The organism is Haloterrigena salifodinae (assembly GCF_003977755.1).
Lineage (GTDB): Archaea > Halobacteriota > Halobacteria > Halobacteriales > Natrialbaceae > Haloterrigena > Haloterrigena salifodinae.
Genome location: NZ_RQWN01000004.1, coordinates 1 through 55,206 on the forward strand (window position 1 = coordinate 1; position 55,206 = coordinate 55,206).

A 55,206-nucleotide genomic window follows, 5' to 3' on the forward strand; every position below is an offset into this window, starting at 1 on the left:
CCGGCGGCCCGACGACTACTTCGGCGCGCTCGAGGCCGCGGCTGAGCGGAACTCGTTTCCTGTCCCGGACCGGGCGGACGTGAATATCGCCATCATCCCGAGGGGGCCGAGCCTCGATCCCGCCCGCACCTACGACTCCGAGCACGACGTGTTTCTCGTCGGCGACGCGACTGGGATCGCCAACCGGTATCAGGGTGAGGGGATCTGTCAGGGGATCAGATCGGCGTACCTTGCCGCGACGCTAATCGCGAACGAGAACGAGTTGGCCTACCCGCGAAAACTGTACGACCTGATGCGGTCCGAATATCGCCTCGCTCGGTTGATGCGCGGCGCGTAGATCGAACACGAGGATCCCGACCTCCTGGCCTCGGTCGCAGCGGCGCTCGAGGGGTTAACGATCGAGGAAATCACCCGCAATCCCGCGACTGTAATACGACGCATCGCGGGTCGGCCGAGGACCGCGCTCGATCTGGTCGCCGACGCCGGAATGCTCCGTCGGTTCTCCGATGCATATACCGATACGTGGGAGTACACTGCCTGAATCGGCTCGAGGGCACGAACGGAAGGGATGATGCCGGTGGTTCCATACTTGGCGTAGGCGAGCGTGAACTCGGTTCAGTCGAGCGAGGGTCGCCGCTCGACGTCGGACGACCGACCTCGCCGGTGACTCGCGACCGCGATCGCTGACCCGGAAAATCGTCCGAATACATATCCGTCTCGCTTTCGGAACGTCAGTCATGAGTTCGGACGACCTCTCTCGCCGATCGCTGCTCGGGCTAGCGGGACTCGCAAGCCTCTGTTGCATCGGGCCCGGGACTGCCGCCGTGACCGGCGGAACGACCGTCGGACTGACGGCCGGAATCGCGCAAGGCGTGGTGATTTTCGCAGTGCTCGTCGCCGTCGGACTTCTGTTCCGGCTTCGGTCGGACTGTTCGTGTTCGTCTTCCGATGCGGATCGGGACGCCCCACGGTCCCCGAACGCGGACCTCGAGTGAGCCGTCGACGTGACCGGCTCGACGACAGACGGCGTGCCGAAGCATTTGCCCAGTAATTGTATAGTATTGTGGAATACCAAAAATACTTTAGTCGTCGCCGTTCCAATCATCTCGTATGACCGAGATGGGCGCGATCGTCGGCGGGGGCTACGTCGGCGACGAGCGGGTCGAGGGCGTCGAACTCGAGGACGAGACGTCCCCGCCGATATCGTGATCGTCGGCGTCGGGGTGACACCGAACACTAACCTCGCCGAGCGTGCGGGTATCGAACTCGGACCGACTGACCCCGACCTGCTGGGACTGGACGAGGACGAGTTCGTGGACCGATTGGTCGACAACGCGCCCGACAAGCCACCGAACTACGAGCGCGTGATCGAGATCAACACGGGTTCGGAGCCACCCGAGGACGAGTCCGAGGCGACGGAACTCGAGTTAGGGCCGAACAACTGCGCAGCCTAACCCCGGATATTCATAGTCTTCGGTCCTGCTCGAGATGTGCTACGGAGCAATGTTGCCTCGGATTCGCCAACCGCTGTTGACTCTGAGTACTACTTCAGAACAGCGGAAACACAGAATATTGTGTGATTATGGAACTATTAGAAACAACTCTAAGTGGCTTATTCGAGTAGTCGAACTCGTATGGCCGACACCAGTGAATACGCGACCGACGCACTCGTTTCGCCGGACTGGCTCGAAGAACACCTCGACGAGTTCGGAAACGACGACCCGGAATATCGGTTGGTCGAGGCTGATATCGAGTATGAGGAGTCGTACGCCGAAGGACACATTCCGAACGCAATCGGATTCGGTTGGGGGACGCACCTCCAGGATTCGACACAGCGCGACATCCTGAAAAAGGACCAATTCGCGGAAATTATGGGAGACGCTGGAATTATGGAGGATTCGACGGTCGTCCTCTATGGTGACGAGTGGAATCAGTGGGCCGCGTATACCTACTGGCAGTTCAAGTACTACGGTCACGAAGACGTCCATCTGCTGGACGGCGGACGGGTCTACTGGGAAGAGAACGACTACCCGATGACAACCGACGAACCCGGTTTTCCCGAACGTGAGTACGACGTAAGCGGCCCGTTCGACAATATCCGTATTTATCGGGAGGGCGTTGAGGACGCACTCGAGGTGGACGTTCCGCTTGTAGACGTTCGTAGCGCTGCGGAGTACCGCGGTGAAAAAATCGCTCCCGAAGGAAGTCGGGAGACCGCTCAGCGAGCAGGTCACATTCCGGATGCTCAGAACATTACCTGGAGTGAGAACCTCGAAGATACTGGTCGATTCAAGAGCCGAGCGGAACTGGAGGACCTCTACGCAGACTACGGTATCACCGGTGATAGCGAAATCATCACTTACTGTCGAATCGGCGAGCGCTCGTCGATTACCTGGTTCACACTCCACGAACTCCTCGGATATGAGGACGTCCGTAATTACGACGGTTCGTGGACCGAGTGGGGGAACCTCATTCGCTCCCCTGTCGAGGTAGAGACTGACGATCCCGCAACGTTGGCAACTGAAGGATAGCCCAATTAGAGTTGTGACATTCTCCGCGCCGTGAATGGCGCGGAGGATGTTACTCACACCCGCCCTGCTCAGTTCTTGGTTCTGACAAAGGATGGAACACTCGTCCTTCGCGAGAAGGGCGGGATTCTCGCTGAATCAAGATAGTGACTCGAGAACCCGTTCGAAGCGCTCGGACGCGTCGTCGCCGATCGGGTCAAGGTCGTCGTTCTCGGCGACAGCGATCAGACGCTGCGGATCGACCGCGCTGACGACGACACCGTCGTCATCGTTGTAGACGACGACGTTGCACGGGAGCAGCGTCCCGAGTTCGAGGTCGTCCTCGAGTCCCTGATGGGCCAACTGTGGATTACACGCACCTAGGATTCTGTACTGTCGGAAGTCCTCGTCGAGTTTCTTTTTCAGCGTTTCCTGGACGTCGATATCGCAGAGCACGCCGAACCCCTCGTCCTCGAGGGCGTCGATTGTTTTCTCGGCGACGTCGTCAAACTTGCCGTCGACTTGCGTACGAAGCGTATCGGACATACTGTACGACCGATTTCGAGAACAGTTGTAGTTGGGGTAGCAACGGCAAGCCCGCGGCATGTGCGTCAGTTCGGGAAGACTGTAGTTCGTCCACGATGAAGAAATTACTATGGTTTCTCGTCGTACCGTACGAGCGATCGCCGCTCTACTCGGTCTCACGCTGCTCGCCGGACTTGGATACGCCCTCCAGTGGCGATCAAACCCGTCGCCGTGTCCGTACGCTTAGCGCCACGCAATCGACATCCCGCGTCCGGTCATCACTCGCTCCCGACTGCGCGACGTACTCGAGCCCCAGCCCGGTGAGCGTATTCTCGAGGTCGGACCGGGAACCGGCTACTACACCGGGATGGTCGCACGGGCGATCGAACCGTCGGGGACACTCCACGCTGTAGACGTCCAATCGGAGATGGTCGAATACCTCCGAAGGCGAATGCGACAGGAGGGTACCCAGAACGTCGAACCGATCCGCGGTGACGCACGGTCGCTTCCGTACCCGAACGATACGTTCGACGCCGCGTATCTGGTCTTAGTCCTTGGCGAGATTCCCGATCAGGAGTGAGCCCTCGACGAACTCGAGCGGGTTCTGAAACCCGACGGCCGACTCGTCATCGGCGAGTCGTTCCCCGATCCGCATTTCGTCGGATTCGATAGGTTGCGACACCGTATCGAACAGTAGGGACTGGCGTTCGACGCGCGTACCGGAATGCGAGCCGGGTATTTCGCGCGCTTTGACGCGAGTCCCTCGGAGGAGTCGACCGACTCCGTCGAATAATCGGTTGTTAGTTGAGTGTGCAAAACCGACCGAGACGTTTCGATCGTCGAAAACGTCGCTACGTTTCTCTAACACCTTCTTAGAGGTCATATAACTAGCTATCTTCGCTTATTATCCCGCTCACCACCATGTGCGATACACGAGGGATCTCAAACACTCCTGCCTCTATATTGTGCAAGTCTCACAAAACCTTTAAACGCTATCAGTCCATACGTAGTGGTGATGGCAACTAATGCACGTGGCGCCTCCGGAGAATCGCTTGACGAACCGATCTACATCGACGGGAGAAGGCACCTTGAGGACGTCACGACGGCACACGACGTCGTCCTCGTGGACTGCTACGCCGACTGGTGTGGCCCCTGTCAGATGCTCAACCCCGTCCTCGAGCGGCTCGCGGAGACGACCGAGGCCGTAATCGCGAAGGTCGACGTCGACGAACACCAGCAGCTCGCGAGTTCGTTCGGCGTTCGCGGCGTGCCGACGCTCGTCCTCTTCGCGGACGGCGAACAGGTCGAACAGCTGTCCGGCGCGCTGCCGGAAGACCGACTCCGTACCCTGATCGAGGGATACACCGAATGAACGAGGAAACTGATACGACCGCAGACGTTCGCGACGTGGTGATCGTCGGTTCCGGCGTCGCCGGTCTTTCCGCGGCTGTCTACGCCGCGCGGGCCGACCTCGAGCCGCTGGTACTCGAGGGTCCCGAACCGGGTGGCCAGCTGACGCTGACGACCGACGTTGAGAACTACCTCGGCTTCCCCGAGGGCGTCGGCGGAATGGAGCTGATCCAAAACGGCAAGGAACAGGCCGAACGCTTCGGCGCCGAATTCAGGCACGGCACTGTCGAGAACGCGACGCTCGAGGAGCGGCCGTTCGAGCTCGAATTCTCGAACGGCGATACCCTGCGAACGCGTTCGCTGATCGTCGCGAGCGGCGCGAGCGCTCGCTGGGTCGGCGCCGGGAACGAAGACGAACTGATGGGCTACGGGCTCTCGACGTGTGCGACCTGCGACGGCGCGTTCCACCGCGGCGATGACGTCCTCGTGATCGGCGGCGGCGATTCGGCGATGGAAGAAGCGCTCTTCCTCGCGAAGTTCGCCGACAGCGTGACGGTTGTCCACCGCCGCGAGGAACTACGCGCCTCCGAGATCATGGCCGACCGCGCCCGCAACAACGAGACCATCGAGTTCCGATGGAATACGGAACTCGAGGCGCTCCACGGCTCACAGGAGGAGGGCGTCACCGGCGCGACGCTAGTCTCCCATCCCGACGGCTACCCCAGCGAGAAAGCCACAAAGGGCATGGACGTGGACCGGGAGACCGTCGACGTCGGCGGCGTGTTCTACGCCATCGGCCACACGCCGAACACCGAGTTCCTTGAGGGGACCGCCGTCGACCGCGACGAGAGCGGCTATCTCCGCACCCGTACGGACGACGCCGGCCGCGCGACGACCGAGACGGCGGTTGAGGGCGTCTTCGCCGCTGGCGACGTCGCCGATCCGCACTATCAACAGGCGGTCACCGCCGCCGGAACCGGCAGCATGGCGGCGCTCGACGCCGAAGCGTACCTCGAGACGCTCGAGCGGACGGAAGAACCTGCGCTCGAGGTTTCTCCGTAGTCGCCCCCTCGCTAGCACCGAATCAACTTGTCTCTAGCCGTCCAGTAGACGGTGGAAGTTCTCGCAAAGTAGCGTTTACCGTAACGCGTCTCAAGCAACGTTTGATATCTGCGTGTCGGTAGAATGGGAACCCATCGATAAGCTCACTGCTTCAGCCGTGAGGAGCTGACTCGTTTGCTTCGCCAGCCGCAGGGAGTCGAAACGAAAACGCAGATCCATTGGCGAGTTCGGAGTCGACCCAGATTTCACCGCCATGCCGTTCGAGAATCCGTCGCAAAGTGCGAGACCGGTTCCGGTACCGGAACTCTCGTGACGACTGTGTACTCGCTCGAACTCCTCGAGATCCGCGATCAATCGTTCGAGTTCCGTCTAGTACTGCCGGCGCTCGATCGCTTCTGCGAAGTTGCGTCTAAGATTCGTGTATTCCACATTATTCGCAAATCCATACGAATATAACGGCGACTACGAACCACTATTTTGTGTGTCGATATCGAACAGGGAGACGATGGCTACCGATTCGACTATTCACGACTACGAAGTTCTCGTCGTCGGAGGCGGCCCGGCTGGAATGACTGCGGCGCTGTACACGACGCGACTCGGTCATCGGACGGCCGTCGTTGACCGAGGCGGTGGTCGTACAGCGATGATGCAAGACGTCCACAATCTACTAGGTATTACAGAAGAGACATCCGGTAACGAGTTCCTCTCGATCGGTAGAGACCAGCTTCGGGAGTACGGATGCGATATTCACAATGATCTACTCGTCTCCTGTGACAGCACCGAGGACGAGTCCATACGTCTCTGCGGGAATAACGCTGACTACCGTGCAGAGTACGTCGTCCTCGCGACGGGATTTAACGATGTCCGTCCAGAGCCGCCACTACCGCGGACTGGTCGTGGACTCCACTACTGTTTGCACTGTGATGCCTACATGTTCGTCGACGAACCCGTCTACGTCATGGGTTACGGGGAGAGCGCTGCATACGTAGCCGCGATTATGCTTAACTTCACCGACGATGTCGATTTGCTCACGCGCGGTGATGACCCTGAATGGAGCGATGAGACGGCGACGATGCTCTCGAACCATCCGATCGATATTATTTACACGGACATCACTGGCGTTCAAAACGACAAAGACGGCTGGTTAGCGGCCCTCGAGTTCGAAGACGGCACGGTTCGCGAGTACAAGGGTGGCTTCGCGATGTACGGTGCTGAGTACAATAATGGTCTGGCCCGCAACCTCGGCTGTGATATCAACGACGATGGAACGGTCGTCGTCGATGATCACGGTCAAACGTCGGTCGAGCGCGTCTATGCAGTTGGTGACCTAACGCCAGGTCACAATCAACTCCCGATTGCACTGGGTGAAGGAGCGAAGGCTGGCATCTCGTTGCATTTCGCGTTACGTGATTTCCCTCGGGATATCGACATTATCGAGGAGCAAGGTCCAGTCCGATCCGACGAGGTCCCCGGAATCCCCGACGAACTTCTCGAGCAAGAAGTCGATTTCCACACATATGACTGAATGATAGCAGAATAATCCTCTAAGCTGGTCAAAGTTGCTGTAAGAACTAGGGATCGATGCGTCGTCAGTCTCCAACCGCAGGGTATAGTGGTGTATGAAAATGACAATAGCCGTGGGTCGTAGAAGCAAAGCCCAAACTCTTCTTACGACAGTTCGATAGTACCATTCGAAGCGATTGTCATGTCATACTTTCGGCACCTGAACGAAACATGTCTACCTTGGATCCAGTCGCCAGTAGAGGTCGGCTCAAACGATCGGTCCAGCGCAGCAGGATCCACAACATCGTTGAGCGGTGGCTCGAGGGAAGTCAGGGAGACACCTTCCGCGTCGACAATCGCTTCGAGAACGCGCAGGCTCGGCTTCGAGCGCGTGGACTCGGTGTCGGTCATGGCTCAGACGAGGAGTTGGATGTCGGATTCAGCCATGTGCTGCAACGCGGTGGCCGCGCCGACGCCGGTGGTGACGCCGTCGTAGAAGTCGTCCTCGTCGTAGTCCATCAGCTCGATCGTCATCTGACAGGCCTGCAGATCGACGCCGCTCTCGAGCGAGAGGTCGATCAGCTCCTCGATGGTGGCAGTGCCGTTGTCGTCGATCTTCTTCTGCATCATCTTCGTGGCCATCGTGTCCATGCCAGGGAGCGCGGCGACGGCGTTCGGGACGGGCATGTTAGGATTGCCGACGGCACTCAATTTGAGATCCTTCGACTTCTCCTCGTGGAGAATGTCGAGCCCCCAGAACGTGTGGAAGACGACGACCTCCCAGCCGAACGCGGCCGCGGTGCTCGCGAGGATCAGCGGCGGATACGCCATGTCGAAGCTGCCCTGCGTTGCCACGATCGTCATCTTCTTCTGGTCGTCGCCCAGGTCCGCCTCTGCGAGCGACTCCTCTAACTCCTCGACGCGCTCGCGTAGGGCCTGCAACTCGGCGGCGTCGATCTCGGCGTTGGATTCGGCGTCCGCCTCGCCGTCTTCGATCGGTGTCGTTTGATTATCCGTGCTCATTATTCCGTCTTCTTCACGTAGTGGGTGTAGATGTCGTCCCCTTCGACTTGCTCGAGGAGTTCGACACCGTCGGTGCCGTCGGCCCACCCCTGAATGTCGCTCATGCTGCCCGAGTCAGTCGCGACGACCTCGAGGACGTCGCCGGCCTCGAGGTCGTCGATCGCTTGCTTGGTCTTCACGATGGGCATCGGGCAGGACTGTCCTTTCACGTCCAGCGTCTCCGTGGTCTGATATTCCGAACTCATGATTTCGTTTTGTGCTCCGTATTGGAGCTATTACACAATATTAGATGCACCCATATAAGGGCTCCGGTTATTGTACAATACACGAACACCCCCTGGTCCGGAGGAAGGTAGAAACTAGTTAGTACCGCCCATATACGGGAACGTGGGATCGATAAGGGTAGATCTATCTATCCTGTATTGTGGGTAATGGGGGATACTACGCAAACCCTTAAGTGCCAGTAGCCGATACTGGAAACTGTACAACATGGACGATATGGATCTTCCAATGCCGGACGTCGAGATCGAATCGGTCAGTCCAGACGAATTGAAGGATCGAATCGACGCGGGCGAGGATGTCACGCTCCTCGATACTCGCATGGAATCGGAGTACAACGAGTGGAAGATCGACGGAGAGACCGTCGAATCAATCAACATTCCGTACTTCGAATTCTTAGACGACGAAATTGACGACGATGTCCTTGCACAGATCCCCGATGACCGCGAAATTACGGTTCTCTGTGCGAAGGGGGGCTCAAGCGAGTACGTCGCTGCACAGTTAAGAGAGCGCGGCTACGACGTCGACCACCTTGAGGACGGGATGAAGGGCTGGGCGCGCATCTACGAGCGCGTGGAAGTCGAACGCTACGACGGTGCGGGGACGCTCTACCAGTACCAGCGTCCCTCGAGCGGCTGTCTCGGCTACCTCGTCGTCGATGGCGACGAGGCGGCCGTGATCGATCCGCTGCGTGCGTTCACAGATCGGTACCTTGAGGACGTCGACGACCTCGGCGCCGACCTGCAGTACGCAATCAACACGCACATCCACGCAGACCACATATCGGGCGTCCGTAATCTCGACGCGGAAGGCGTCGAGGGCGTCATCCCCGAGGCGGCGGTCGACCGCGGTGTCACCTACGCCGACGAGATGACTCTCGCGGCGGACGGCGACGAGTTCGAAGTCGGTGAAGCCACCATCGAGACTGTCTACACGCCCGGACACACCTCCGGAATGACCTCGTACCTGATCGACGACTCGCTGCTGGCGACCGGCGACGGTCTGTTCGTCGAGAGCGTCGCCCGCCCCGACTTAGAGGAGGGCGACGAGGGCGCGGAAGACGCCGCACGACAACTCTACGAGTCGCTGCAGGAGCGCGTCCTGACGTTGCCCGACGACACGCTGATCGGCGGCGCGCACTTCAGCGACTCCGCCGAACCCGCCGACGACGGCACCTACACGGCACCGATCGGCCAGCTCGCGGAGGAGATGGACGCCCTGACGATGGAGGAAGACGAGTTCGTCGAGCTGATCCTCTCGGACATGCCGCCCCGTCCGGCCAACTACGAGGACATCATTCCGACGAACCTCGGCCAGCAGGAGGCCGACGACGAGGAGGCGTTCGAACTCGAGCTCGGCCCGAACAACTGCGCCGCGAGCCAGGAGTCGCTCGCCGGTGACTAACGCCCAATGGTAGCTGACCCAGTCCCACTCCAGTTGGCTGCCGAGCTGTTCCCCAACGGGATCAGCCGCTACGCCGTCGGCGGGTTACTTGTCGGTCTCGGCGCGGTCGTGATCTACGTCGGGACCGGCATCCCGGCCGGAGCGAGCACGTTCCTCGAGTCGACGCTGTCGTACGTCTCCGGGCAGTCGCGGTTCCAGCAGTACGTTTCGTCCCGGGACTGGCGCGTCGTGTTCACGCTTGGCATAATCCTAGGCGGGCTGGCGTTCGCAGCGACGGTCCAGTCCGGGGTGATTACGACCTCGCTCTACCAGCCCGGAACGACGGGCGAACTGTACGAGGTCGGCGGCGTGACGCTCTGGTCGACCGACGTGCAGGCCTGGCGGCTGCTGGTCGGCGGCGTGTTCGTCGGAATCGGCACCCGAATCGGTAAAGGATGTACGTCCGGCCACGGGGTCTGCGGCGTCGGTTCGGCGTCGAAGACCTCGCTCGTCGGCGTGGCGTCGTTCCTGACGGTCGCGATCGTGACCGCACAGATCGTCGCGGCACTGGGGGTGTCGCCATGAGCGAGACGGTCATGTCTCGAGGTGGCAAGCGGGGAGGTGATGACCCGTGAGCAGCGATCGTCATCCCCTGTTCATGCCGCTGATCCTCGTCGGCGGCCTGATCTTCGGGTTCGGGCTCGGGTTCAGCCAGATGGCGCGTCCGGAGGTCGTGCTGAACTTCCTCCAGTTCGAGGACTTCGGACTGCTGTTCGTCATGTTCGGCGCGGCGATCGTCTCCGGGATCGCCTTCGCTGTGATGCCTCGGATTCGAGACAGCGCGCCGCTGACGGGTAACCGGTACGAACGCCGGCTAAAGCCGTTCGACCGGAACGTCCTGGTAGGCGGCGCGATCTTCGGCGTCGGCTGGGGGCTCTCGGGTATCTGTCCCGGCGCCGCCTACGCCAGCCTCGGCATCGGTAACGTCTCCATCCTGTGGGCGCTCGCCGGCATGTTCGCCGGCGCCTACCTCCAGGGAGTCTGGCGCAGTAAGCGTGCCGCAGCCGACACGGCCCCGGCGGGTGCCGACTAACGCCGTTTACAGTTCGTGTTTCGCAAACTGAAACAGCAGCATTTCGTACACTAATGGATCCGGGGACGATACTACTGTTCGCAGCCGCCGCTCTCGCGAGCCTGTTTATGGCCTAGGTGATCGGCGCCGGCTCGAGCGGCGCGACCCCCTTCGCCCCGGCCGGTGGCGCGAACGCGATTCCGACGATGCGCGCGGCGTTTCTTGTCGGCATCCTCGGCTTCGCCGGTTCGATGACCCAGGGCGCGAGCGTCTCCGAAGCCGTCGGGAGCGGCCTCGTTGACGGGGTGAGACTCCCGATCGGCGGCGTCATCGTCGTCTTGCTGATCGGTGCCGGACTGATGGCGATCGGTATCCATACCGGGTATCCGATTGCGACCGCGTTTACCGTGACCGGGGCGGTCATCGGCGTCGGCTTCGCGCTCGGTGGCGATCCGGCCTGGGGAAAGTACGCTGAAATCGGCGCAGTGTGGGTTCTCACGCCGTTTATCGGCAGGGGAATCGCCTACGGAATCGCGAGCGTCCTCCCCCGATCGGACGTTCCCGAGGCCGTTAGCGCCCCGATACTCGCCGGAATCGTCGGTGTCGTCGTCGCGAACCTCGAGTTCGCGTTTCTCTCATCAACCGGGGGAACGCTCACCGCAGCTGTGACCACGCTGGTTTCTGTCGACGGTGCCATCGCAACGATCGCAATCTCGCTCGGATTCGGAGCGCTCGCCGCAGCCCTCGTTCGCTGGGACGTCGATCGTGATCAGGCCGGTGGACTGCGCCGGTTCCTGCTATCGCTCGGCGCGCTCGTAGCATTCTCGGCGGGCGCGAGTCAGGTCGGGTTAGCCGTCGGCCCGCTGTTCCCGCTGCTCGAGGAGCTGCCGACGGTGTCGCCGATCGCGGTCCTGCTCGGCGGCGGCGTTGGGATCCTCGTCGGCTCCTGGACGAGCGCACCGCGGATGATCAAGTCGATTTCGCAGGAGTACGCGTCGCTGGGGTCGCGACGATCTATTTCGACGCTCGTCCCCTCGTTTCTCATCGCACAGACCGCGGTCCTGCTCGGGGTACCGGTCTCGTTCAACGAGATCATTGTAAGCGCGATCGTCGGCAGCGGACTCGCGGTCACCGGTGGAGCCGGCGTCAGTCCGCAAAAGCTGGGACTCACCGTCGCCGTATGGATCGGGTCGTTCGCCCTCGCATTCGGACTCGGCTACGGATCGATGCTTCTTCTGTAACTCTGAGGCAGCAGGCGACGCGTTCGGCTCTTTCGAGCCGTCGTCCGTTTCGATCGGAGATCTGTCGGAGTAGTAGTTGCCCATGCGTTCTCGACGAGCTACGGAAGCAGCTGGCTGATCAACGGCCGGTTCGACGCGACGACGCGGTAGACGAACTCGCGGACGGGTACATATCCCGGAACGCGACGAAACAGCGGGAAAAACTGCGATGGCAAGAGGCCGGTCCGTTCGTAGGCGCGTTCCATCGCTGCCCCACAGGAGTAGGTCGTCTCGTCGGTAACGAAGTGCGCACAGTCCTCGTAGTCAGGCGGCAAGCGCGCTCGCAGAGCGTCCGTGAGTTCCGAAAAGCCGACGATGTCGATCGCCGCGCGGCGGTCCACGAACCGCGCCGCATGAGAACAGACTCCGCAATCGTCGTCGTAGACGAGCGTCGGTGGTGACATTCTCGAGCCGAAGACGTAGATACTGATGAAGCCCTCGAACCACTAAACTCTCAACCCCAACGACTACCCCTACACTTCCCGTTTGGGTTCCCATGCCATCGGAGTCGGACGACGTTCGCGTATGGCTCGTCGAGCGCGATTACGATAATCGCGACCTCATCATCCTCACCTACGCGACTCCCGACGGAACTCGAACCTTCCGAAAGGAACTCGCAGCGCAGGCGGTCGACCTGGACACGGTCACTGCCACAAAGGACGTCTCTCCCGATGATCTCGCGACCGTCGAGGACCCAGACGTCCGCGAACGGTACGCCGACGAAGCAGCGCGAATGGCGGACGAACACGATCCAGCGGAGACGATCTAACTCGAGGGACGAACCGGTCGTCCTGTGCTGGTTGAACGGAGTTCAGTGATACGTCTTTTCGCCGGCCTCGATCGGGACATCGAGCCAGTTTGCCGTCGGCGGGAGCGGGCATTCGTACTGATCCGAGTACGCGCATGTCGGATTGTACGCCTCGTTGAAGTCGAGGATCCAGTTTCCGTCGTCCGTCCGGTGTGCATCGTCCTCGAGGTCGAGGTATCGACCTGCGCCGTAGGTCTCGTCGCCGCTGGTCGCGTCCCGGAATGGGACCCAGAGCCGTTCGTCGTCCGGGTTCGCTTTGTAGGCCTGCAGCGCGACGTCCTCCCCGCCGACGGTGAAGCGGAACTCGCCCCAGCGCAGGTACTCCCGTTCGCCGTCGGTGCTCGTCCCCACGGTAACCGGTTCGGGGTCGTCGTACTCGTGCAGCGGTAGTTCGAACCGGTACTCCTTGTCGATCGGGTAGTACTCGAGGCCGTCGAACGACTCGCGCTCGTCCGGCGGAATCGGCGAGTGCGGATCGCCGCCGAAGTACCGGTCTTTCCCCTCGCGTTGCGTTTCGATCGCGCGTCTCCAGTCAGTGGTCATAATTGAATTGAAAGCGGTCGCGGTGTGGTCACGGCACGGTCGTGCCGTCGATCCGTCGCGGGGCGACCGGTCGCGGCCGAATCTCGCCGCTCGGCGTGAGTACGGCACTCGTGGTGTTACGCGTGTTGCTCGATTAGGCCCTGCAGCGTCCCGCGGTCCTGGGCACCGACCGTGCGCTCGACCGGCTGGCCGTCGGCATAGAGGACGAGCGTCGGGACACCGCGGGCGCCCAGTTGCTGGGCGATCTGCTGGTGAGCGTCGACATCGACCTTCGCGACTGCGGCGTCGGTCTCCGCGGCCAGCGCTTCGATCGTCGGCTCCATCATCTGACAGGGGCCACACCAGTCGGCGTAGCAGTCCACGAGGACGAGGTCGTGCTCCGCGACGACCTCGTCGAGGTGACTCTGGCCCGTGATCGCGATCGGTTCGTCGGGCGCGTCGCTCGCCTCGGCGGTGTCGGCCGTGTCGAGGTTCCCACCGTTCTCGAGGCGCTCCTGCAACTCTCGCTTCTTCTGCTCACGGATCCGTTCTCGTTCGTCGTCGGTGGACTCGCTCATCGGTCGACGGTACGGTCTCCACGATAATAATGATTTTGTGCCCTGAAAGCAATATCGTGCTGGCGGAGCGGCCGGGATATCTCTGGCGCTGGCGACGCGACCGACGATCGCTGCCAGCGCCGGTCGTACCGGGAAGTCCCGAACGGAGGCAGATACTATTCCTCCCACTGCGGCTGTTGTAGTGGGGAGAGAGGCCCTATTCTATCGCTCGACGAGGATTCGTTACGGGTCGATCCGGAGAGCAGTGACCCGCTCGAGATCGATCGCCACATATATATCTATCACCGATTCCTGAACCGATGTGTTTCTCGATAGTGGCATGACTATACAATACTATTCTTCGAATGTGATCCAACGATGACCGACCTCCGACGTACGATCGGACAGTATGCGGGACGAGCGACGGCCTTCGGCGCCGTCCTCCTCGTCGCCGCGACCGCGACGGCGTCCGCACAGACCCACGGCGGCGGTGCCGACGGATCGATGGGCGGCTGGGGAGCGTTCGGCGGCTGGATGCTCCTCTGGCCGGTCGTCCTGATCGGCCTGCTAGCCCTGCTGGTCGTCTGGGCCGGCAGTCGACGCCGGGGTCACCGCATCGACCGCACTGACCGCACCGACCGACCCGACTGAGCACTCGAGGAACTCCGCGAGCGATACGCACGCGGTGAACTCTCGGACGAGGAGTTCGAGCGACGACGACACAATCTGTACCCCTAGACCAATGACTGACGCACACAACCCGGACGTGACGATCGACTCGCGAGACGCATCGTGTCCCGGCCCGCTGATGGACCTCATCGGGAAGGTGAAGGGTCTTGGCTCGGGAACCGTGGTCGAACTCCAGACCACCGAGCGTAACTCCACGACCGACGTCCCGGAGTGGCTCGAGAAGGCCGGCCACGACTTAGTCGAGATCGAGGAGCGCGACGAGTACTGGAGTATCTTCCTGGAGGTCAATTGAGATGCATCGAATCGCTATCGTCGGCGGCGGAACGGGCGGAACGGTCCTCGCGAATCGGCTCGCGAGCGAGCTACAGACCGAGATCGAGACCGACGAGGTCGAGGTCCGGCTGATCACGGCCGATCCGAACCACGTCTACAAACCGACGTTCCTGTACGTTCCCTTCGGGAAGAAGACGGTCGACGACGCGAAACGGCCGATCGAGGAACTGGTCGACCGCCGCGTCACTCTGATGACCGACGAGGTCATCGGCGTCGACACGGATCAGAACCGCCTGTCGTTCGCCGACCGAACGACCTCGCTGCACTACGACCAGCTCGTGCTGGCGACCGGCGCGACCCTCGAGCCAGAGGCCGTCCCCGGACTCGCCGAGGGCGGCCACCACTTCTACGGCCTCGCCGGCGCCGAGCGGCTCCGGGACGAACTGGCCGACTTCACGGAGGGCCACCTCGTGTTGAGCGTCGTCGGCGTCCCGCACATGTGCCCGGCGGCGCCCGTCGAGTTCACGCTGATGGTCGACGCCTGGCTCCGCGAGCGGGACCGGCGCGAGGACGTCGAGATTACCTACACGTACCCGATCAACCGCGTGCACGGCCTCGAGTCGGTCGCCGACTGGGCGACCGACCTGTTCGAGAAGCGCGACATCGGCCTCGAGACGTTTTTCAACGTCGACGAGGTCGACCCGGACGCGGAAGTCATCGAGACCGTCGAGGGCACCGAACTCGAGTACGACCTGCTCGTGGCGATCCCGTCCCACCGGGGCAGCGACCTCGTGACCGACGCGGGACTGGGCGAGGACGGCTGGGTCGATGTCGACAGGCACACGCTCGAGGCGACGGCGGCCAAGAGCGTCTACGCGATCGGCGACGTTGCGGACGTCCCGGCGAGCAAGGCCGGTAGCGTCGTCCACTACGAGGCGGGCGTCGTCGCCGATCGGATCGCCAGCCGCGCCCGCGGGGAAACGCCGACGGCGACCTATGACGGGAAGACCGTCTGCTTCCTCGAGGCCGGGATGGACGAGGCCACGTTCATCGAGTTCGAGTACGGCGAGGAGCCGTACGTCCGCGAGCCGTCGAACCCACTCCACTGGGCGAAGCTCGGCTACAACGAGTCCTACTGGCTCACCGCGTCCTTCGGTCCGAAACTCGCCGAAGTATCGAACAGCGACATCGCATTTGCCAGTGGTCTCATGGCTATCCTCGGAATCGTTTCCGTCGTATACCGGTAACGCTAGCGCTTCTCCTGCCCGGTGGCGTCGCCGTAGATCCGCTCGCAATCAGGCAGATGGTTCTCGTTATTCAACTCGTCCCGCTGCTCGCCGGTCTCGGGCTCGTCTCCTACTACTCGCCCATCTCGGATCGATTGTATTCACCGGTACAGCGACTCTCGGACTACTCGTTCGTCTTCCTGATCGTTCTACTGTTCGTCGTCTATCTCGGGGATATGATCACGCTTCTCGGCACGGGAACACTCGTTATTTCAGCCATCATCGTCGGCACATCGTTACTGCTCGGGTACGTTCTCGGCGGTCCAGCACGAACCACGAGAGAAGTTCTGGCGACGACGACTGCCGCTGGAAACGCCCCGATCGCATTGTTTATTGCAACAACTAGCTTTGCCGATCCGAACGTCCTCACGATGGTTCTCTCGTTTTCGTTTATCGGCGTCGTTGGCTCAGGACTGGTTGCTGGCGTGTGGAGACAACGACAAGGCGGGACGGCAAACGTAGCGAAAACGGAATAACCGTCAAATTATGGCAGATCGGTGACGTAATACCACCTATTCAGCGCGCAATTCCTGAGAGATCGCAGACAAACCGACGGCCCTGCTGGTACCGTTCCCACCTGTACTGACCGTTAGCTCTAGCCGAACTGGAGGACACAGGACGGTTCCCTCGAGTACGAAAAGACGCGAGTACGCGAGCCACGAACGACGACCCCTTCAACACACTCAACGCCATCTCTATGGCAATGAGTACTCGAGCGGGCGGTGCTGACGGACTATTCTGGGGGAATATCGACGACGTCGTCTTGCGCCGATATCGGACGCTTGTCAGTACGGTCGACGACGGGGTGTATCAGCTCGATCCGGAAGGGTACTTCGTCGCGGTCAACGACGTGATCGTCGAGACGACGGGGTATTCCCGCGAGGAACTCGTCGGCGAACACGTCTCGCTCGTTCTCGCCGACGCGGATATCGAGCGCATCGAAGGCGCGATCGACGGCCAGCTCGACGCGGAAGACGCGGACATCGCCACTTTCGAACTCGGCGTCCAGACTGCCGACGGCAGTGCGGTTCCCTGTGAACTACGGCTCAACCTGCTGCTCGAGGAGGATGAGTTCGAGGAACGATCGGCGCGGGTGCCGTGATCGAACGCGCCGCATCCCGCCACTATCGATCTCGCCGCAAGCGCTCGCGGCGCTCCTCGAACTCCTCGTCCGTGAGGTCGCCGCGGGCGTAGGCAGTTCTCAATTCCTCGAGAGCGGGGTCCGTCCGTCGGCTGCCGGACTGCCGGACCGCGCTGTACAGGAGGTATCCGAGACCGAGGATCACCAGTAGCGGCACGATCGACATCAGTAGCCACATCCACGTGGCTCCGGTTCCGCCCCACATTCCGCCGTTCCACATGTGGCCGCCGCCCCAGACGCCCATCATGGGCATCACGAGCGCCATCATGAGCGCCGGAATGAGCAGGATCGCGGCGATAACGATCAACAGCGTCCGAATCAGTGACTCGTCGGTTGCCATACGTCGTCCTTCGATCGCCAGAGTATTGAACGGAACGGGGAATACCGATCGTCCGGAATCGTTCATCCGTCCGCATCGGGCAGATCGCTCGATTCCGTCGACGGCTACTCTCGAGCGTCGGATTCGACGAGTCCGTACAATAGTCGCCGTCGCGCTTCGAGTTCGTCGAGGGCGGTCTCGAACTCATCGTCCGACACGGTCGGAATACCTGCCTCGTGGAGGGAGTGGAGATCGGGCGAAGGCGGAGAGTCGTCTGCCGGTTCGACGAACCTCTCGTGGAGCGTCTCGAGGTAGTGCTCGACGCTCGTGCGGGCGTTTCGGATGGTGATCTCGTTCGGCCGCTCTCGTTTCGGAACGCCGAATCGGAGCAGCGTCAACGCTTCGTCGAGCACGACGATCTCGACGATCGGCGATCGATCCGGACGGGCGCTGTGAAAGTAGTGGAAGATCGGGTAGGCCTTGTGATTCTCGGTGAGGGTCGCGAGTATCGTGACGAACTGCCAGCGTCCCGTTCTGGGGGCGACGTCCCCGATACCCAACGTGAATATCGCATACCCGGTGAAATAGAGTCGGTCGGACCACGAGATGGACCCTCGATTGAGCGTATCGATGATGGCGTTCTTGGCGCTGGCGAAGACGAGCGTCCAGCCGATCCAGAGTAACACGATCCGGACCGTGAAGCTCAGCACGAAGAGAACGCACCGGACAGGCTGAGGAATCTGGCGTTCTGGCCGCCTATTCGTCGTAGTATGTGCCACGCCCGCCCCATCAGTCGAGACGTGAGCGGACCAGCACCCCCTTCGATCCAGAGCGTCGTCCAGACGATATCGATGACAGTGGTAGCGAGAAGGGCGACACCGAGCGCGAGCGGGGCGACGTTCAGTACTGTCCGGTCGTTGATGGAGGATGGTTCACGCGTCCGTCGTGTCCGACTCGAGAGGAGGTTCGTCGTAGCGTAGTCGGGCCGGGATATAGAAAGTGTTCCCAGCTACTGAAGCGGCGAGGCGCAACCGTTCGCGGCGGACGAGCGTTGCACGCTGTCCGTCACGAGAGAAACGAGACGATGGTGCGAACGAGCCGACAGACGGGCTGCAAGTTAAACTATTATTCGACCGAAGCCGCTAGGCACTCGCATACGGCTATGAGTTCTGAGAAATCGACTCCCTCCATCGACGAGATCGAGGACCGTATCGAGCGGGTAGGGAAGTACTCCCGCGCAGTCCGGACCGGCTTCGTCGTAATCGTAAGCGCGTTCCTCCTGGCCGTCGGGGTCGTCCTGCCGGCGAATCTCGAGAGCGCCTCGCAGGCGATCGAATCGATACTCCTCCCCCTCATTTTCGTCGGCCTTGGATCAATATTGTACGGTATCGGGATGCATCTACACCTCATGCACCTGAATCTCGTTCGCCAACTGCAACCGAGCTCCGTCGACGACCGACGGTCACCCGGCGAGCAGTCCGAATGACGCGGGCCGCCAACTGTTAGCGGCTACGAACACGCATCCCGACGATGGTGGTGCACACGGCACTTGTGTCGATCGAGTTCGGAGTCGCGCTCAGGCCGGCGACGCGCGTGCCCGTACCGCCCACCGCTGCTCGACGATTTTGAACAGATAGTAGCCCCAGAGTCCGAGGAGGACGGCGAATCCCGAGCCGTGCAGCAGCGCCGACCACGACTGGTCCTGATAGAAGAAGCCGATCCCGATCGCGAGGACTGCGAGGTTCCAGGCGAGCACGGACCGCGGGCCGACGACCGACGGGAGATGCGTCGCGGGGACGAGTCCCTCGGTACGGCCTTCGCCACCGTCGCCGCCTGCGGCTCCGGGGAACCACTCGAGCGAGCGGGCGACGAGCAGCGAGCCCGCGAGCGCGATCGGAAGCGCCCAGCCGAGGAAGAAGAAGTGCAGCGCCCCGGTCTCGATCCACGGCTCGGGGATACCCAGCGGGACGCCGAACAGAATGAACGGCGCGAAACTCGCCGGGCCGAGGATCCACACCTGCGCGACGAGCACCGAGAGCGCCGTCCCGTTCGGCGTCCCGGCTCGGTAGGTCCGAACGATGGTGTACATGTACAGGACGTAACCGGCGGCGTACAGCACCAGTCCGACCGCAGTCACCGTCTTCCCCATCCCAAGTACCGGTCCGACGACGAGCGGGACGATACCGAGTGCGAACAGCGGGAACGAGATGCGTTTCAGGCGGTCGCTGTACAGTTCCGCACCCACGAACCGCGGGAAGAGGTCGTACAGCGTACCGATCGCCGCGAGGCCCAGAAAGCCCCACGCGTTGGCGTGGACGTGCGCTTCTCGGAGTCCGTACCAGCCGCCCGGGACGTCCCAGCCACGACTGTACAGCCCGAACGCGAACGTGAGTCCGATCAGGTAAACGAACGGCGAGAGGAGGTAGAAGCCGATGGTCGGGTTGCGCGCTCGCCAGCCCTCGCTTCGGAGGACCATCGCGAAAACGACAGCGAACAGCCAGGCCGTAAGCAACCAGATCGTCCCGAGACCGACGTCGAACAACAGCGGCTCGCCGTAGGCGCGTCCGTACCAGGCGAGCAGTAGGGCGCCGTTCAAGCCGAGGAAGACGACTCCGAGCGCCGGTGTCGACGGTCCCGGACGCTCGAGTTTCCGCGCCGCCAACTGTGGCAGCGTACCGAAGACCAACTGCGTGAACGCGCCGATCGTAACGAAGTGGATGTGCGTCCACGTGATCCACGAGACGGCGGAGACGAATTCGAACTGCTGGAGGCCTTGGTAGACGGCGAGCGCGAACCCGACGAACAGGAACCCGATACCGGCGACGTGAAACGGCGTCATCGAGAGCGACGGACCGCCCGTCGATCGGCGAGCGGACCGCTGTTCAGTGTCGGTCGGACGTGACTCGCGTGGATTCGTATCGGTCATACACGTTCGTTCGACCGGCCGCCGTGAATCGGTTCTCGCGAACATCGGAGATCGGTTCGAACATGTTCGAAGTTCTCGCTACGGCGGTCGAACCCCTGCCTGTAGATACCAATGCCGCGAGCGAAACTCACCGTCTCACTCCCCGAATCGCTCTGGATCCACGAGATTTCGACGGCCTATCCCGACACGACGTTCCGCGTCAGTTCGGTGCTGCCGGGATCGGACGTCGCGATCGGCGTCGTCGAACTGGCGGCGCCGAATCCGGTCCCGATACTCGCCGCGATCGACGACCGGAGCGATATCCGGGACCTCGAGTTGCTCTGGAAACACGACGAGACGGCACTCCTGCAGGTCGAGACGTCGAATCCGTCGCTGCTCGTCCCCCTGCAGCGGGCCGGCGTTCCGATCGAGACCCCGTTCTCGGTCGAAGACGGTGCGGTGACGTGGGAGCTGACGACCAGCTCGGATCGGTTGTCGACGCTCGGCGACGCGTTCGACGAGCGCGGCATCGAGTATCGCATCGACTACGTCCGCGCCGTCGACGCGAGCCGCGCGGAGAATCCGATGACGGATCGACAGCTCAAGGTCTTCCGCACCGCCCTCGAGGCGGGGTACTACGACGTTCCCCGCGAGGCGACGCTGACGGAGGTCGCGTCGGCGCTGGGCGTGACCAAGTCGACCTGTAGCGACGTCTTACACCGCGCGGAGAGCTCGATCGCCCGCTGGTTCGCGGATGAATACGCCGACGCTCGTACGCCCGTCTGATGACCGCTCACGGCGGATCGGGCCGGTGTCGGTTCCGATTTCGGATCGCCGGTCAGGCCGTTCGGTCCGGCGGGATCAACATGACGTTGCCGTCCGCCCGCGCGACGACGTCTTCGGAGACGCTCCCGAGCAACAGTCGCCGGAGCCGGCTGTGACCGCGCGAGCCGACGAGGATAGCCGTCGGCTCGTACTCGTCCTCGGCGGCCAGGATCTCGTCCGCTGGATCGCCCTGCCGGACCTCGGTTCGCGTCTCGATTCCCCACTCCTCGAGCCTGGTCGCCAACTCCGCCAGTCGCGCTTCGGGATCAGCGTCCTCCGGAAGCGACGGATCCTTCGGCGTCTCGACGTGGACCAGCGTCGCCTCCCGCGTCGCGTGACGGAGGTACGTGAACGCCTCGAACGCCCGCTCGGCGTTTTCCGAGAAGTCCGTCGCGTACAGTATCCGCTGGAACAGATGTTCGCGGACGACGGTCGGCTCGTCCGCCCCGCGTTCGATCCGGTTGACCAGCAGCGGGACGACCGTCGTCCGCGCGAGGTTGCGCGCGGTCGACCCGATGACGCGGTTCTCGAGCGGGCTCTTCCCCCGCGAGCCGATGACCGTGAGGCTGGCGCCGACCGCCTCGGCGACGCCGTTGATTCGCCGGTGGGGCGTGCCGCGGACGACGTGCGCCTCGACGTCGAAGCCCGCGTCTTCGATGACGCGGCGGTAGCGCTCGAGCGCCTGCTCGCGTCGTTCCTCGAAGTCCATTCCGGGCATGCCCGCGTGGACGTTCGACGGGATCACGGTCACGAGGTGGATCTCCTCGACGCCGATTCGGCCGAGGCACTCGAGGCAGGTCTCGCTCTCGATCGTCGCCTCGCTGGCGGCGGAGAGGTCGGTCGCACAGATCGCTTTCATACTACTCGTAGGGCCGACGGAAGGATATTGTTTCCGGTGACCAATACCGGGGCCGACCGATCGGTCGGGGATGATGCGGACTGCAACCCGGATACCGGCGACCGTCGGCCGGGAAGAGATCAAATCCGTGACCGATCGAACCGCGCGAGGCAGTCGACCCGACCGCGCGCGAGCTGTGCGGACGGCTCGCGACTCGCCTCGAATATCTGCATAAGTTATCCGAATATCTCCGTAGGATAGCCGTGAGATTTATCGCAGTAATATTGTGCGAAAATCCCAAAAGCGTTATAGCCATCCTCCGGGTAGACGATAGTGAGCAGAAAACCATGAGATGCACACAACCGAACGGTGGTGGTCGATCGCGATGATCGACCTCGCCGCGTCTTCGTCAGCAGCACAGGCAGGCGCCCTCGTCGGCGTCATCCTCCTCGAGGCGATCGTCCTCTACGTCGGGTACGGCGCGCTCGAGCGAATCGCAATGCCGGTCGTCGAGCGGGTCAAACACGCATGATGGAGCTGTTCGGAATCGCACTGACGACGCTCGCACTGTTCGTGAGCTTCGGCTTCATGGTCGGCGTGCTGTTCGGCTTCTTCGGGATGGGCGGCTCGTTCCTCGTCACGCCCGCGTTGCTCGTGATGGGGTACCCCGCCAGAGTCGCCGTCGGGAGCGGCATGGCCTTCGTCTTCGGGACGGCAGTCATTGCGACGCTCAAGCACCACGACCTGGGACAGGTCGACTACAAACTCGGCGGGTTGATGATCGTCGGAACCTCCGTCGGCATCGAGATCGGGCGGATCGGGGTGTTCTACCTCGAGGAACTCGGTCTCGCCAGCGGGGTCATCGGCATTACGTACGTCGTCCTGCTGGGCGCGATCGGCGTGTTCGTCACGCGTAACGCGCTCAAAAACGACGGTGCGGACGATTCGGGCGGCGGCCACCACGACGCCGCGGACGAGGAGATCGATCCGGACGCGATCCCGGATATCGCGAAGAAGATCCAGTCGTATCACGTCCCGCCGATGATGACGATCGCGGGCGGCATCCAGGTCTCGCTGTGGATGGTCCTCGGCGTCGCGTTCGCGACGGGGCTACTGTCGGGCTTCCTCGGCGTCGGCGGCGGATTCATCCGGATGCCCGCGATGTTCTACCTCATCGGGGTCCCCGTTCCGGTGGCGGTCGGGACCGATCTGTTCGAGATCGTCTTCTCGGGTGGGATCGGTTCGTTCCTCTACGGGATGGAGGGGGGCGTCGACCTCTCGATCGTCGCACCCTTGCTCGCGGGGAGCGCACTCGGCGCTCGTATCGGGTCGGCCGCGACCGGTATCGTCAACGAGGGCGACATCAAGATCTACTTCGGGCTAATGTTGCTCGGTGGATCGATCGCCGTCGCGTTCCGCCAGGCCGGCGACTACCTCGGGATGGAGGTCCTGAGTACGATCAGCTTCGCGCTGATCCTGCTCTCGGCGTTCATGGTCAGCGGGGCCGTGATCTATAGCACGATCGCGACGATGCGAGCGGAGTCGAAGGCGTCGGCGGCGTCCGCGGACTGACGTCAGAGACGCCGCTCACCGCGTTTGACCGCGGCGCATTGAGATTGCGCAATATTCACACAACCCTTATACCGGTGTGGTCCCTATCAGCGGATAGTAAAATGGCTAACTCGATGGCGGAACAACTACAGCAGGACATGGAGTGCGAAGGGTTGCTGGAGTGTATCCACGGGCTCAAGCAACTCGACAAGGAGTGCTTTCGCGTGATGGTCGAGAGCGAGGAAGCGCTGACGATCGACGAGGTCGCCGACCAGGTCGACCGCGAGCGCTCGACCGCGTACCGATCGATCCAGCGACTGCTCCAGAGCGGCTTCATCCAGAAGGAGCAGATCAACTACGACCAGGGCGGCTACTACCACGTCTACTACCCGACGGATCCGACACAGATCGCGAACGATATGCAGCGGATGCTCAACGACTGGTACGCGAAGATGGGCCAGCTCATCCAGGAGTTCGAGGACAAGTACGAACACACCGACGCCGGCACCGAAATCCCAGCCCAGAGCTAATCGTCTACCGGCCGCCACTCGCGTTCACGCTCGCTCCCCCCGAATCGCTCTCGAGGTCGGTTCGCTGACGGGAGTCTCTCGTCGAGCCCACCGCTTCAGCCGCGGGTTGTCGAATCGTTGCCGCCGTTGTTTTCGTTGTTGTCGCTGTCGCCCTCGTCGTCGCCGTTGCCGTCGTTATCGGTCGGCAGGACGGTGAACGGCCGCATCATGTCGTGGTCCTCGTGTTCGATCATGTGGCAGTGCCACATGTACGTTCCCGTCTGATCGTTGAACAGTCCGTCGTGTTCTCCGAAGTGAACGATCACGTGGACTACCTCACCGGGATCAACGGTGATCACGTCGTTCCATCCTCGTTCGTACGGCTCGGGAGCCTCGAGCGCGTCGAGGTCGAGGTCGTCCTCGTCCGGATCGTAGTCCCCTATCGACTGTCGTCCCAGCATCTGGAAGTGGACGAGGTGGAGGTGCATCGGATGGGACATCGCGCTTCGGTTGGCGAAACTCCAGATCTCGGTGTCACCGAGCGCGGGCTCCTCGGTCACGGGGGCATCGATCTCGAGGCCGTCGCGTTCGGCTTCCGTTCCGAGCAGGAAGAGTTGCCGGCCGTAGTCGTCGGTCGCGCCACCGTTGAGCGTGAGATAGCGCTCGTTGTCGACCGAATCGACGGGGATGTCCGGAACGCGGGTCAGCTCGTCGGGGAGTTCGGGAGCGTCCGCCGAGTCCCCGTCGTCGCTCACGTCCACGAGCATGATCTCGGGGAGCGAAACGATGTCGTCGTCGCTCGAACTCATCTCACCACGATACTGGGCGGGCGCGTCGTTGTGGAGCAGCAGTGTCTCGCCGGCGTATTCGGAAAAGTCGACGACGACGTCGGCGCGCTGGCTGGCGCCGAGCTCGAGGCGGTCGTCGATCTCGACCGGCGCCGAGAGGAGGCCGCCGTCGTTCCCGATCTGGACGAACGACGGCCCGTCGCCGCCGGTTTCGCCCGACGACTCGTCGTATTGGTGGAATTTGAGGGTGTAATATCGGCTGTTCGACCCGTTGAGGAGCCGGAACCGATACGACCTGGGTTCGACGGAGAGCCGCGGCCAGGCCTTCCCGTTGACGACCGGCGTGTCGCCGTAGAACTGCGGAACGATACTCGGGTCGGGGTGCGACTCGTCGCTGCCGCCTTGCTCGTCCGAGATCTCCGTCGGATAGAACAACGACCCGTCCGCCTCGAAACTCCGGTCCTGAAACACGAGCGGGATCTCGTACTCGCCCTCGGGCAGACCGAGGCTCCGTTCGTGCTCGCTCCGCAGGAGATAGAATCCCGCGAGCCCGGCGTAGACGTTGAGCCGCGTGATACCGAGCGAGTGGTCGTGGTACCACAGCGTCGCCGGCGGCTGGTCGTTTACGTAGTAGTAGTCTTTCTTCTCGAATTCGGGGCCCATCTCCTGGAAATCCCGCGTGTACCACGCCTGCGCGTGGCCGTCGCTCTCGGACTCGACGTTGCCGCCGTGGAGATGGGTCACGGTCCGGACGCCCGGCGTATCGTACGGAATGATGTCGTCGTGGATCGTCGTGTCCTCGGGCAGAAGGTGCTCGTCCGGGAGGTCGTTCGCCCATCGAACGTAGATCGGTTCGCCCCGCTCGGCTTCGATCGTCGGGCCCGGGAACTGTCCGTCATAGCCCCAGACGGTCGTCGCCGGGAGGTCGCGGTGGACCTTCTGCTCGACCTCGCGCATTTCGATCTCGTAGTGAGGATGTCCGTCTTTCGTTCCGGACGGTTCCGCGACGCCCGGTCGAGGGACCTCGTCAACCCACTTCTCGAGCTCCGGCGACGAGTGGTCCGTTATCGTCGTCGCGCTCTCGGCTCGAGGCGGAGTCGTAGTCGTCGAACAGCCCGCGAGAGCCGAAATACTCGCGGCGCCGGCCCCAATACAGAGTTCGCGGCGCGATACGCTCGGTCCGGACGACCCAGTCTGATCACCCATGGTACGGTTGCACCTATGAATGCCCGGTATATGCGGGTCCGGCCGATTCCTACGGTATCGGAATCGGAACAAGGGACATCGTCGAACGAGCCCTATTGCGCGGCCCGTTCCAGACTTCCGACGTACCCCATATCGGAACGAAACTGTCGTGTGAAACCATTGGGCCCGCTGAGCGGACGAATCGGTCGCGTAGTTCGTTCGATCCGACCAACGAACTTAAGGAGCATCGTCGCATAGAATTGGGTATAATGAGCAATACCAACTTTGATCCGGCGGAGGTCGCACGGCGCATCGAAGAAGACGGGGAGGACCTTTTCGTCCTCGACGTCAGGAACGAAGACGACTACGAGGAGTGGCGGATCGACGGGAGCACGAACGTCCCGATCTACGACGAGTTGCTGGAGTATGACTACTCTACGCTCGAGGAGCACCTGGCCGAACTCCCGAAAGACACGGAGATCGCGGTCGTCTGCGTCGCCGGCATCACGTCCGCGCGAGCGGCGGAGTTCCTCCGCGAACACGGGTTCGACGCGAGATCCATCGACGACGGCATGAACGGCTGGGGTCGCGTCCACCGCCAGTACGACCTCGAGGAGCGTTCGGGTGTCGAGGGAGTCGTTCAGATCGTCCGCCCTGGGACGGGCTGCGTCTCGTACCTCGCCCACGACGGCGAGGAAGCCGTCGTCGTCGATCCGAGTCAGTACATCGATCAGTACCTGAACGCAGCCGACGAGCGCGACCTCGAGATTGTCGGCGTCGCGGACAGTCACGCCCACGCGGACCACGTCTCTGGCGCCCGCCGACTCGCCGGCGAACTCGACGTCCCGTACTACCTCCACGGGGACGACGCCGGCGAACTCGAGAACGTCACGGGTCTCGCGGACGGCGAGACGATTTCCGTCGGCGACCGCGATCTCGAGGTGCTCCACACGCCCGGACATACCCCCGGCAGCGTCTCGTTCCGGTTCGGCGACGCGCTCCTCTCCGGGGACGCGCTGTTCCTCCGCAGCGTCGGCCGCCCAGACCTCGAGGACGGCGAGGAGGAGGCCGTCCGCGAGGCCGCCGGCCAGTTGTTCGACAGCCTCGAGCGGCTGACGGCTCTCGAGGACGAGACCGTCGTGCTGCCCGGCCACTTCAGCGACGAGTCGATCCGCCCGCTCGCGACCGAACTCGGTGATCTCCGCGCGGAGACGAGTAACGAACTCCTCAGTTACGTCGAGGACGGCGACGAGCAGGCGTTCGTCGAGACCATCGCCGAGAGCCTTGCGGACGAACCGGCCAACTATAACGAGATCAAGCAGATCAATTGGGGCAAGGAGCAGCCCGGCAGCGACGTTGAGGCGCTCGAACTCGGGCCGAACAACTGCGCAGCCAACTAACATCCACATCGAATCCCGACACTGATCGCACCCGGTTCGGTTCGCGAGCAGGGATACGGTTCGATTCGGCGTGACGCTCCTAACTCGATCGACGGTTTGGCGGGCGGTCGACCTCCTCGAGAGTATCGGTGCCGTTCGGATTCGAGAAACTCCGCAACGAAACTACGTCTCGATCGATCCGGATCGACTCCGGAAAGACGATCCGATACTCGCAATCGAGCAATCGGAGTTCCACGAACCGATTCGAGCCTTCGTAACCCGCATCCGAGAAGCAGTTCGCGAGACTGACGCCATTGAAGACGTTCTCGGCATCGTCGTGTTCGGAAGCGTCGCTCGAGGCGAAGCGGATCGACAGAGCGACATCGATCTGTTCGTCGTCGTCGACGGCGATCGGACGAGTGCGCGACGCGTCGTGGCAGATATTGTCGCTGATCTCAGCGAACGACGATTCGACGGCGATCGATTCGAGTTCGAACCGTACGTCGAATCCGCGGAGAGTGCGCGGCGGGCGGGTCCGAAGCTCCGTGAAATCTTCACGGAGGGCGTGACGGTGGACGGCAGTGAACGACTCCACTCCATCAGCAAGGCGGTGATCACCGATGAGTAGCACGCGGATCGAACAGCTCATCAGCAACGCACAGGCGGCGTTCGACCGGCGACCGGCGGATGTCGAACCCGGACTCGACGTGGCGGACGCGGCGCTCCTCCAGTTGCGGAAGGCCTGTCGGTTGCTCGCCGGCGCCGAAGCCCTGCACGACGCTGCGTACTATACGCTTGTCATCGAAGCCTCGTTCGTTGCGATCGAACGGACAGTCGAGTTCCGACTCCTCGAGCGCGGCACGATGGAACCGGATGATCTCCCCGGAACACACCCGGGCGTGTACCGAGAGGCAGCGGCAGTCGGCATTTTTTCGGAACCCGCAGCCGAGGATCTCGCCGATCTCTGGCACAACCATCGAGCGAAAACGTACTATCAGGACGGATTCGCCTCAGCGGAACGGGCCCAAGCGATGTATACACTCGCCAGCGAAATCCACGCCTTCGTCATCGGTCGCTCTTCTCAGGGTCACGAGTGTCGCTGTCCCGAGCCCAATTCGTAGCACGCGCACTCGTCCGTTTCAGATCTCCCGCTATCGGTGCGAATCAACGGACAAGAAGCAGGGCTGAAACGGATTCAACCCGGGCTGTCCTCACGGATAACGAGCGCGGTTGCCACCGCTCGTCGGCGAATCAATCGGTCATGGTGGCCAGCACCAGCATTTCATAGCATGTACAAGATTATTATTTTCTGACTTCGTTGGAGAGCACATGCAACCGAGTACGGCGATGACACCGACCGAACTCCGGGCGGATATTCCGCTCTACAGGAGGCGACATCGTCGTCCGGACGGATCTCGAGCATCCGATCGGCGTCCTCCCGTGGCAGCGTCTCGAGTGGGAGTCGTCGACGTTCGCGTCGTCGAGACCGACGCCGGCCGAATCGATCTCAAGCGATTCGCCAAGACCATCGCCGATGCCAAATTCGCCTGTTTCAGCGCGGTCACGCGGACCCACGGAACGCGACTGCCGGTCGCGGAATCGAGCGCCTCGCCGCCGATGGTATCGTCATCCGATCGCTGCCGTCGCTGAACGCCGTTCGGGCGTCCATCTACGCGGTCAATACCACTGGCGATGTCGATCGAGCGAACTCGCTCCTGCGCGGAACCGAACGTCGTTACTCGCGGTCCGAAAACAGTCCGTCGAGTCGGTGCGGACACGATTCGATGCGGTTCGCGTCCGAATTATACTCTATCATGCCGTGATCGGAGAGTTTCGGGAGGTGAACGTGGTGGAGCGAGTGGGCCACGCTCGTCACGGCCGATTCGTCTACATCGTTCACGCCGTCTTCCCGTGCCGCGATCCCGACTGCCAACTCGGCGAGGTCGATAGGATCGTTTCGCCCCGCGAGCACGTCGAGCGTCATTCTACGTCGCTCGTCCGCGAGTAATCGATAGCATTCGCTCGCGGTCAGTTCGTCCGCGTCGGATGCGGCGCGTACAGAGTTGATCATCTTGACCGTCCTCCGGTCGACCGGCGAGGTCACCATACGTCACACTCAGCAGACGGTCGCTCGTAACATCAAGGTAAAACTACGTAGGTGAGATCCGCGCGCCGACTCGGTAAGTCAGACGCGGTTCGCGTCGACTCCGGACCTTCGATCCCGGTCAGCACGAAATCGCCGCCGAATTGCCTCCATCGGCGGAGGGTTAATGCGCCAGCGTCGCTAGTCCCCCCGTAATGACGTCTCGATCGCTGACGGAGGCCCTTCGGGAGACGCTCGCGCTCTTCGACGAGGCCGGGTCCCCGCGGACGACGACCGAACTGGCGGACGATCTCGGACTCGGTCGACGGAGCACGTACGAGCGACTGGAGCGACTCGTCGAACGGGACGAACTCGAGACCAAGCGCGTCGGGGCGAGCGCCCGGGTGTGGTGGCGGCCCCCGTCGGCGAGAACCGATCGACCGCTCGGGTCCGGAGACTGGCCGGTCGAAGCCGAGTCCCTGCTCGCCGCCGCCCTCGACAGGACTGACATCGGTGTGTTCATCCTCGATGAGTCGTTCAACGTCGCGTGGCTCAACGAGACGGCCGAGCGGTACTTCGATCTCGACCGGGAGCGCGTCCTCGGGCGGAACAAACGCCGACTCGTCGAGACCGACATCGCGCCGGCGGTCGACGACGCGACCGCGTTCGTCGACACTGTTCTGGCGACCTACGACGACAACACGTACGCCGAACGATTCGAGTGTCGCGTGACGGCGGCGGAGGAGCGCGAACCGCGCTGGCTCGAGCACCGCAGCGAGCCGATCGAGACCGGGGCGTACGCGGGCGGACGGATCGAACTCTACCACGACGTCACCGATCGGAAGCAGCGCGCGTCGCGCGAACGGAAACTCGAACAGTACGAACGGCTCGTCGAGACCGTCCCCGACGGCGTCTACGCGGTCGACGAGGATGCCCGGTTCGTCGCGGTCAACGACGGCTTCTGTGAACTGACGGGATACGACCGGGACGAACTCCTCGGGGCACATGCGACGACCGTCCACGACGCCGAGATCACGACGCGGGCCGAGTCGCTGGCCGAGGAAATCGCGACAGGCGAACGAGGTTCCGCGACCATCGAGCTCGATCTACAGACCGACGACGGAGCGACCGTTCCGTGTGAGAGCAGGCTGGCCCCGTTCCCGCTGGGCGAAACCGACGGCCGCTGCGGTGTGGTTCGCGACGTCTCCGATCGCATTGAACGGGAACGGACGCTCAGACGACGGATCCGGCAACAGGAAGTCGTTGCGGACCTCGGTCAGCGGGCACTCGAGAGCCGAGATCTGGACGAACTGCTGGCCGACGCAGCCGACCTGCTCACCACGACGCTCGAGACGGACTACTCCAAGGCGCTCGTTCTCGATCGGACCGCCGACGAACTCCAGTTGCGACAGGGCTCCGGCTGGGATCCGAACGTCGTCGGAACGACGACCGTCTCGGCCGTCGAAGACGGGTCACAGGCCGCCTATACGCTGGCGTCTGGGGGTCCTGTCCTGGTAGACGACCTCGACTCGGAGTCGCGCTTCAGCGGGCCCGACCTGTTGACCGACCACGACGTCACGAGCGGTATCAGCGTCATTATCGGTTCCAATGAGGATCCCTGGGGGGTCCTCGGAGTCCACGACACCGATCACCGGGCGTTCTCGGAACACGACGTCGCCTTCGTTCAGTCGGTCGCGAACGTACTCGCGACCGCCATCGACCGGCACGATCGCGAGCGGGAACTGAAGCGCCAGCACGAACAACTCGCCGCGCTCGACGCCCTCAACGACGTCGTCCGCGACATCACCGATGAGGCCATCGACCGGTCGACGCGCGAGGAGATCGAGCAGAGCGTCTGCGAGCACCTCGCCGCGACGGACTCGTATCTGTTCGCGTGGATCGGCGACGTCGACGCCGCCGATCAGACGGTGAACGTTCGAACCGAGGCCGGCGGCGTGGCGGAGTACCTCGAGGGGATCGCCATCTCCATCGATCCGGACGACGAGCGAAGCGGCGGACCCACGGGTAGGGCCGTCCGGGAGCGCGAGATCCAGACAATGCGGGACATCCGCGACGATTCCAGGTACGACCCCTGGCGGACCCGCCTCGAGGAGTACGGAGTCCGGTCGTCGGCCGCGATCCCGATCGTCCACGAAGAGACCATCTACGGCGTGTTGAACGTCTATGCCGATCGGGCGAAGGCGTTCGAGGGCCGAGAGCGCGCCGTGCTCGGCCAACTGGGGGATGTGATCGGTCACGCCATCGCCGCGACAGAGCGCAAGCGCGCCCTGATGAGCGACGATGTCGTCGAACTCGACTTCCTCATTAGAGATCTGTTAGACAAACTTGACCTCGACGTTCCGTCGGCCGGACGGATCACGCTCGACCACACGGTCCCGATCGAGGACGACGAGTTCCTCGTTTACGGGAGCGCGACCTCGGACGCGATCGACGGCCTGGAGGCGCTCGTCGAAACGCTTCCCCACTGGAAAGCTGTCACGTACCGAGGTGGCGACGCAGCGACGCGGTTCGAACTCCGACTCTCCGAACCCCCGGTGCTGTCGACGGTCGCTTCGCTCGGCGGGTCGGTCGAGAGCGCCGTCATCGAAGACGGAGATTATCGCATGACGATCCACGTGGCGTCGGGTGCGGAGGTCCGACAGGTTGTCAACGTCGTGCAGGACGCCTACCCCACGGCGGAACTACTGAAACACCGTCAGCTCGAACAACGGCGGGACACGACCGACCGCGGTCGCCACGCGCTGACGGCGGTCCTCACTGATCGCCAGCGATCGGCTCTCGAGGCGGCGTACCACGCGGGCTACTACGAGTGGCCGCGCGACGCGTCCGGCGAGGAGGTCGCCGAATCGCTGGAAATCGCACCGCCGACGTTCAATCAGCACCTTCGGAAGGCGCAGCGAAAGGTGTTCGACTCGCTGTTGTCGAGGTCCGGACGGAACCGATCGACGGAATAGCCGTCGGACCCGTGTCGCCGCTTCGTCGACGTCGTCTTGGCGCCGCCGGGCGGTCGTCGCCCTCGTTCTCGGACCGCGGCCGTGACGACCCCGTCGCCCATGCCGCTGACGCGCGCGGCGTCACGCCCGGCGGGTGCGAGCGCTACCGCCGTCGCGGCGGTAGACTCCGACGGCGGTTAGCAAGCCGACGACCGTGCCGCCGACGACGGTCAGTGTGGTCCCGACCGGAAGGAGCGACCCGGTGACGATCGCGACGAGAACGGCAATCGCGAAGGCGTCGAACGCGGACGCGATCCGCCGCCGTTCCGGCGCACCGTCGGCGAACCTCCAAGCTACGACGCCACCGGTGACTGCGCCGGCGACCAGCCCTGCCGGGATACCGACCAGCAGCGAGAACTCGATCCGCGACTGGAGGAGGTCCGTTACTGCGACGGTGACGATCAGGAAGGTCGCGAGACAGGCGGCGACGAGACGACCAATCATTCCGAAACTCACGTGAATCACTGCGACAGACGTGTCGCTACGAGATATACTCGAGTCCTCGTTCTTCCCGGCTGAGAGCCGGTGTCCGCGCGAGCAGAATTCGGATTTGACCCGAACGACCGCGCGGCGGAATTCGCCTCGCTTTTCGTCGTCGCTCGAGAACGATCGACAACGATGGACAGAGAGTCGACGAAAGACGTCGATCCGAACGACGCAGAACACCGCGAGGTCGGCGCGGGCCTCCTGGACGAAGACATGGGACCGAGTTCGGCCATGGCCCACCTCTACCGCGGCGAAATCCACCGGATGAAGTTCTGGCGGGAACGGCTCGACCAGACGACCTACTGGGCGATCGTCGTGATGAGCGCGATCCTGACGTGGTCGTTCACGAGTCGGAACAATCCCCACTACGTCGTGTTGCTGGGTGCGGCAGCGGTGACCGCGTTCCTGGTCATCGAGGCCCGTCGCTACCGCGGGTACGACATCTGGCGCGGGCGCGTCCGAACGCTCCAGAAGAACGTCTTCGCGTACGGCCTCGACCCCTCTGCCGGTCTCGAAGACCCGTTATGGCGCGAGAAATTGAGCCAGGACTACCGTCGGCCCACGATCAAGATCTCCACCGAAGAGGCGATCGCCCATCGCCTGCAGCGGATCTACCTGCTCCTGTATACGATAATCCTGGGCGCGTGGGTCATCCGCGTCACGGCGTTCGCCGGCCTTTCGTGGCCCGAAAGCGCCGCCATCGGTGGGATTCCCGGTCTCCTCGTCTCCGCGACGGTCGCCGCGTGCTACCTCCTCGCGGTGTTCGTCACGGTTCGACCGCGAACATGGAAGGCCGAGGACGAACTCCACGAGGCAGATATCGGCCGCCATCGCTGAGATCGCGTCGCCAACAACCGAGCGGGATCCGGAGTACATCCCTTCCCCAGCGCCCCCGCTTTCGAGGCATCCCACCCGTTTATCCCTGTTTCCGACGTATCGGATACGCATGGAACTCCGCGTAGCCGACGTCCGACCACCACGGGCGAGACTCGGATCCGGCCCTCGAAACGCGACGGGAGGTGTCCGACCGTGACCGATTCCGGGACGTCCGCGACGTTCGATCGCCTCCTCTTTCCCACCGACGGCAGTCAGGGGGCGGCCGCCGCGCTCGAGCACGTCCTCGATATCGCCGCCGAACACGGGTCGACGGTGCACGTTCTCAACGTCATGGATATGGTGCTGTATAGTCCGTTTCAGATGGAGGGCGCCGTGGTCGACGCCCTCGAGCGGGAGGGCGAGCGGATCGTGCGCGACGCCGCGGACCGCGCGACAGACCGCGGAATCGACGCGATTACCGAGGTTCGGAGGGGGGAGCCGTATCGGGAGATCATCGACTACGCGGCGGACCACGATATCGACCTCACCGTCGTGCCGACCCACGGGCGTCGAGGACTCGAGCGGTTCCTGCTCGGCAGCACGACCGAGCGCGTCGTCAGACGCGCCGATGGCCCCGTGCTGACGATTCGGCCGGACGCCGCGGCCGAATTGGCGTACCCGTACCGACGGGTGCTGGCCCCGACCGACGGGAGCGACTGTGCGCGAGACGCACTCGAGGTGGGCGTCGACGTCGCGAGCGCGACCGGTGCGGCGCTTCACCTCCTCACGGTCGTCGACGTCGTCAGCGTCGGCGTCGACGTCCGATCCGAACTCAAGACGGCGATGCTCGAGGAGGTCGCGGACGAAATCCTCGACGAGGCCTCGTCGGTCGCGGAAACTAACGGCGTCGAACCGGCCGCCGAAACGGTCGCGTACGGGCCGTCGGTGGCCGAGGCGATCCGCTCGTACGTCGAGGAACAGGATATCGACCTCGTCGTGGTCGGGACCCACGGCCGAACCGGCTTCGACCGGTACGTACTGGGGAGCGTCACCGAGTCCCTCGTTCGAACCGCGCCGGTCCCCGTCCTGACGGTTCGCGAATCGGCAGCCGAGGGATCGTAGTCGCGTTCGTCTCAACCGGGACCGACCGCCAGCGCGAATGGAACGGCGACGATCACCGCGACGAACGCCGCAAACGCACGGTCGCTTTCGAGGATGACGTCCTGAACCGTCTCGAGAAACGCGTAGTAGGCGTCGTAGACCGAGAGCGCAGCGATCGTACTGACGGCCGCCGCGCCGAAGAGGAGCAGGACGATTGCGATCCCCGCACCGGACTCGAGGACGATGGCGACCAGCAGAGTATCGGTGAGCGTCCCGAGGCTGGCTCCCATGACGTACGGGACGATCTCGTCTCGCCGGATGTACCCCCGATTGTAGATGGGGACGATCACGCCCATCGAGAACGCCACGCTCGTCGTTACGGCGGTGACGGCGAATCCGAGACCGAGCGACAGCCAGCGGCGCTGGAGGAATCGGAACACGTGCTCTCTGAGCCAATCGACGGAGATGTGGTTCAACAGGGAGTCTAACAGGTGAAAACTCCCGCCGAGAACGATCATCGCCACCAGAGCGCTGGGGGCCGCGCCCAACTGGTCGATCGTCGCGGTCGTGAACGGTTCGAAAAGACTGACGCCGCTCGCGCGACCGTCGACGGACACGTCGCGTGCCCACTCGCTCCGCTCGCTCATCCGGATCACAGCCGTACCGATCACTGTCGCCGGGCCGTAGATCGTCGCACTGACGAGGAACGACAACGTCCCGAGCCGCATCGCTTCGGGGAGCGAATACGACGGCGCGCGGAGGAACTCCAGCGCGCCGATCAACAGGACGATCCCCGCAGCGCCGAGGCGCGATCCCGAGACGAGCAGAAACAGCTCGAGGACGCCGATCAGCTCGGCCGAGAACAGCGAGAGCGCGATCGCTGCGACGATCGATCCGTTCAACATCACGTACGCGGAGAGCCAGCTGGTTCCGACGTACGAGAGCGGGCCCGTTTGCCGGGTTAGGATCGGCCGGACGACCGACGAGAGCGTCTGCAGCGACGCGCTCAACAACTGGATGGCGAAGAAAAACGAGACCACCGCGACGCAAATCAGAACCGCGAAGCGAACCGATCGAAACGATACTCGACTCGAACTTCGCTCCATCGGAACACGATACGAGGGATGGAGGTAAAACAATGTGTGCCCGCGACGACAGTTCGTCGTACAGCATGGGCAACCGAGGTGCGACCGTGATACGAGGGACGGAACCGAGCCACGGAGACAGCGACGCGACTCGTTCCGCGCCGCGTCAGATAGTACCGGTTCGTTTTTCGAGCGCAAGGTTATGACCGCCGTTCTCGAGATCCTCGTTCGAGTGTGTGGCCTACTCGCGCTCGCGCTGGGAATTAGGATCGTCGTCGACGCGTGGCTCGAGGTACCGTACTCGGTGCTCCTCATTCTGGTTGGGATGGTGATCTCGCTGCTGCGTGTCGACGTTGGAATTCAGCTCTCGAGCGACGTCATCATGGGCCTCGTTCTACCGACGATTCTGTTCAACGGGGTCGTCGAACTGGATCGAACGGTGCTGCGCGAGAACCTGACCGTCCCGCTCGTGCTGGTCGGTCTCGGCATCCCGCTGGCGGTCGTGTTGCTCGGATCGATCATCGACGTCGCGTTCGAGTTGTCGATCGGGGTTTCGCTGTTGCTCGCCGCGATCCTCGTCCCGACCGATCCTGTCGCCATCATCTCGCTGTTCGAGGAATTGGACGCACCCGAACGGTTGATCGTAGTCATCGACAGCGAGAGCCTGTTCAATGACGGCGTCGCGATCGTTCTCGTCAACCTACTACTCGCGCTCGTCGCCGGGCAGTCGGGGCCGATGTCGGGGTTCGAGATCGTCGAGATCGTCGTCGAGGATCTCCTCGTCGTCGGTCTGGGCGGCTTTCTAATCGGGGGCATCCTCGGATACGGGGCCACGCAGTTCGTCCACCGACTCCCCGAGCGGATGGCGATCCTGCTGGTCACGGTCCTGCTCGCGTATGGCAGCTACGTCCTCGCCGAGAGCGTCGGCGCGAGCGGCATCCTCGCGACGGTCGGCGCCGGAGCGTTCGTGGACCTAGCTATCGAGGACGGGATCGGCCGCGACGCGCTCGAATTCGTCCGCGATATCTGGGAGGGCGGGGCGTTCCTGCTGTCGACGGTCGTCTACGTGCTCATCGGGACACAGGTTCCGATCGCCAGCCTCGCCCGGTATCTGCCGGCTGCGCTTTTCGTCGCCGCTCTCGTCTTGCTCGTCCGGGCAGTGGTCGTCTACGTCCTCGTGGGCGCGGTCAACGAAACCGTCTCGAGCCCGCTTCCCCGCAGCTACCAGCACGTCCTCGTCTGGGGCGGGTTGCACACCGTCGTCCCGATCGCGCTGGCGCTCGGGCTCCCGCTGTGGGTCCCCCACCGCGAGTTCATCCAGGCTGTGGTCTTCGGCGTCGCCATCCTCGGTGCGCTCGTCCAGGGAACGTTGCTCCCGTTCATCCTCCGTGCCACCGGCGTCCGAAATCGGGCAGCGGGAGTGATCCAACCGGGGCCGCGTCGCGACGGGGAGCGGCCGTAGCGACGCCCGGTGAGTGTGTGCTGCCAACGGCCACCGCCCCTTCTCTCGGCACCGATCGTCACGGCCGCTACTCGGCCGGGAGATCGGTCCCCTCGAGCGGGTCCTCGAAGGCGCCGACCAGCGCCTCGAGGGCGTCCGTCGCCGTCACCAGCCCGACGACCTCGCCGTCGGCTTCGACGAGCGCGAGTTCCTGGTGGGCCGCCTGGAGTTCGTCGATCGCGTCGCTGACGTGCATGTCGATGGGAAGCGTCACCGGCGGCGTCGCGATCTCTTCGAACGTGACGTCCCCGCTCCGCAGGTCGTCGATTCGGTCGACGACCGTCGGAGCGTAGACGATCCCGACGAACGCCTCGGGCGTCTCGTCGATCAGCGGAAACCGGGTGTGGGGACTCAAGCCGATCCGGTCGAGGTTCTCCTCGACCGATGCGCTCGTCGAGAGAAACGTGACGTCCTCGATGGCGGTCATATCGTCCTCGACCGGCCGCTCGCCGACTGTGAACGCGTTGATGATCTCCTCCCGACGGTCGTCGGGAACGTCGCCCCGCTCGAGGATCGACGTGAGTCGATTCCGGAGTTCGGCGCGGGTCTCGATGATCTCTGTTTCGGTCTCGAGCCACGCGCCGGTCATCTCGATGTCGAACCGGCGCAGCGTCCACTTCGCGACGGCGTCTCCCAGCCAGATCACGGGCGAGAGCAGCCACGCGAACCAGTACAGCGGCGTGGCCCCGTACCTGGCGACGAACTTCGTCCGCTCGACACCGAGGTAGGTCGGCGTCTGTTCGCCGTGGGTGAGATGGAGGAGGTTGATGATGACGAACGCGAGGACGGCGCCCGCGCTCGCGGATGCGAGCGCGGTGTTCTCGAAGATCGGACTGATGATCGTTGCGAGCGCCGGTTCCGCGACGATTCCGACGGCGATACTGGTGGCGCTGATCCCCACCTGACAGCTGGTCAGGTAAATCTCGAGGTCATCGGTCATCTCCCAGGCTCGCCGCAGTCCCGGCTCGTCGAACGCCGACTCAGGATACTGTCGGACCCGGGTGAGCGCGAACTCGATCGCGACGAAAAAGGCGTTCGCCAGGATGAGCCCGATTCCGGCGAGTAACCGGAGTCCGATTTCGAAGGGATCCATTCGACCGACGATTCGGCGGCGCGTGCTATAAAGACGTGACTGCGTTCCGACGGGATGGAAACGCCCGTCACCGACGCCGACCGCGGCTATCGTCTGATCCGGTGGCTCGATTCGGCGCGTACCTCTATGGTGATTCGGGCTAAACGTCGAGTAGTGTCCGAGAAGCCACACGAGCGCCCGTCCGACCGCGTCGTGGCATCCCTCGAATCGCGCGTCGACGGACTGACCGACGAGGAAGTGCGCCGCCGACGCGAGGAACACGGCGAGAACGACATCGTTCGGGGCGGCGGCCGATCCCCGGTCGATATCTTCGTCGCGCAGTTCGACAGCGCCCTGATCTGGGTGTTGCTGGCCGCGGCCGCCCTCTCGGTCTGGGCGGGTCACGCCGTCGACGCGATCCTGATCGCGATCATCGTCGTGGCGAACGGAATCTTCGGTTTCGTCCAGGACTACCGGGCCGAGCAGAGCCTCGAGTCGCTCAGGGAGCTGGCCGCGCCGACGGCGACGGTTCGGCGCGAGGGCGAGGCGCGAACGATCGACGCGACGAGGCTGGTCCCCGGCGACGTCGTCGTCCTGCGCGGCGGCGACGTCGTCCCCGCGGATGGGCGGCTCCTCGAGGCGACCGATCTCGAGGTCGACGAGGCCTCGCTGACCGGGGAGAGCGTCCCGGTCTCGAAATCGTCGACGCCCGTCGCGTCGGAGACGCCGCTCGCGGAGCGTGCGAGCATGGTCTACAAGGGGACGAGTGTCACCCGCGGCAAGGGCCTCACCGTCGTCACCGGGACGGGAATGGAGACCGAAGTCGGCGGGATCGCCCGCGAACTCGCCGCGACCGAGGAGACCCGGACGCCGCTGCAGGACGAACTCGACGCCCTCGGTCGAACCCTCGGGCTCGGCGTCCTCGTCCTCTCCGCGTTGGTCGCACCACTGTTGCTCCTCCAGGGCACGCCTGCGATTCAGGCCGCCCTGACGGCCGTATCGCTCGCCGTGGCCGCGATCCCCGAGGGGCTGCCGGCGGTGGTCACGCTCACGCTTGCGCTCGGCGTTCGGCAGATGTCCGAGGAAAACGCGCTCGTGCGTCGGCTGCCCGCGGTCGAGGCGCTTGGCGCCGTCGACGTCGTCTGTACCGACAAGACGGGCACGCTCACGAAAGGGCAGATGACCGTCAGCAGGTGCTGGGTGAACGACGCCGTCGTCGACGTCGACTCGGTGGCCGAGGCGGACGCGCGCTCCGACCGCGAGGAACTGCTCCTGCGGATCGGCGCACTCTGTAACGACTCGACGCTCAAGGACGACGGCGGCGATCCGACCGAGCGGGCGCTGCTCGAGGCCGCGGATCGTCGCGGGTTCGACGTCGACGAACTCCGTTCCGAGCGCCCGCGGACCGGCGAGGTGCCGTTCTCCTCGGAGCGCAAGTGGATGGGGACCGTCCACGGCGACGTCGGCTACGTCAAGGGCGCTCCCGAGGTCGTCCTCGAGAACTGCGATCGGATCCTGACCGCCGACGGGCCGAAACCGCTGACCAGCGAACGCCGCGAGCGCGTCGAGACGACGGTCCGGGCGTTCGGCGACGACGCGCTCCGCGTCCTCGCGATGGCCGCCCGCGAGGAGCCGACCGGTGCCGGCGATCTCGCCGACGGGTTGACGTTCGTGGGACTGGCCGGGATGATCGATCCGCCCCGCGAGGAGGTCGCCGACGCGATCGCGGAGACAAGGCGAGCGGGGATCGACGTGAAGATGGTGACCGGCGACAACGTCCGGACGGCGCGGGCGATCGCCGAATCGCTCGGGATCGGGACTACCGTGCTCGAGGGCGGCGAGATCGAACAGATGGATGAGGAGACGCTTCGCGAACGGGTCGCGTCCGTCGACGTCTTCGCGCGGACGTCGCCGGAACACAAGGTCCGGATCCTGCGAGCGTTACAGGACCGCGGCAACGACGTCGCGATGACCGGCGACGGGGTCAACGATGCGCCGGCGCTGAAGAACGCCGACGTCGGCGTCGCCATGGGGATTCGCGGAACGGACGTCGCCAGGCAGGCGTCGGACATCGTCCTGTTGGACGATAACTACGCGACGATCGAGCGGGCGGTCGAACGCGGGCGGGCGATCTTCGACAACGTCTGGAAGTTCGTCGCCTACCTCCTGAGCGCGAACGTCGCCGAGGTGGCGATCGTCTTCCTCGCATCGCTGTACGGCTACCTCATCCTGCCCGCCGTACAGTTGCTGTGGATCAACCTGCTGACCGACGGCCTGCCTGCGCTGGCGCTCGGCGCCGATCCCGAGAGCGGCGACGTGATGGATCGCCCGCCGCGCGATCCCGATCGAGGGATCATTGATCGACCCATGCTCGGACTCATCGGCGGGACCGGCGCCGTCACTACGGTGGTGGTGCTCGCGCTCATGTTCTACGCGCTCGAGGGGGCTGCCGAGGTCACAGCGTATGCGATGACGATAATCTTCACAGCCTTCGTCTTCCTCGAGTTCGCGAAGCTCTACGTCATCCGCTGGCTGCGCGAGACGTCGACGTTGTCGAATCCGTGGCTCGCGGCCGCCGTCGCGACGTCGATCGCCCTCCAGCTCGCGGTGCTCTACACGCCGCTGAACCGGTACTTCGGAACGGTGCCCCTCGATGCGGGAGACTGGGGACTCATCGCCGCGGTGGTCGTCGTCTGTCTCCCTGCGTACCTCGCGGTCGCCGTGCTCGTCAGGCGACTCGAGCCGTAAGCGGTCGGTCAACACGGGGAACGCGGACAGCCACGAGGTCCGACGCGTCCCCGCTCTTTATAAGCCGCCATTCGTCGTCGGCGCGAGTACCGTAGACGCGGTTGCAGATCGTCCCCCGCCACTAAGGGCATCGCCCCCGAGCATCAGGGTATGTCGCCATCGATACGACGGCTCGTCCTCGACGTCATGAAACCGCAGGATCCGAACATCCTCGAACTCGCAGACGTGGTCGGCGACTGTCCCGGCGTCGACGGCGTCAACGCCGTTCTGGTCGAGACCGATCGCGAGGTCCAGAACTGCAAGCTCACGATCGAAGGGGACGACATCGATGCGGACGCCCTCGAGGAGGCCGTCACCGACCTCGGCGGAACGGTCCACTCGATCGATCAGGTCGTCTGCGGTGAGCGACTCGTCGAACAGATCGAAACGCCGCAGGATCAGTGACCGGGTGAGCGACGTGTCTCGGCTTCGCGACCGCCTCGATTCCCTCAGCGCGCTCCTCGAGAACGAGGAAGTCAGATCCATCTCGCGGCGGTACTTCATCTCCAACGGGTTCGACGGCACACTGACGAGCATCGGCGTCGTCGTCGGCGCCTACCTGTCGGGCGTTTCCGACGGCCTCACCGTGGTCACGATTGGTCTCGGCGCGGCCGTCGGGCTGGGAACGTCGGGCGTCTGGAGCGTCTGGGAGATCGAACGCGCCGAGAAACAGGCCGAACTGATAGAGCTCGAGCGGGCGATGCTGACCGACCTCGAGGACACGGCGGTCCAGCAGCGGCGGGCGGGCGCTCGCAAGATCAATGCGCTTGCGAGCGGAATCGGCCCGCTCATCGGCATTCTCCTGCCGCTGGTACCGTTTCTCGGGCAGGGCGCCGTCGTCTCCATGCTCGAGGCGACGCTGCTCGCCATCGCCGTCGGTGTCTGCGTGTTGTTCGTGTTCGGTGCGTATCTCGGTTCGATATCGAAGCAGAACTGGATCGTCGCGGGGGTCAGGATGGGGCTCGCGGGGATCGTCGTCGCGATTCTGAACCTGTTTCTGCCCGGCTGAAGCCGCGGCTCGTCCGCTGGAGCCAATTCTTTGAACCTGCGGGACCGGACCTCCGTTCGAAAAGATGCCGGTGATCGTCCGAGATCGTTCCGCGTCGCGGCCGACGGTTGTGACGGCATCCGTCGGGAACGAACGATCGCACATCGATACTACCCCGCATCGGTCCGATCCGTCTCCGTCGACCGAAGCGAACGCACCGCGTCGAACGGCGGGGTGATGCTGCCGAGCACGAACAACGAGTAGTATCGAAGGTAGGTCTGGATTGGGACCTGGACGAGTGTCACCCCCGCAACGAGCACCGACAGCGCGTACAAGACGGCTATCACGGCCAGTACCGCGATCGATAGCAATCCGAGCGCCGTTTCGAAGACGAGATAGAGGACGACTGCGACGATTCCGAACGGGACGGCGAGGACGAGACCGATAGCAACGAATCCGATGCCCGCGACGAATCCCGCGACCACGCCGAGCCCGAGGCGAACGATCGCGTACACGACGTACTGCTTCCACCCCTCCTGCAGGGCCGGCCAAAACGCGCGCCACGCCTCGAGGACCCCCCTGTCCTCGAGGAGCATCACCGGAACGACGAAGTCGGCCGTGAACCGGTGGACGAGCCAGATACCGATACCGACCGCGATGAGAATCGGCGCGAAGAGGACCGCTAGCAGCCCGAAGAAGAGCGGGGAGAGCAAGAGAAAAGAAACGACGGCCGGAACTGCGATCAGTATCGCGATGCCGAGGGCGAGCGCGATCCGAAACAGAAGCAGCGACGCACCGTTGGAGACCTGTTCCCGCGTGTGCGTTCGCAATCGGACGTCGCGGTCGGTGACGACTCGAACGAACACGAACTCCATGATCGCCCCGAGGAAGAGTAGTACGAGCCCGATCGCCACGGCGATGCCGATCGCCAGAACGATCCAGCCGAGATCGATTTCGGGGAGTGCGACGAGGTCGGCGATCGGCGGTGGCGGTTCGGCGACCGGCGACTCGTCCCGCGGCGTATCCCCTGCCGTCGTCGAAACGCCGGGATTCCCCCCGCTGGCGCCCGATACGAAGAAGGCGATCACCGCGAGCGAGAGCCACCGTCGCAGATCGAACGGAAGCAATAGCCCTCTAGTCGCCTCCAACGCCGGTCGAAGCTCGTCGATAGCGGACCAGGTCATCGGGTCAGGTACGACGAATATCGGAATAAAACCACTGCGTCAGATCTCCCGTTCGATCGGCTGGCGCGAGGGACGGGCCGACGTCGGTTCGGCTTCACGACTCGAACCCTTCGTTCGCTGGAGTCGAGTACACCGAACGCCGTCGAAATTGTTTTTGCGACCGCTGGCTCGAACGCCGCGTCAGCCCGCCGAGTGAGCCGCCGTTCGTTCCGCCCGTTCGGCGCGGCGTTTGATTCCCCGAAGCATCTTGCGTTCCATGAGGAAGTGTGCCGGTTCCCAGAAGAGGTAGTCGACCGCCTCGCCGAGGATCGGATGGGCCGTCCGCGGTCCGATGGACGACCGATGCGGGTTCGACCGCATGCGAGCGAGCAGTCGCGTCGATCCCTCGCCGACCGGTTTCAGGACGAACGCCCACGTCCACGCCGGCGAGTCGCCGGGGGGCCTGAGGACGAGCGCTCGCTCGGGGTCGAAACGGGCGACCTCCGGCGCGGATTCGGGCGACGAGACGGGGTAATCATCGGGTGCCAACCTAACGACGTCGCCCTCCTCGAGGTCCTGGTACTCCGGGACGATCCGATCGACGTTGTGAATGTCGGCGCCGACCGCTCGCTCGAGCCGATCGTAGCTGTAGAAGCCGCCGCGGTCCTGTCCGAGCTGGACGAGCCACGGCCAGACCGACTCGGCGGGCGCATCGATCTCGATCGCGTGGGTGACCTGATCCGACGCGCCCGGGAGGAGGTCGTCGCCCGGGAGCGGCCCCCGTGCTTCGTCGGCGGTCGCTCCCCAGCGACGGTGCCAGGGGCGAATCGCGACGTGGTAGGCGCCGGCGAGGAGGACTGCCGCCGTCGCGACGAGCCGTCGACCCGTTCCGTTCCCGCGACCTCGTTTTTCGCCCTCGAGACGGGATTCCGTCGATTCCCCGCTCGCTCGGGCCTCCGCATCGGACTCGATGCGCTCGAGTGCGCGGGACATCAGGTAGCCCGCGAACGGACCGATGACGCGCCAGTACCGTCGGAAGTTCCGGCGGGCGCGGTCGTCGGTCGTCGCGGTGCGCGCCTCGTAGGACAGTAGCGTCCGCCCCTCGCCGTACGGTCGGACAGACAGACCGATCGCGAGTTTCGCGTACCCCGGCTCGTCGAACGCCGAGAACGCTTCCGGGTCGACGCGGTGCCACTCGATCTCCGGTTTCCAGAACTTTCCGACCGCACCGAAGACGAACTCCTCGCCCGGCGCCTCCTCGAGCAGCATCCACTCGTCGGTCTCCGGAACGTCGACGAACCGCATGCGCTCGGGCGGCGGCGCTCCAGACTCCCCTCGAATTCGGCGCGCGATCGCTATCGGCGCGGCTCGCAGCGCCCCGAGGGCGCGGACGATCGGCCCAGTGTCCAGCAGGTCGGCGGTGAGCATCGCCTCGTAGGTCGTCTCGGGATCGGCGTCGACGACCGCGTGGCGGATCACCGTGACGTCGTACTCGGGCACGTAACGGTCGATCAGCATCGACGAGTCGGTGCCAACTGACGGATCGCTCGCGAAGGGGTTTCGTAACATCTCTCTGTGCCCTATCACTGCGACGACAGCGAACGTAAATCGGTAGCCTCGATTCGCTGTATTCGACGCGACCCTCCCCGCCGTGAATCCCGCAGAGACCGTCAGAGTCCCGCCGGATGGCGACCTCTGGTCCGAGGCGGTGCCGTCTAACCGTTCGGGTCAGTCGCCGGTCCGCCGACCGGTGATCGACTCGATCTCCAATTCGTAGATCTCGAGGTCGACCGCCGCGACGTCCTCGTCGAAGATCCGAAGCTCGAGGAACGACTCGTTGACCGTCGTCTCGTCGAACTGCGCCCGCTCTCGCCCGGTCAGCTTTCGAAGGGGTCCGGTGACGACGATGCTCCAGGAGTCGCCGGACCCGCTGACGTCGTACATCGTGAAACACGCGGTCTCCGTGTCCTCGAGATGCGAGAGTTTCGTACTCGAGCCGTCGGTCGACAGTCGGACGTAGAGCGAGCCCGCGTCGTAGTGGTGTGCGACGGGAACCGCGTACGCGTCGCCGTCGGCCGCGAGCGCGAGCACCCCGGTGTCGACGCGCTCGAGGCGGTCTTCGACCTCTTCGTCGGTCATCCCGATCGTGTAGACGTACTCGACTCGATCCATACAGAACGAACGCCCGCAATTAGCATGAAGAACAGGGGTGCCCGCTCGAACGGTACGAGACGCGACTGCGACAGCGACGGAACCGGTTCGATTCGTGTACTCGTCACCCGTCTCTGTCACGTCGATCCGTCCGCACGGCCCGGTAGCGCATCGCATCTGAACACATCGATACTGACGGAACGTCCCCAGAGGAGAGTGTACTCGGCGAGATACGGCGACTCGACATCGGGATGGTGACGGCGGCTGACCCGCCGTAACGGAATCGCGTCGATAACTGTAAATCGAGCCGTCGAAAACCGATACGTTCGACGAGCGATCGATCAGTCGGCCCGCTGTTCGGGCGCTTCCGCCCGGCCTGTACCCAGCGGATCCGCCCCAGTCCCCGACGTCACCAACCGCAGGTACGTGCCGGCGTTCGCCATGAGCTTGTTCTCCGCCTTCCGGAGGTGTTCCTCGTAAGTCGAGCGGGCCACCGACGTCTGCGAGGCCAGTTCCCGAAGCGACGTCTTTCGTGGCTGTTCGTAGTAGCCGTTCTCCAGCGCCAGTTGTAGCGCCGCCAACTGGCGGTCGGTCAGGTCGTCGAACAGTTGATCGACCGGTGCCAACATACTGTGCGGAATCCCTTGCTCCGTGATTGCGGTCTTGGAGAGCAGTTCGATATCTCGATCCGCCTCGAGGTCCCGCAACAGCGCCCGCACGTCGGATTCGTCGAATGCGATCACCGTGTAGTGTTCCCAGCCCTGGCGGTGAATCGTCGGCGGCTGGTAGAGGCAATCGTGTTCCTCGAACCGCTCCAGGATCGACCCCTCGAGCGAGCAGAGACAGGACTGAGTGACGACGTGAAGACCCGAGTCGTCGATCGACTCGTGGAGAACTGTTCCGATCGTCTCGATCTCCGCCAGTAACTCGTCGGTCGGCGCCTCCGCCGAGGTGATCTCGAGCACCTGACAGTCGCTCAGGTACCACTCTCGGATCGTGAGATCGGGATAGCGTTCCGAAATCTTCCGGTAGGGACACTCGTGCTTCAATCGAAACGAGGCCTCGTACAGACTCATACACCTCTGTTCGATCTCGTAGTGATTAACGGTACCGGTCATGTCCCGCACCACTGCTATTCCGGTATCGTCCGTACGAACGAATATCGATGACTGGAATCAGTCCGACCGAGCTCAGTAATCAGTTACTCGACGACGGAGACGTGCTCGTGCTCGATATCCGTCACCGGGACGACTACGAGGAGTGGCACGTTCCCGACAGTATCAACGTCGACGTCTACGACGAACTGACCGACGACCCGGAGACGGCGAAAGACGACCTCGCAGACCTCCCGGACGACCGCGAGATCGTCACCGTCTGCGCTGCAGGAGTCGTTTCGCAGACCGCGACGGAGGTCCTGCGAGAGATGGGCTACGACGCCAGCACGCTCGCCGACGGCATGAACGGATGGAGTCGCGTTCACCGGAGCACGCCCGTCCCGACCGACCTCGAGGGAACGCTCGTGCAGGTCGCCCGTCCCGGGAAGGGATGTCTCTCCCACGTTCTGATCTCGAACGGCGACGCCGCCGTGTTCGATCCCTCCCATTACCTCGAGGAGTACGACGAGATTATCGACGCCCGCGACGCCGAACTCGTCGGTGTCTTCGATACGCACGCCCACGCCGACCACGTCTCCGGTGGTGCGGAACTCGCCGAGAGACACGACGTTCCATACTATCTTCATCCGAGGGACGCGTTCGAGATCGATGCGACTTCGATCGAAGACGGCGACGCGATCGAGATCGGATCGGTCGACGTCGAGGTCATCCACACGCCCGGTCACAGCGAGGGCAGCGTCTCGTTCGATCTCGAGGGCGAGGCCCTGATCACGGGCGATACGCTCTTCCACGAGAGCGTCGGCCGCGTTGAACTCGGCGTCGAAGCCGGCATAGAGGATTCCGACGTCGAAGGGAACGCCGCGACGCTCTACGAGAGCCTCCAACGGTTGCTGGATCGGCCGGACGATGCGATCGTTCTTCCGGCACACGATCCAGGATCGCCCGAGCCACCGGTGACCGCGACGTTGAGCGAGGTTCGAGAACGGAACGATGATCTCGCTCGTGATCGGGAGGAGTTCGTCGAGACGCTCGCTTCGGACATTCCGGACCATCCGCCGAACTTCGAGCGCGTCAAGCGCACGAACGTCGGGCGGGAGGACGTCCCCGACGGGGAACTGTCTGAACTCGAACTGGGCCCCAACCGCTGTGCTGCTGAGTAACCGATGAGTGAGCAATTAACACTGGAACAGGGAATTCGCGAACACCTCGGACAGTTCTCACTGCACGTCCTGCTGGTGTTCGCGACGGGACTGACGATCGGTTCGGAGCGGACCGTCGTCCCTGTCCTCGGCGAGGAAGTACTCGGCGTCGAGTCGTTCTTCGTCATCGGCTCGTTCGTCGTCTCGTTCGGCTTCGTCAAGGCGCTGCTCAATCTCTACGCCGGCAAGTGGGGCGAGGAGTACGGGCGCAAGCCGGTGCTTGTCCTCGGCTGGCTCACTGCCCTCCCGATCCCGATCATTCTCATCTACGCCCCGAGTTGGGGCTGGATCACCGTCGGGAATATCTTCCTCGGTATCAACCAGGCGCTGACCTGGAGCATGGCGATCAACGCCAAGATCGACCTCGCGGGGCCCGACCAGCGCGGGCTCGCCGTCGGCATTGACGAGGCGTTCGGCTACACCGGCGTCGCCGCGGGCGCGTGGATCACGGGCGTCATCGCCGGCCAGACGGGCCTTCGGCCAGAGCCGTTCTACTTTCTCACTATCGTGGTGGTGCTGGCGTTCCTGATCTCGGTCTTCCTCATCAAGGAAACGGTCCAGCTCGCACAACTGGAGGCCGACGAGGACCACCACGATGCGAACCTCCCATTCGAGGAAGTGCTGAAACGGGCAACCTACGGCGACAGGACGCTGTTCGCGGCCGCACAGGCCGGCCACATCGAGAACTTCGTCGACACGCTGTTCTGGATCGCCGTCCCGCTCTATCTCACGAGTCAGGGGCTCGCGATCGAAGCCGTCGGCGTCGTCGTCGGCGTTCACAGCGCCATGTACTTCCTCCAGATCGGAACCGGGGGCCTCGCCGACCGCATCGGTCGCCGCCCGCCCGTCGTCGTGGGGATGTTCATCGCCGGTGCCGGCGTTCTCGGGATGGTGTTCGTCGAGAGCTACCTTCCGTGGGCTGTTCTGGCTGGCGTCTCCGGGCTGGGGATGGCGCTGCTCTACCCGAACCTGATGACGGTGCCGAGCGATGCGGCCCACCCGACCTGGCGGTCGGCGGGAATGGGCGTCTACCGGATGTGGCGCGACTCCGGCTACGGTACCGGTGCGATCCTGATCGGACTCACGATGCAGTTCGTGAACACCGAGGCCGCGTTCTACACGACTGCCGTCCTGATGTTCCTCTCTGGCACAGTCGTCTATCTCTGGATGGAAGAGACCCACCCCGAGTTCGGCACCCACGAACCGTCATCTCCGGCTCCGGAGACGCCACACGGTACGTCGCTCGAGGACTAAGGCGGCCGTCTTCCCGACACTCGATTCGCTGCGTGTCGCCGGGTGCCGTATCCGCGGTCCGGACCGGTCTCCTCTCCTAACGTTCTCGAGTCTCGTCCTGCTGGCCCGGCTCCTGCGCTCGCTCGAGCCCGCGAGAAATTCCGCGGCAGCTCGCGAGGGTTTGCCGGCGTCAGTCGCGGATCGTCCGCAGCGAGAACCGTAGGTACTGATAACTGATACCAGTGAGGGAAACGTAGACGAACGCGATGAACGTCAACGAAGCCGTCGACGTCGGAACGATCGCGCTCAGCGGGGCGCTCCTCAGAGACGCGAAGTTCTTCTCGCGGAGCCTCGAGTCGCCGCCGCTCGTCGAGATTGCGGCCGAGGCGACGGTCAGTGACGTGAACCTCGACGTTACCCGGGCCGGCGTGCGCGACGTGAACGTAGAGACCCAAATCGGCGACTTCGATGCCGCGTACATGCCCTGGCAGTGGCTCGGTCCCAAGTATCCGACCCTGATTTTTCACCACGGAAGCGGTGAGCGCCCCTTCGATTTCGGGCGGTTCAGTTCGAACTCGTTCCGGCGGCTGTTCGTTTCGGGCGACCGGAACGTGCCGGCAAATCTCGTCGTCGTTCGAGCGCCGTTCCACGACCGCTCGAGCGCAGCCTACGCTCGCGCGATGGGTGACCTCAAAAACTTCGTTGGAATGCTCGCGGCATCGGCGACGCTCGTCGAGGGGACCGTCAGTACGGCGGCCGCGGGCGCTCCTCCCCGCGACGGAGATCCCTTGCCCCCCACCGGAGCACGACGACGAGGACCAGTCCCGTCGTAACGATGGTCTGATACCGATCCGCCGCCGGCGAGAGCTCGAGGAGCTGTCCAGTGGCGTTGCCGGCGAAGTGGAAGAGGACCGCCGCGAGGACGCTCCGGTTTGCATTGTTGTACAGCCACGTGTACAGGACCGACCCAACGAGAATATTGAACGCGAACCACGACGGGTCGGGCGCGAAGTCCCAGCTGCTGAAGTAGCCGACCATCAGGAACAGCGGCGCGTGCCACGCCGCCCACGCGACGCCGAGGACGAGACTGGCGGTCAGCGCGCACCAGCGCAGTTGGAGTCGGTCGAGCCAGTAGCCCCGCCAGCCGATCTCCTCGTGGAACGGCCCGAGCAGAAAGATCGCCGCTACCGTTCCCAGAAGCGCGATCGGCTCGTCGAGAAGCTCCAGCAGCGGTGCCGCAGTGAGCGGATCCGCCTCGCCGCCGACGACGGCCGCGACCCCAGCACCGATCAGCGCGAGCGCTGGCCAGAGCCCCGCGAGTACAGCCGCCCAGCCGAGCGGAATCCGGCCGACGTCGACCAGCCGTCGCCACAGATCCGCGATCCCGATCCGACCGCCGATCCGCCAGGACATGACGACCCCGCCGAGCGTGACGCCGACGCCGCCGACGAGCAGAAAGAAGATCCCCGGAAATCGGAAGACGTGCCACCCGGCGACGATCGGAACGCTCCACCAGAGCCACGTCCAGCCGTGGGAGAACAACAGGAACCCCCAGACGTCGAATCCCCGGTGGTTCTCGAGACTGGTTTCGTCGGTCATCGGTCCGTCCGGTCGCGGTCCGTCGACGCGCGCCTGAGCCTCATCTTGGCTCTTTCGACGAGCGTGTCGTACAAAAACGCTCCCTCGAGAGGCGGTCTCGTTCGATTCGGTTCGGCGCCGTTTCGAGTCGCCGGCACGAATTCCGGACACACAGCGTTCCCGGATACCCCGGTGAGAGAAACAACTGTAGTGTCCGGGATCGTGCGTAAATGCATGAGTCTCTTCGAAGTGAGCATCCCGCTCGTCGTCCTGTTCGTCGTGTTCGGCCTGACCGTCGGAATCCTCTTCGGGTTTTTCGGCATGGGCGGGAGCTTCTTCGTCACCCCCGCTCTTCTCGTTCTCGGACATTCCGCCCCTACCGCCGTCGGAACTGGACTCGCGTTCGTATTTTGGACGTCGCTCATCGCGACTCTCGCTCATCGCAATCTCGATCACATCGACTATCGACTCGGTCTATTGCTGCTCACGGGGATGACAATCGGCATCGAAATCGGGAGACGCGGACTACTCGCACTGGTGGATATCGGACTCGCAGATCTCGTAGTGAGTTTTCTGTACGTCGTACTCCTCGCGGCAGTCGGCGTGTTCGTCATCCGTGACGGTCACCATCCCGCAATCGACGACGAGAGCGCCGATATGACCCGGTCGTCCGTCTCCGACCGGTTCGCGTGGGTTACCGTTCCGCCGCTGATTTCCCTCGAGAACGTCGACGTTTCCGTCTGGATCGTACTCTCGATCGCGGTGCTAGTCGGAATCCTCTCCGGCTTCCTCGGTGTCGGCGGCGGATTCCTGATGGTTCCCGCACTCATGTACGGATTTGCGATGCCGGGTGCAGTCGCCGTCGGAACAGATATCCTTCAGATCACTGTTTCCAGCGCCTACGGGGCGTTCGTGTACGGACAACAGGGGTCGATTCACTTCGCCATGCTACTTCCCCTGCTTATCGGCAGTACGGTCGGGACCCAAATCGGTGCCGTACTCACGGATTATCTCGACGACGCCGAACTCAGAACGATATTCGGCGTCATGCTACTCGTCGGGAGCGTCTCGGTAGCGAGTAAAACCGTCAGTCACGCGTACGGCGTCGAACTGCTGCATACGCTCAGTTTGGTGCTTCTCCTCGGAGGGGCGCTGGTGTTGAGCGCACTACTTCTCTATCTCGGGATGCAAAACATCCGCGAAGAACGGCTCTCTGTAAACCGATAGCGAGTACCCTCAGGCATCGAAATACGCCCGCCATCGTACGTACAAATACGTCTGACCCGGAGTTCCGCCGATCGGTTCACTCGAGTTCCGTCCCTCCGTTAGCACCCGGCGGCGCGACGCCCAACCGTCCTTCGACGAACGCCGCCACGTCGGCGGCAAAGGCCTCGACTTCCTCCCAGTCCGTGAACTCGATATCACCCGACGCGTCGGCCGCGGGCAGGTCCGAGATGGTCCGCTTGGCGATCTGTTTCATCAGCAACCGCTTGAGGAACCCGTACTCCGAGTAGCGGAGTGCGCCGCCGAAGAACCCGACCCGATCGGGATGCCACCCCGTCTCCGCGACGAACTCCCCGAAGTAGCCCGCTGCTTGCGCACGACCCTTCTCGGTCGCGGACGACAGCGACACCTGGAAGAACGCCGTCGGTATCGTATCGAGTGCCTGCCGATTCGACCGAACGAAGTCGAGAACCGACGACTGGTGTTTACCGGCGTGGATCGACGCACCGACGAGGACCGCGTCGAACTCACCGAGGTCGAACGTAGCCGGGAGGTCGTCGGCGTCGATCGTCGTCGCATTGTGTCCGCGTTCGTCGAGCGTCTCGGCGATACGGGCAGCGACGGTCTCCGTCTGCCCCTCACCAGTGCCATAGAGGACGAGAAACGATACCATCGTATCGGTGCCCCCTACTCCGAGCACGAGTATAAAAGGATAGCCGGCCATCCCTCGAACGGCCAGCGGTTACCGAACTGTTCAGTCGCGGATGACGGTGACGGAGACCGGCGACCGTCGGACGACCATGTCGGCCACGCTACCGAGCAACAGCCGCGTCTCTCCCGTTCGTCCGTGACTGCCCATGACGACGTGATCGATCTCGTTCTCTTCGGCGTAGTCGACGATTTCGCGCGCGGGTTCGCCGATTGCGGTGTCGGTATCGAGCGTACCGTCGTATTCGCTCGCCAACTCGCGCGCGTCGTCGAATATTTTCTCCTCCTCCTCGCTCGCCCGCTCGTACCACTCGTCGGACCCGTGTGGCGGTTCGTTTCTGACGTCGACATCGGTCGGTGAACTGTACCCGGGATCGGTGGGATCGAGTACGTGGAGCGTGATGACGGACGCGTCCTCATATTCCTTGAGCGCGTGCTCCAGTGCTTGTTTGGACAGCGGCGATCCGTCGACGGGAACCAGCAGTTGCTGAGCCATCGAACCGACGTACCTCACGGAGTCTCAAAATACTATTCGGGCATTCAGATAATCGCGCCTCGGTTCCACGCGGGTTAATTGTGAGGGCGGCTACGTGATGGTCGGCGAGTTCGGAGCCGAATCCGACGTTCGTCGCGATCGAACACGGGTCCCGCACCTCAATCGCCTGGATCGCGAACCGACACACTCACTCGAGATTACGTGTAAGGAGTTTCTATCCGACTGTTTCAGGCCAGTGCTTGTCGCCCCCGACATATGTCGGCTCCCGGCCCCCAGATATTACAACCATACGCTCGTAATATTCATCCAGTAGAATAATACCATTACTTGATGAGCCGTGCGACAATATGGCATTAGTATGACAGAGGGGAGTTCATACTCGAACGCCAGTTCACCATCTCGTGATGGCCGGACCCGCATCTCGAATTTCCGCGTTCAGTTTGATTCATTCGTCACAAGATACATATTCGTTGTTTCGTTCGCTATAGAAGGACACGATGAGGGCGACGATTCACACACCAATGGGGATGGCGCTCGCGGTACCCATCCTCGCAGCTGCCCCGGAGTTCGCCCCGTGCCGCCTTCGTGCGGGATTCGCCGGCGGGCTGGTCTCCGGTCTCTATCTCTACATCGGCTATCGGAAGGCGCTTCATTATCCAGTCTACGCGTCGATCGCGACTGTACTCGCGATCAGTGCCGCACTTCTCGTGCCGTCGACGGCGACCGCCGTCCTCGCCGCCGGGCTCGCCGTGACGGCGCTCCACGACATGACTGACGCCGCTGGTGCCGGCCTCGGACTCAAGCTTCGCCCGTGGCGCGCGGGCTCCGAGCGGGCGGTCTACAGTCACACGGCCGCTGGATCCGTCCCCACCGCTGAATCCGCGACGACGGCGCCCCGCGACCGTCGCTGAGCAACTCGCAAAACTGGCGTAGGCCCCGCTATATCCGTCCCTCCCCGAGTGCTACCGGCGGGACCCGACGACTGCTTCCGAAGTACGTGACGCGGCCGCTCGTTTCTCGTCCGTGGTCGCTGTTCGCTCGAGTTCGCGTACTACGAGACTCCATTCGTCTCTTATCGAGGCGAATTCGAAGCGACAACGGATCGTCGAGTTGTCAGTGGTTTCTGCCCACGTTATTTTTGCGCTGTCCGTCGAGTCTTTGAGTATGGATCCTTCCATTCTCGTCCCGTACGACGGATCACGGTGCTCGCAGTCGGCACTGCGATACGCAGCGGACATCTTTGATGGCGAGACGATTACCGCACTCCACGTCCTCGACCCGTTCGCGACGATTCCAGACTCAGAGAAACAGGTACGGGAGCGATACGAACGGGCACAGGATATCCTCGAAACCGTACCCGCCGTAGCAGACGATCGCTCGACGATGATCTCTTCAGAGTTCGTCTATGGGCACGCGATTCACGCGATTCTTCGATACGCCGATCTGTATACGATCGATCGGATCGTGATCGACAGATCCTATCGAGCGGATACGGCGGCCGATCCGCTCGGGAACGTGTCTGAAGCGCTCGTCCGCCGGACGCGGGCTCCGGTCACCGTTCTTCGATCGGCGGTCGACGACGGACGGATCGCCTCCCCGGAGACGGTGCTCGTTCCCTTCGACGGATCGTCTCCGGCGTGTAACGCGTTACAACACGCGATCGGTGCGTTTTCAGATGTGACGGTGCACGTGCTCTACGTGCGGTATCCGTTCGTGGACGATCTCGACCACATGGGCGTACGCAGCGACGACTACCCGGATTTCGAGGAGTGGTACGGTGCAGTCCGTACGTGGCACGAACGAGCGGACCGGAACGCGGACCGCGTTCTGGAGATCGCGGACTCGG

57 protein-coding genes and 8 pseudogenes (1 of these 65 only partly in view) are annotated in these 55,206 nt (G+C 63.4%); 41 read left to right on the top strand and 24 right to left on the bottom strand.

Features of this window, described 5'->3' with window-relative positions; genetic code table 11:
• The 4 genes and pseudogenes from EH209_RS24205 to EH209_RS18115 all read left to right on the top strand — a co-directional run.
• Positions 1-337: pseudogene (locus EH209_RS24205) on the top strand (NAD(P)/FAD-dependent oxidoreductase); the annotation flags it as partial.
• A gap of 400 nt (positions 338-737) precedes the next feature.
• The gene (locus EH209_RS18105; protein WP_126664267.1) at positions 738-995 is read left to right on the top strand and encodes a hypothetical protein; all 258 of its coding nucleotides are present in this window, start codon (positions 738-740) and stop codon (positions 993-995) included.
• Positions 996-1,277: 282 nt separating this feature from the next.
• A pseudogene (locus tag EH209_RS18110) lies at positions 1,278-1,454 on the top strand (MBL fold metallo-hydrolase); the annotation flags it as partial.
• A gap of 180 nt (positions 1,455-1,634) precedes the next feature.
• Positions 1,635-2,531, top strand: a complete 897-nt coding sequence (locus tag EH209_RS18115; RefSeq protein ID WP_126664268.1) for a sulfurtransferase — start codon at positions 1,635-1,637, stop codon at positions 2,529-2,531.
• A 135-nt stretch (positions 2,532-2,666) separates the two neighbouring features.
• Here the strand turns inward: EH209_RS18115 and EH209_RS18120 are convergent, their stop codons facing one another.
• Entirely contained in the window at positions 2,667-3,053 is a 387-nt protein-coding gene (locus EH209_RS18120) for a DUF302 domain-containing protein (RefSeq protein WP_126664269.1), read from the bottom strand.
• Positions 3,054-3,162: 109 nt separating this feature from the next.
• On the opposite strand from EH209_RS18120, the pseudogene EH209_RS25040 reads away from it, so the two are divergent.
• The 3 genes and pseudogenes from EH209_RS25040 (at position 3,163) to EH209_RS18135 (ending at position 5,444) form a co-directional block, all read left to right on the top strand.
• Positions 3,163-3,825 (top strand): annotated as a pseudogene (locus tag EH209_RS25040) (class I SAM-dependent methyltransferase).
• A gap of 222 nt (positions 3,826-4,047) precedes the next feature.
• Positions 4,048-4,404, top strand: coding sequence for a thioredoxin (trxA, locus tag EH209_RS18130; protein ID WP_126664270.1), 357 nt, complete (start codon positions 4,048-4,050; stop codon positions 4,402-4,404).
• Positions 4,401-5,444 carry an NAD(P)/FAD-dependent oxidoreductase gene (locus EH209_RS18135; protein WP_126664271.1) on the top strand — a complete coding sequence of 348 codons (1,044 nt, stop codon included), beginning with the start codon at positions 4,401-4,403 and terminating at the stop codon, positions 5,442-5,444. Before trxA (EH209_RS18130) ends, EH209_RS18135 begins: the two co-directional genes overlap by 4 nt.
• A gap of 151 nt (positions 5,445-5,595) precedes the next feature.
• On the opposite strand, the pseudogene EH209_RS25135 reads toward EH209_RS18135, so the two are convergent.
• Positions 5,596-5,777, bottom strand: a pseudogene (locus EH209_RS25135) (ATP-binding protein); the annotation flags it as partial.
• A 172-nt stretch (positions 5,778-5,949) separates the two neighbouring features.
• On the opposite strand from EH209_RS25135, the gene EH209_RS18145 reads away from it, so the two are divergent.
• Entirely contained in the window at positions 5,950-6,969 is a 1,020-nt protein-coding gene (locus tag EH209_RS18145; RefSeq protein ID WP_211338384.1) for an NAD(P)/FAD-dependent oxidoreductase, read from the top strand.
• A gap of 143 nt (positions 6,970-7,112) precedes the next feature.
• Here EH209_RS18145 and EH209_RS18150 read toward each other — a convergent pair whose 3' ends face one another.
• From EH209_RS18150 to EH209_RS18160, 3 genes are read right to left on the bottom strand one after another with little or no spacing between them, the layout of a single operon-like run.
• The gene (locus EH209_RS18150; protein ID WP_126664273.1) at positions 7,113-7,358 is read right to left on the bottom strand and encodes a HalOD1 output domain-containing protein; all 246 of its coding nucleotides are present in this window, start codon (positions 7,356-7,358) and stop codon (positions 7,113-7,115) included.
• A gap of 3 nt (positions 7,359-7,361) precedes the next feature.
• Positions 7,362-7,970 (bottom strand): DsrE/DsrF/DrsH-like family protein, encoded by a 609-nt coding sequence (locus EH209_RS18155; RefSeq protein WP_126664274.1) that lies wholly within the window; start codon positions 7,968-7,970, stop codon positions 7,362-7,364.
• Positions 7,970-8,215, bottom strand: a complete 246-nt coding sequence (locus EH209_RS18160) for a sulfurtransferase TusA family protein (RefSeq protein ID WP_126664275.1) — start codon at positions 8,213-8,215, stop codon at positions 7,970-7,972. The genes EH209_RS18155 and EH209_RS18160 overlap by 1 nt, the downstream gene beginning before the upstream one ends.
• Positions 8,216-8,459: 244 nt before the next feature.
• Between EH209_RS18160 and EH209_RS18165 the strand changes: the two genes are divergently transcribed.
• The 4 genes and pseudogenes from EH209_RS18165 to EH209_RS18180 all read left to right on the top strand — a co-directional run bounded on the left by EH209_RS18165 (position 8,460) and on the right by EH209_RS18180 (position 11,945).
• Entirely contained in the window at positions 8,460-9,653 is a 1,194-nt protein-coding gene (locus EH209_RS18165) for an MBL fold metallo-hydrolase (RefSeq protein WP_126664276.1), read from the top strand.
• Positions 9,654-9,659: 6 nt separating this feature from the next.
• Positions 9,660-10,217, top strand: coding sequence for a YeeE/YedE family protein (locus EH209_RS18170; RefSeq protein ID WP_126664277.1), 558 nt, complete (start codon positions 9,660-9,662; stop codon positions 10,215-10,217).
• A gap of 46 nt (positions 10,218-10,263) precedes the next feature.
• Entirely contained in the window at positions 10,264-10,725 is a 462-nt protein-coding gene (locus tag EH209_RS18175) for a YeeE/YedE family protein (protein WP_126664278.1), read from the top strand.
• Positions 10,726-10,778: 53 nt separating this feature from the next.
• Positions 10,779-11,945 (top strand): annotated as a pseudogene (locus tag EH209_RS18180) (anion permease).
• A 98-nt stretch (positions 11,946-12,043) separates the two neighbouring features.
• On the opposite strand, the gene EH209_RS18185 reads toward EH209_RS18180, so the two are convergent.
• Positions 12,044-12,388, bottom strand: coding sequence for a thiol-disulfide oxidoreductase DCC family protein (locus EH209_RS18185; protein WP_126664279.1), 345 nt, complete (start codon positions 12,386-12,388; stop codon positions 12,044-12,046).
• Positions 12,389-12,480: 92 nt separating this feature from the next.
• On the opposite strand from EH209_RS18185, the gene EH209_RS18190 reads away from it, so the two are divergent.
• Positions 12,481-12,753 carry a hypothetical protein gene (locus EH209_RS18190; RefSeq protein ID WP_126664280.1) on the top strand — a complete coding sequence of 91 codons (273 nt, stop codon included), beginning with the start codon at positions 12,481-12,483 and terminating at the stop codon, positions 12,751-12,753.
• Between the two features lie 42 nt (positions 12,754-12,795).
• Here EH209_RS18190 and EH209_RS18195 read toward each other — a convergent pair whose 3' ends face one another.
• Together EH209_RS18195 and trxA (EH209_RS18200) are read right to left on the bottom strand one after the other, a co-directional pair.
• Positions 12,796-13,335, bottom strand: coding sequence for a DUF1684 domain-containing protein (locus EH209_RS18195; protein WP_126664281.1), 540 nt, complete (start codon positions 13,333-13,335; stop codon positions 12,796-12,798).
• A 116-nt stretch (positions 13,336-13,451) separates the two neighbouring features.
• Complete coding sequence (gene trxA, locus EH209_RS18200; RefSeq protein ID WP_126664282.1) at positions 13,452-13,892, bottom strand: thioredoxin; 441 nt, start codon at positions 13,890-13,892, stop codon at positions 13,452-13,454.
• Between the two features lie 357 nt (positions 13,893-14,249).
• On the opposite strand from trxA (EH209_RS18200), the gene EH209_RS18205 reads away from it, so the two are divergent.
• From EH209_RS18205 to EH209_RS18225, 6 genes and pseudogenes are all read left to right on the top strand, one after another.
• Positions 14,250-14,522: an SHOCT domain-containing protein gene (locus tag EH209_RS18205; protein WP_249038833.1), complete on the top strand. Its 273-nt coding sequence runs from the start codon at positions 14,250-14,252 to the stop codon at positions 14,520-14,522.
• A gap of 12 nt (positions 14,523-14,534) precedes the next feature.
• Positions 14,535-14,609, top strand: a pseudogene (locus EH209_RS24700) (SHOCT domain-containing protein); the annotation flags it as partial.
• A 4-nt stretch (positions 14,610-14,613) separates the two neighbouring features.
• The gene (locus EH209_RS18210) at positions 14,614-14,853 is read left to right on the top strand and encodes a sulfurtransferase TusA family protein (protein WP_126664283.1); all 240 of its coding nucleotides are present in this window, start codon (positions 14,614-14,616) and stop codon (positions 14,851-14,853) included.
• 1 nt (position 14,854) lies between these two features.
• Positions 14,855-16,081, top strand: coding sequence for an NAD(P)/FAD-dependent oxidoreductase (locus tag EH209_RS18215; RefSeq protein WP_126664284.1), 1,227 nt, complete (start codon positions 14,855-14,857; stop codon positions 16,079-16,081).
• 56 nt (positions 16,082-16,137) lie between these two features.
• The gene (locus EH209_RS18220; RefSeq protein WP_126664285.1) at positions 16,138-16,596 is read left to right on the top strand and encodes a hypothetical protein; all 459 of its coding nucleotides are present in this window, start codon (positions 16,138-16,140) and stop codon (positions 16,594-16,596) included.
• A 227-nt stretch (positions 16,597-16,823) separates the two neighbouring features.
• Entirely contained in the window at positions 16,824-17,222 is a 399-nt protein-coding gene (locus tag EH209_RS18225) for a PAS domain S-box protein (RefSeq protein ID WP_126664286.1), read from the top strand.
• 22 nt (positions 17,223-17,244) lie between these two features.
• Here the strand turns inward: EH209_RS18225 and EH209_RS18230 are convergent, their stop codons facing one another.
• Entirely contained in the window at positions 17,245-17,601 is a 357-nt protein-coding gene (locus tag EH209_RS18230; RefSeq protein WP_126664287.1) for an SHOCT domain-containing protein, read from the bottom strand.
• Positions 17,602-17,705: 104 nt separating this feature from the next.
• Positions 17,706-18,484 (bottom strand): annotated as a pseudogene (locus EH209_RS18235) (ion channel).
• Positions 18,485-18,742: 258 nt separating this feature from the next.
• On the opposite strand from EH209_RS18235, the gene EH209_RS18240 reads away from it, so the two are divergent.
• Positions 18,743-19,066, top strand: coding sequence for a hypothetical protein (locus tag EH209_RS18240; RefSeq protein ID WP_126664288.1), 324 nt, complete (start codon positions 18,743-18,745; stop codon positions 19,064-19,066).
• A gap of 90 nt (positions 19,067-19,156) precedes the next feature.
• Here the strand turns inward: EH209_RS18240 and EH209_RS18245 are convergent, their stop codons facing one another.
• Entirely contained in the window at positions 19,157-20,506 is a 1,350-nt protein-coding gene (locus EH209_RS18245) for a hypothetical protein (protein WP_249038835.1), read from the bottom strand.
• Positions 20,507-20,617: 111 nt separating this feature from the next.
• Here EH209_RS18245 and EH209_RS18250 point away from each other — a divergent pair, with 111 nt between their 5' ends.
• Positions 20,618-21,271: a helix-turn-helix domain-containing protein gene (locus EH209_RS18250; protein ID WP_126664290.1), complete on the top strand. Its 654-nt coding sequence runs from the start codon at positions 20,618-20,620 to the stop codon at positions 21,269-21,271.
• A 52-nt stretch (positions 21,272-21,323) separates the two neighbouring features.
• Here EH209_RS18250 and EH209_RS18255 read toward each other — a convergent pair whose 3' ends face one another.
• A complete protein-coding gene (locus EH209_RS18255; protein WP_126664291.1) occupies positions 21,324-22,169 on the bottom strand; it encodes a universal stress protein in 846 nt (281 codons plus the stop codon).
• Positions 22,170-22,533: 364 nt separating this feature from the next.
• Between EH209_RS18255 and EH209_RS18260 the strand changes: the two genes are divergently transcribed.
• The 3 genes from EH209_RS18260 to EH209_RS18270 all read left to right on the top strand — a co-directional run bounded on the left by EH209_RS18260 (position 22,534) and on the right by EH209_RS18270 (position 24,229).
• On the top strand, positions 22,534-22,680 hold the full coding sequence (locus tag EH209_RS18260) for a DUF7512 family protein (protein WP_164722079.1): 147 nt from the start codon (positions 22,534-22,536) through the stop codon (positions 22,678-22,680).
• Positions 22,680-23,720, top strand: a complete 1,041-nt coding sequence (locus EH209_RS18265) for a sulfite exporter TauE/SafE family protein (RefSeq protein ID WP_126664600.1) — start codon at positions 22,680-22,682, stop codon at positions 23,718-23,720. Before EH209_RS18260 ends, EH209_RS18265 begins: the two co-directional genes overlap by 1 nt.
• A gap of 101 nt (positions 23,721-23,821) precedes the next feature.
• A complete protein-coding gene (locus EH209_RS18270) occupies positions 23,822-24,229 on the top strand; it encodes a helix-turn-helix domain-containing protein (RefSeq protein WP_126664293.1) in 408 nt (135 codons plus the stop codon).
• Between the two features lie 95 nt (positions 24,230-24,324).
• Here the strand turns inward: EH209_RS18270 and EH209_RS18275 are convergent, their stop codons facing one another.
• A complete protein-coding gene (locus EH209_RS18275) occupies positions 24,325-26,202 on the bottom strand; it encodes a multicopper oxidase family protein (RefSeq protein ID WP_211338385.1) in 1,878 nt (625 codons plus the stop codon).
• 248 nt (positions 26,203-26,450) lie between these two features.
• On the opposite strand from EH209_RS18275, the gene EH209_RS18280 reads away from it, so the two are divergent.
• The 4 genes and pseudogenes from EH209_RS18280 to EH209_RS24705 all read left to right on the top strand — a co-directional run.
• Positions 26,451-27,581 (top strand): MBL fold metallo-hydrolase, encoded by a 1,131-nt coding sequence (locus EH209_RS18280; RefSeq protein WP_126664294.1) that lies wholly within the window; start codon positions 26,451-26,453, stop codon positions 27,579-27,581.
• 70 nt (positions 27,582-27,651) lie between these two features.
• Positions 27,652-28,188 (top strand): nucleotidyltransferase domain-containing protein, encoded by a 537-nt coding sequence (locus EH209_RS18285; protein WP_126664295.1) that lies wholly within the window; start codon positions 27,652-27,654, stop codon positions 28,186-28,188.
• A complete protein-coding gene (locus tag EH209_RS18290; RefSeq protein ID WP_126664296.1) occupies positions 28,181-28,681 on the top strand; it encodes a hypothetical protein in 501 nt (166 codons plus the stop codon). Before EH209_RS18285 ends, EH209_RS18290 begins: the two co-directional genes overlap by 8 nt.
• 269 nt (positions 28,682-28,950) lie before the next feature.
• Positions 28,951-29,159, top strand: a pseudogene (locus tag EH209_RS24705) (aminotransferase class V-fold PLP-dependent enzyme); the annotation flags it as partial.
• 136 nt (positions 29,160-29,295) lie between these two features.
• On the opposite strand, the gene EH209_RS18300 reads toward EH209_RS24705, so the two are convergent.
• On the bottom strand, positions 29,296-29,631 hold the full coding sequence (locus EH209_RS18300) for a DUF7344 domain-containing protein (RefSeq protein ID WP_249038836.1): 336 nt from the start codon (positions 29,629-29,631) through the stop codon (positions 29,296-29,298).
• Between the two features lie 227 nt (positions 29,632-29,858).
• Between EH209_RS18300 and EH209_RS18305 the strand changes: the two genes are divergently transcribed.
• Complete coding sequence (locus tag EH209_RS18305) at positions 29,859-32,618, top strand: bacterio-opsin activator domain-containing protein (protein WP_126664298.1); 2,760 nt, start codon at positions 29,859-29,861, stop codon at positions 32,616-32,618.
• A gap of 120 nt (positions 32,619-32,738) precedes the next feature.
• On the opposite strand, the gene EH209_RS18310 is transcribed toward EH209_RS18305, so the two are convergent.
• On the bottom strand, positions 32,739-33,101 hold the full coding sequence (locus tag EH209_RS18310; protein WP_126664299.1) for a hypothetical protein: 363 nt from the start codon (positions 33,099-33,101) through the stop codon (positions 32,739-32,741).
• A gap of 174 nt (positions 33,102-33,275) precedes the next feature.
• Between EH209_RS18310 and EH209_RS18315 the strand changes: the two genes are divergently transcribed.
• A complete protein-coding gene (locus tag EH209_RS18315; RefSeq protein WP_126664300.1) occupies positions 33,276-33,980 on the top strand; it encodes a DUF2270 domain-containing protein in 705 nt (234 codons plus the stop codon).
• Between the two features lie 192 nt (positions 33,981-34,172).
• Positions 34,173-35,081: a universal stress protein gene (locus EH209_RS18320; protein WP_126664301.1), complete on the top strand. Its 909-nt coding sequence runs from the start codon at positions 34,173-34,175 to the stop codon at positions 35,079-35,081.
• 11 nt (positions 35,082-35,092) lie between these two features.
• On the opposite strand, the gene EH209_RS18325 is transcribed toward EH209_RS18320, so the two are convergent.
• A complete protein-coding gene (locus EH209_RS18325) occupies positions 35,093-36,166 on the bottom strand; it encodes a hypothetical protein (RefSeq protein WP_126664302.1) in 1,074 nt (357 codons plus the stop codon).
• 181 nt (positions 36,167-36,347) lie between these two features.
• Here EH209_RS18325 and EH209_RS18330 point away from each other — a divergent pair, with 181 nt between their 5' ends.
• Positions 36,348-37,607: a cation:proton antiporter gene (locus tag EH209_RS18330; protein ID WP_126664303.1), complete on the top strand. Its 1,260-nt coding sequence runs from the start codon at positions 36,348-36,350 to the stop codon at positions 37,605-37,607.
• 67 nt (positions 37,608-37,674) lie between these two features.
• Here EH209_RS18330 and EH209_RS18335 read toward each other — a convergent pair whose 3' ends face one another.
• Positions 37,675-38,739 carry a CNNM domain-containing protein gene (locus EH209_RS18335; protein WP_126664304.1) on the bottom strand — a complete coding sequence of 355 codons (1,065 nt, stop codon included), beginning with the start codon at positions 38,737-38,739 and terminating at the stop codon, positions 37,675-37,677.
• Positions 38,740-38,892: 153 nt separating this feature from the next.
• On the opposite strand from EH209_RS18335, the gene EH209_RS18340 reads away from it, so the two are divergent.
• The 3 genes from EH209_RS18340 to EH209_RS18350 all read left to right on the top strand — a co-directional run bounded on the left by EH209_RS18340 (position 38,893) and on the right by EH209_RS18350 (position 42,514).
• Complete coding sequence (locus EH209_RS18340) at positions 38,893-41,466, top strand: calcium-translocating P-type ATPase, PMCA-type (RefSeq protein ID WP_126664305.1); 2,574 nt, start codon at positions 38,893-38,895, stop codon at positions 41,464-41,466.
• Between the two features lie 150 nt (positions 41,467-41,616).
• Complete coding sequence (locus EH209_RS18345) at positions 41,617-41,910, top strand: DUF211 domain-containing protein (RefSeq protein WP_126664306.1); 294 nt, start codon at positions 41,617-41,619, stop codon at positions 41,908-41,910.
• Positions 41,911-41,914: 4 nt separating this feature from the next.
• A complete protein-coding gene (locus tag EH209_RS18350) occupies positions 41,915-42,514 on the top strand; it encodes a VIT1/CCC1 transporter family protein (protein WP_126664307.1) in 600 nt (199 codons plus the stop codon).
• 149 nt (positions 42,515-42,663) lie between these two features.
• On the opposite strand, the gene EH209_RS18355 is transcribed toward EH209_RS18350, so the two are convergent.
• From EH209_RS18355 to EH209_RS18370, 4 genes are all read right to left on the bottom strand, one after another.
• On the bottom strand, positions 42,664-43,677 hold the full coding sequence (locus tag EH209_RS18355) for a DUF7544 domain-containing protein (RefSeq protein WP_126664308.1): 1,014 nt from the start codon (positions 43,675-43,677) through the stop codon (positions 42,664-42,666).
• Between the two features lie 180 nt (positions 43,678-43,857).
• Complete coding sequence (locus tag EH209_RS24415) at positions 43,858-45,225, bottom strand: hypothetical protein (protein ID WP_126664309.1); 1,368 nt, start codon at positions 45,223-45,225, stop codon at positions 43,858-43,860.
• Positions 45,226-45,384: 159 nt separating this feature from the next.
• Positions 45,385-45,828, bottom strand: a complete 444-nt coding sequence (locus EH209_RS18365) for a pyridoxamine 5'-phosphate oxidase family protein (protein ID WP_126664310.1) — start codon at positions 45,826-45,828, stop codon at positions 45,385-45,387.
• A gap of 320 nt (positions 45,829-46,148) precedes the next feature.
• Entirely contained in the window at positions 46,149-46,883 is a 735-nt protein-coding gene (locus EH209_RS18370; protein ID WP_126664311.1) for a helix-turn-helix domain-containing protein, read from the bottom strand.
• A gap of 89 nt (positions 46,884-46,972) precedes the next feature.
• On the opposite strand from EH209_RS18370, the gene EH209_RS18375 reads away from it, so the two are divergent.
• The 3 genes from EH209_RS18375 to EH209_RS18385 all read left to right on the top strand — a co-directional run bounded on the left by EH209_RS18375 (position 46,973) and on the right by EH209_RS18385 (position 50,187).
• Complete coding sequence (locus tag EH209_RS18375) at positions 46,973-48,082, top strand: MBL fold metallo-hydrolase (protein ID WP_126664312.1); 1,110 nt, start codon at positions 46,973-46,975, stop codon at positions 48,080-48,082.
• Positions 48,083-48,085: 3 nt separating this feature from the next.
• Complete coding sequence (locus EH209_RS18380) at positions 48,086-49,375, top strand: MFS transporter (RefSeq protein ID WP_126664313.1); 1,290 nt, start codon at positions 48,086-48,088, stop codon at positions 49,373-49,375.
• 245 nt (positions 49,376-49,620) lie between these two features.
• On the top strand, positions 49,621-50,187 hold the full coding sequence (locus tag EH209_RS18385; RefSeq protein ID WP_126664314.1) for a hypothetical protein: 567 nt from the start codon (positions 49,621-49,623) through the stop codon (positions 50,185-50,187).
• On the opposite strand, the gene EH209_RS18390 is transcribed toward EH209_RS18385, so the two are convergent.
• Entirely contained in the window at positions 50,099-50,953 is an 855-nt protein-coding gene (locus EH209_RS18390) for a CPBP family intramembrane glutamic endopeptidase (protein ID WP_126664315.1), read from the bottom strand. The genes EH209_RS18385 and EH209_RS18390 overlap by 89 nt on opposite strands.
• A gap of 213 nt (positions 50,954-51,166) precedes the next feature.
• Here EH209_RS18390 and EH209_RS18395 point away from each other — a divergent pair, with 213 nt between their 5' ends.
• Complete coding sequence (locus EH209_RS18395; RefSeq protein WP_126664316.1) at positions 51,167-52,159, top strand: sulfite exporter TauE/SafE family protein; 993 nt, start codon at positions 51,167-51,169, stop codon at positions 52,157-52,159.
• 76 nt (positions 52,160-52,235) lie between these two features.
• Here the strand turns inward: EH209_RS18395 and EH209_RS18400 are convergent, their stop codons facing one another.
• Entirely contained in the window at positions 52,236-52,829 is a 594-nt protein-coding gene (locus EH209_RS18400; RefSeq protein ID WP_126664317.1) for a flavodoxin domain-containing protein, read from the bottom strand.
• 81 nt (positions 52,830-52,910) lie between these two features.
• Entirely contained in the window at positions 52,911-53,360 is a 450-nt protein-coding gene (locus EH209_RS18405; RefSeq protein WP_126664318.1) for a universal stress protein, read from the bottom strand.
• Between the two features lie 497 nt (positions 53,361-53,857).
• On the opposite strand from EH209_RS18405, the gene EH209_RS18410 reads away from it, so the two are divergent.
• Together EH209_RS18410 and EH209_RS18415 are read left to right on the top strand one after the other, a co-directional pair.
• Positions 53,858-54,271 (top strand): hypothetical protein, encoded by a 414-nt coding sequence (locus EH209_RS18410; protein WP_126664319.1) that lies wholly within the window; start codon positions 53,858-53,860, stop codon positions 54,269-54,271.
• Positions 54,272-54,524: 253 nt separating this feature from the next.
• Positions 54,525-55,206 carry the 5' portion of a universal stress protein gene (locus EH209_RS18415; protein ID WP_126664320.1) on the top strand. It continues 206 nt past the right edge of the window, so 682 of the gene's 888 nt are visible here — the first part of the coding sequence; its start codon is at positions 54,525-54,527; its stop codon lies off the right edge, out of view.

Coding starts and splice junctions, on each gene's coding strand:
- EH209_RS18105 (WP_126664267.1), top strand. CDS start 738: ATGAGTTCGGACGACCTCTCTCGCCGATCGCTGCTCGGGCTAGCGGGA.
- EH209_RS18115 (WP_126664268.1), top strand. CDS start 1,635: ATGGCCGACACCAGTGAATACGCGACCGACGCACTCGTTTCGCCGGAC.
- EH209_RS18120 (WP_126664269.1), bottom strand. CDS start 3,053: ATGTCCGATACGCTTCGTACGCAAGTCGACGGCAAGTTTGACGACGTC.
- trxA (WP_126664270.1), top strand. CDS start 4,048: ATGGCAACTAATGCACGTGGCGCCTCCGGAGAATCGCTTGACGAACCG.
- EH209_RS18135 (WP_126664271.1), top strand. CDS start 4,401: ATGAACGAGGAAACTGATACGACCGCAGACGTTCGCGACGTGGTGATC.
- EH209_RS18145 (WP_211338384.1), top strand. CDS start 5,950: ATGGCTACCGATTCGACTATTCACGACTACGAAGTTCTCGTCGTCGGA.
- EH209_RS18150 (WP_126664273.1), bottom strand. CDS start 7,358: ATGACCGACACCGAGTCCACGCGCTCGAAGCCGAGCCTGCGCGTTCTC.
- EH209_RS18155 (WP_126664274.1), bottom strand. CDS start 7,970: ATGAGCACGGATAATCAAACGACACCGATCGAAGACGGCGAGGCGGAC.
- EH209_RS18160 (WP_126664275.1), bottom strand. CDS start 8,215: ATGAGTTCGGAATATCAGACCACGGAGACGCTGGACGTGAAAGGACAG.
- EH209_RS18165 (WP_126664276.1), top strand. CDS start 8,460: ATGGACGATATGGATCTTCCAATGCCGGACGTCGAGATCGAATCGGTC.
- EH209_RS18170 (WP_126664277.1), top strand. CDS start 9,660: ATGGTAGCTGACCCAGTCCCACTCCAGTTGGCTGCCGAGCTGTTCCCC.
- EH209_RS18185 (WP_126664279.1), bottom strand. CDS start 12,388: ATGTCACCACCGACGCTCGTCTACGACGACGATTGCGGAGTCTGTTCT.
- EH209_RS18190 (WP_126664280.1), top strand. CDS start 12,481: ATGCCATCGGAGTCGGACGACGTTCGCGTATGGCTCGTCGAGCGCGAT.
- EH209_RS18195 (WP_126664281.1), bottom strand. CDS start 13,335: ATGACCACTGACTGGAGACGCGCGATCGAAACGCAACGCGAGGGGAAA.
- trxA (WP_126664282.1), bottom strand. CDS start 13,892: ATGAGCGAGTCCACCGACGACGAACGAGAACGGATCCGTGAGCAGAAG.
- EH209_RS18205 (WP_249038833.1), top strand. CDS start 14,250: ATGACCGACCTCCGACGTACGATCGGACAGTATGCGGGACGAGCGACG.
- EH209_RS18210 (WP_126664283.1), top strand. CDS start 14,614: ATGACTGACGCACACAACCCGGACGTGACGATCGACTCGCGAGACGCA.
- EH209_RS18215 (WP_126664284.1), top strand. CDS start 14,855: ATGCATCGAATCGCTATCGTCGGCGGCGGAACGGGCGGAACGGTCCTC.
- EH209_RS18220 (WP_126664285.1), top strand. CDS start 16,138: ATGGTTCTCGTTATTCAACTCGTCCCGCTGCTCGCCGGTCTCGGGCTC.
- EH209_RS18225 (WP_126664286.1), top strand. CDS start 16,824: ATGAGTACTCGAGCGGGCGGTGCTGACGGACTATTCTGGGGGAATATC.
- EH209_RS18230 (WP_126664287.1), bottom strand. CDS start 17,601: ATGGCAACCGACGAGTCACTGATTCGGACGCTGTTGATCGTTATCGCC.
- EH209_RS18240 (WP_126664288.1), top strand. CDS start 18,743: ATGAGTTCTGAGAAATCGACTCCCTCCATCGACGAGATCGAGGACCGT.
- EH209_RS18245 (WP_249038835.1), bottom strand. CDS start 20,506: ATGACCGATACGAATCCACGCGAGTCACGTCCGACCGACACTGAACAG.
- EH209_RS18250 (WP_126664290.1), top strand. CDS start 20,618: ATGCCGCGAGCGAAACTCACCGTCTCACTCCCCGAATCGCTCTGGATC.
- EH209_RS18255 (WP_126664291.1), bottom strand. CDS start 22,169: ATGAAAGCGATCTGTGCGACCGACCTCTCCGCCGCCAGCGAGGCGACG.
- EH209_RS18260 (WP_164722079.1), top strand. CDS start 22,534: ATGATCGACCTCGCCGCGTCTTCGTCAGCAGCACAGGCAGGCGCCCTC.
- EH209_RS18265 (WP_126664600.1), top strand. CDS start 22,680: ATGGAGCTGTTCGGAATCGCACTGACGACGCTCGCACTGTTCGTGAGC.
- EH209_RS18270 (WP_126664293.1), top strand. CDS start 23,822: ATGGCTAACTCGATGGCGGAACAACTACAGCAGGACATGGAGTGCGAA.
- EH209_RS18275 (WP_211338385.1), bottom strand. CDS start 26,202: ATGGGTGATCAGACTGGGTCGTCCGGACCGAGCGTATCGCGCCGCGAA.
- EH209_RS18280 (WP_126664294.1), top strand. CDS start 26,451: ATGAGCAATACCAACTTTGATCCGGCGGAGGTCGCACGGCGCATCGAA.
- EH209_RS18290 (WP_126664296.1), top strand. CDS start 28,181: ATGAGTAGCACGCGGATCGAACAGCTCATCAGCAACGCACAGGCGGCG.
- EH209_RS18300 (WP_249038836.1), bottom strand. CDS start 29,631: ATGATCAACTCTGTACGCGCCGCATCCGACGCGGACGAACTGACCGCG.
- EH209_RS18305 (WP_126664298.1), top strand. CDS start 29,859: ATGACGTCTCGATCGCTGACGGAGGCCCTTCGGGAGACGCTCGCGCTC.
- EH209_RS18310 (WP_126664299.1), bottom strand. CDS start 33,101: ATGATTGGTCGTCTCGTCGCCGCCTGTCTCGCGACCTTCCTGATCGTC.
- EH209_RS18315 (WP_126664300.1), top strand. CDS start 33,276: ATGGACAGAGAGTCGACGAAAGACGTCGATCCGAACGACGCAGAACAC.
- EH209_RS18325 (WP_126664302.1), bottom strand. CDS start 36,166: ATGGAGCGAAGTTCGAGTCGAGTATCGTTTCGATCGGTTCGCTTCGCG.
- EH209_RS18330 (WP_126664303.1), top strand. CDS start 36,348: ATGACCGCCGTTCTCGAGATCCTCGTTCGAGTGTGTGGCCTACTCGCG.
- EH209_RS18335 (WP_126664304.1), bottom strand. CDS start 38,739: ATGGATCCCTTCGAAATCGGACTCCGGTTACTCGCCGGAATCGGGCTC.
- EH209_RS18345 (WP_126664306.1), top strand. CDS start 41,617: ATGTCGCCATCGATACGACGGCTCGTCCTCGACGTCATGAAACCGCAG.
- EH209_RS18355 (WP_126664308.1), bottom strand. CDS start 43,677: ATGACCTGGTCCGCTATCGACGAGCTTCGACCGGCGTTGGAGGCGACT.
- EH209_RS24415 (WP_126664309.1), bottom strand. CDS start 45,225: ATGTTACGAAACCCCTTCGCGAGCGATCCGTCAGTTGGCACCGACTCG.
- EH209_RS18365 (WP_126664310.1), bottom strand. CDS start 45,828: ATGGATCGAGTCGAGTACGTCTACACGATCGGGATGACCGACGAAGAG.
- EH209_RS18370 (WP_126664311.1), bottom strand. CDS start 46,883: ATGAGTCTGTACGAGGCCTCGTTTCGATTGAAGCACGAGTGTCCCTAC.
- EH209_RS18375 (WP_126664312.1), top strand. CDS start 46,973: ATGACTGGAATCAGTCCGACCGAGCTCAGTAATCAGTTACTCGACGAC.
- EH209_RS18380 (WP_126664313.1), top strand. CDS start 48,086: ATGAGTGAGCAATTAACACTGGAACAGGGAATTCGCGAACACCTCGGA.
- EH209_RS18385 (WP_126664314.1), top strand. CDS start 49,621: ATGAACGTCAACGAAGCCGTCGACGTCGGAACGATCGCGCTCAGCGGG.
- EH209_RS18390 (WP_126664315.1), bottom strand. CDS start 50,953: ATGACCGACGAAACCAGTCTCGAGAACCACCGGGGATTCGACGTCTGG.
- EH209_RS18395 (WP_126664316.1), top strand. CDS start 51,167: ATGAGTCTCTTCGAAGTGAGCATCCCGCTCGTCGTCCTGTTCGTCGTG.
- EH209_RS18400 (WP_126664317.1), bottom strand. CDS start 52,829: ATGGTATCGTTTCTCGTCCTCTATGGCACTGGTGAGGGGCAGACGGAG.
- EH209_RS18405 (WP_126664318.1), bottom strand. CDS start 53,360: ATGGCTCAGCAACTGCTGGTTCCCGTCGACGGATCGCCGCTGTCCAAA.
- EH209_RS18410 (WP_126664319.1), top strand. CDS start 53,858: ATGAGGGCGACGATTCACACACCAATGGGGATGGCGCTCGCGGTACCC.